Source organism: Streptomyces sp. MUSC 14, from assembly GCF_001866675.1.
In the GTDB taxonomy this organism is placed as follows: Bacteria; Actinomycetota; Actinomycetes; order Streptomycetales; family Streptomycetaceae; genus Streptomyces.
The window spans coordinates 1-55,136 of record NZ_MLYN01000027.1 but is presented as its reverse complement, the minus strand read 5'-3'; the positions used below and the strand labels follow the sequence as shown (position 1 = coordinate 55,136).

Below are 55,136 nucleotides of genomic sequence, written 5' to 3'. Positions count from 1 at the left end.
CTTCCAGGTGCGGGGCCCGTCCTTTCTTCGTGCAGCCTCTCGAACGGCTGTCAGTGCCCTGGACTAGCGTGCAGGACACACGACTCATAGGGGTGGGACCAGATGAACAGCACGACCGTGCGCCGTACGGCCCTTGGCATAGCGGCCGCCGCCGCACTGACGTCCGTGGCGGCCTGCGGCTCCGCCGGCGGTACGGGCAAGAGCGACAAGGCGGCCGGCGGCGGCACGATCCACGTCAGCCCCATCGCCGCCGTGCTGCGCACCGCCGAGCAGTCCACCGACAAGGCGAACTCGGCCACGGTGCGCTCCACCATGTCCGTCGGCGACGTGATCTCGACGTCCTCGACCGGGTCCCTGCGCTGGGGCGACGGCCTCCGCGGCGACCTCACCATCACCTACACCGGCGGTCGGCTGGCCGAGGCCATGCGCAAGAACGGTGCGGCGCCGGCGATGCACGCCCGCTATCTGCCGGACGCCTACTACGTGAACATGGGCGCCGCCTCCGCCCAGCGCATGGGCGGCAGGCACTGGCTCAAGTACGCGTACGACGACCTCGCGAAGTTCGGCGGCGCCTCCGGGTCGTACATGAAGGACCAGATCCAGACCGCCACGCCGAATTCCTCCGTCCAGATGCTGCTGGCCTCCGGCGATGTGAAGAAGGTGGGCGAGGAGCCGGTCTCCGGCGCCCGCGCCACGCACTACTCCGGAACGGTGAACGTCGCCGACCTCGCGGGCAGGAGCAGCAACCTCACCGCGGAGCAGATGTCGGCCCTGAAGGCCCAGCTCGACACGGCGGGGATCACCACCGAGACCATCGACATCTGGATCAACGACCAGAACCTGCTGGTGAAGAAGTCCGAGAAGGCGCACACGGCCAAGGGCGAGCTGACCAACACCGCCTCCTACAGCGACTACGGCGTGCAGGTCTCCGCGGAGGCGCCCCCGGCCGGTGACACCAAGGACTTCAAGGACCTGATGAACTCCCTCGGCACCCCCGGCTCGGGGAACGTGGCGAGCGGCTCGGCCAGCGCCTCCTGAAGCGCCTCGCTGGACGGGCGGGCCGGCGGATTTGCTCCCGTGCGGCCCGTTCCCGTACTCTCTTCCCGAAGCCAAAGACCGCTGGTCGTTGCCGTGCGCTCCCACGAGGGCGCGGTGGCCGAAGGATCCGCTGAAAAGTGGACGACCCGCGCAGGTGTCAGTGGAAGAACTCCCGGAGTGCGCGCGCCTCGCGTGTGTGCGGCCGGTCGAGTCCGCCCCGAGCGCCTGCGCCGGGGCGTTTCGTTTACCCAGTCCTCCTTCGGGTCCGCGCGGTCAGAATCACCCGGAAGGAGGCCGAGGCTCTATGGCGAGGCCCGACAAGGCTGCCGCGGTTGCCGAGCTGACGGACAAGTTCCGCAGCTCCAACGCCGCCGTGCTGACCGAGTACCGCGGTCTCACCGTGGCGCAGCTCAAGACGCTGCGCCGGTCGCTCGGTGAGAACGCCCAGTACGCCGTGGTGAAGAACACGCTGACCAAGATTGCGGCCAACGAGGCCGGGATCACGCTGGACGACCAGCTTTTCGCTGGTCCGACGGCTGTTGCCTTCGTCACCGGTGACCCGGTGGAGTCGGCGAAGGGTCTCCGTGACTTCGCCAAGGACAACCCGAATCTCGTCATCAAGGGCGGTGTCCTTGACGGCAAGGCGCTGTCCGCCGACGAGATCAAGAAGCTTGCGGACCTCGAGTCCCGCGAGGTTCTGCTCTCCAAGCTGGCGGGTGCCTTCAAGGGCAAGCAGTCCCAGGCTGCTCAGCTCTTCCAGGCGCTTCCCTCGAAGCTCGTCCGCACCGTGGATGCTCTTCGCGCCAAGCAGGACGAGCAGGGCGGTGCCGAGTAATTCGGCTCGCATCATGACCGCCGCCTGAGGCGGCGGTCGTAGCGGGCCGAACGTACGCCCGCCATTCATGTACATCCGGCACCTGCCGATTGAGTGGAAGGAAAGCCATCATGGCTCTCACCCAGGACGAACTGCTCGCCGAGTTCGAGGGCATGACCCTCATCCAGCTCTCCGAGTTCGTGAAGGCGTTCGAGGAGAAGTTCGACGTCACCGCCGCCGCCGCGGTCGCCGTCGCGGGCCCGGCCGGCCCGGCCGCCGCCGCCCCGGTCGAGGAGGAGAAGGACGAGTTCGACGTCGTCCTCACCGGCGCCGGCGACAAGAAGATCCAGGTCATCAAGGTCGTGCGCGAGCTCACCTCCCTGGGCCTCAAGGAGGCCAAGGACCTGGTCGACGGCACCCCGAAGCCGGTCCTCGAGAAGGTCAACAAGGAGGCCGCTGACAAGGCCGCCGAGGCCCTCAAGGGCGCCGGTGCCTCCGTCGAGGTCAAGTAACACCTTCCGGGTCCTCCGGGACTCGAACGCGCGCTGACCGCAGCCTCGTGGCGCCGTGAAAAGTGCCACGCAGGGCTGTAACGCGAACGCACCGAAGAGCGATCATCCATCCGGGTGGTCGCTCTTCGGCGTTCCCGGCGGGCCCGACCACGGTTGCCTTGCACTCGCGACGGCGAGGGGTATGGTGATCTTCGTCGTGTCTCCGGACCGTCCGCGGACCGCCCGCTTCGGACTGGGGGGCCTTGACGAACCGCACGCAGCGCGCAATTCTCAGGACGCGTCGTCACAAGGATCCGAATCCGAGGCATGGATCGACGACGAAGAGGGCAGTATCAACGTGCGTTGAGGGCAGCATGCCGAGGGCGTTGACGAAGGCGTTGAGAACAACGAGAGTCGCAAGGGTCTCAGCAACCCGGGACTGGACATCAGTGTGCCAAGTGGCTACACTGACCCTTTGCGCTGCCTGTTAGCTGTCCCCTGCCCGTCACCAGGGGTCTGCCCTCACTTGAGCATCGACGACAAAAGCTCCCTTGACCTGGGGTTTCTGTCTCTATGCATGGGAGAGGGGCCGGCACGCGCGTAGTGAGTCCGAGCCCTCGGAAGGACCCCCTCTTGGCCGCCTCGCGCAATGCCTCGACCGCGAATACGAACAACGGCGCCAGCACCGCCCCGCTGCGCATCTCCTTTGCAAAGATCAAGGAGCCTCTCGAGGTTCCGAACCTGCTCGCGCTGCAGACCGAGAGCTTTGACTGGCTGCTCGGCAACACCGCCTGGCAGAGTCGGGTCGAGGAGGCTCTGGAGAACGGTCAGGACGTCCCCACCAAGTCCGGTCTGGAGGAGATCTTCGAGGAGATCTCCCCGATCGAGGACTTCTCCGGGTCGATGTCCCTGACGTTCCGGGACCACCGCTTCGAGCCGCCGAAGAACTCCATCGACGAGTGCAAGGAGCGCGACTTCACGTACGCCGCCCCGCTCTTCGTCACCGCCGAGTTCACCAACAACGAGACCGGTGAGATCAAGTCCCAGACGGTCTTCATGGGCGACTTCCCGCTCATGACGAACAAGGGCACCTTCGTCATCAACGGCACCGAGCGTGTCGTGGTGTCCCAGCTGGTCCGTTCCCCCGGTGTCTACTTCGACTCCTCCATCGACAAGACGTCCGACAAGGACATCTTCTCCGCCAAGATCATCCCGTCCCGGGGTGCCTGGCTGGAGATGGAGATCGACAAGCGCGACATGGTCGGTGTCCGTATCGACCGCAAGCGCAAGCAGTCGGTCACCGTGCTGCTGAAGGCTCTCGGCTGGACGACCGAGCAGATCCTCGAGGAGTTCGGCGAGTACGAGTCCATGCGCGCCACCCTGGAGAAGGACCACACCCAGGGCCAGGACGACGCGCTGCTCGACATCTACCGCAAGCTGCGTCCGGGCGAGCCCCCCACGCGCGAGGCCGCGCAGACGCTGCTGGAGAACCTCTACTTCAACCCGAAGCGTTACGACCTCGCCAAGGTCGGCCGCTACAAGGTGAACAAGAAGCTCGGCGCGGACGAGCCGCTGGACGCCGGCGTGCTCACCACCGACGACGTCATCGCCACCATCAAGTACCTGGTGAAGCTGCACGCCGGCGAGACCGAGACGACCGGCGAGTCCGGCCGCACGATCATGGTCGAGACCGACGACATCGACCACTTCGGCAACCGTCGCATCCGCAGCGTCGGCGAGCTGATCCAGAACCAGGTCCGTACGGGTCTCGCCCGTATGGAGCGCGTCGTGCGCGAGCGTATGACGACCCAGGACGTCGAGGCGATCACGCCGCAGACCCTGATCAACATCCGCCCGGTCGTGGCGTCGATCAAGGAGTTCTTCGGTACGTCGCAGCTGTCCCAGTTCATGGACCAGAACAACCCGCTGTCGGGGCTGACGCACAAGCGTCGTCTGAACGCCCTCGGCCCGGGTGGTCTCTCCCGTGAGCGGGCCGGCTTCGAGGTCCGTGACGTGCACCCGTCGCACTACGGCCGCATGTGCCCGATCGAGACGCCCGAAGGCCCGAACATCGGTCTGATCGGCTCGCTCGCCTCCTACGGCCGCGTCAACGCGTTCGGTTTCGTCGAGACCCCGTACCGCAAGGTCGAGGGCGGCCAGGTCACCGACGAGGTGGACTACCTGACCGCCGACGAGGAGGACCGCTTCGTCATCGCGCAGGCCAACGCCACGCTGACCGACGAGCTCCGCTTCGCCGAGAACCGCGTCCTGGTCCGCCGCCGTGGCGGCGAGGTCGACTACGTCGCCGGTGACGACGTGGACTACATGGACGTCTCGCCGCGCCAGATGGTGTCGGTCGCGACCGCCATGATCCCCTTCCTCGAGCACGACGACGCCAACCGTGCCCTCATGGGCGCGAACATGATGCGTCAGGCCGTGCCGCTGATTAAGTCCGAGTCCCCGCTCGTCGGCACCGGCATGGAGTACCGCTCCGCCGTCGACGCCGGTGACGTGGTCAAGGCCGAGAAGGACGGTGTGGTCCAGGAGGTCTCCGCGGACTACATCACCACCGCCAACGACGACGGCACGTACATCACGTACCGCCTGGCCAAGTTCTCCCGGTCCAACCAGGGCACCTCGGTCAACCAGAAGGTCATCGTCAACGAGGGCGACCGCGTCATCGAGGGCCAGGTCCTCGCCGACGGTCCGGCCACCCAGAACGGCGAGATGGCCCTCGGCAAGAACCTGCTCGTGGCGTTCATGCCGTGGGAGGGTCACAACTACGAGGACGCGATCATCCTGTCGCAGCGCCTCGTGCAGGACGACGTCCTCTCCTCGATCCACATCGAGGAGCACGAGGTCGACGCCCGTGACACCAAGCTCGGCCCCGAGGAGATCACCCGGGACATCCCGAACGTCTCCGAGGAGGTCCTCGCCGACCTCGACGAGCGCGGCATCATCCGCATCGGTGCCGAGGTCATCGCCGGTGACATCCTCGTCGGCAAGGTCACGCCCAAGGGCGAGACCGAGCTGACCCCCGAGGAGCGCCTGCTGCGCGCGATCTTCGGTGAGAAGGCCCGTGAGGTCCGTGACACCTCGCTGAAGGTGCCGCACGGCGAGACCGGCAAGGTCATCGGCGTGCGCGTCTTCGACCGCGAGGAGGGCGACGAGCTGCCGCCGGGCGTGAACCAGCTGGTCCGCGTCTACGTCGCGCAGAAGCGCAAGATCACGGACGGTGACAAGCTCGCCGGCCGGCACGGCAACAAGGGTGTCATCTCCAAGATCCTGCCGATCGAGGACATGCCGTTCCTGGAGGACGGCACCCCGGTCGACATCATCCTGAACCCGCTCGGTGTCCCGTCCCGAATGAACCCGGGACAGGTCCTGGAGATCCACCTCGGCTGGCTCGCCAGCCGCGGCTGGGACGTCTCCGGCCTCGCGGACGAGTGGGCCCAGCGCCTCCAGGCCATCGGCGCCGACCAGGTCGCCCCGCGCACCAACGTCGCGACCCCGGTCTTCGACGGTGCCCGCGAGGACGAGCTGGCAGGTCTGCTGCAGCACACCATCCCGAACCGCGACGGCGAGCGCATGGTGCTCCCGTCCGGCAAGGCGCGGCTGTTCGACGGCCGCTCCGGTGAGCCGTTCCCGGACCCGATCTCGGTCGGCTACATGTACATCCTCAAGCTGCACCACCTGGTCGACGACAAGCTGCACGCCCGCTCGACCGGCCCGTACTCGATGATCACCCAGCAGCCGCTGGGTGGTAAGGCGCAGTTCGGTGGCCAGCGCTTCGGCGAGATGGAGGTGTGGGCCCTCGAGGCCTACGGCGCCGCGTACGCCCTCCAGGAGCTGCTGACCATCAAGTCCGACGACGTCACCGGCCGCGTGAAGGTCTACGAGGCCATCGTCAAGGGCGAGAACATCCCCGAGCCCGGCATCCCCGAGTCCTTCAAGGTGCTCATCAAGGAGATGCAGTCGCTCTGCCTGAACGTGGAGGTGCTGTCCAGCGACGGTATGTCCATCGAGATGCGCGACACCGATGAGGACGTCTTCCGCGCTGCGGAGGAGCTCGGTATCGACCTGTCCCGGCGCGAGCCGAGCAGCGTCGAAGAGGTCTGACGGGAGTCCGGCAGGGGCCTCGCGATGAGTGAGGCCCCCGCCGACCCCCAGGCCCCCGTTTCAGACCACAGACTTACGACCCTGAGAGGGATTGACGCATAGTGCTCGACGTCAACTTCTTCGACGAGCTCCGGATCGGCCTGGCCACCGCTGACGACATCCGTCAGTGGAGCCACGGTGAGGTCAAGAAGCCCGAGACCATCAACTACCGCACCCTGAAGCCCGAAAAGGACGGACTCTTCTGCGAGAAGATCTTCGGTCCGACCCGGGACTGGGAGTGCTACTGCGGCAAGTACAAGCGCGTCCGCTTCAAGGGCATCATCTGCGAGCGCTGTGGCGTCGAGGTCACGCGCGCCAAGGTGCGCCGTGAGCGGATGGGCCACATCGAGCTGGCCGCCCCCGTCACCCACATCTGGTACTTCAAGGGCGTTCCGTCCCGGCTGGGCTACCTGCTGGACCTCGCCCCGAAGGACCTGGAGAAGGTCATCTACTTCGCGGCGTACATGATCACGTACGTCGACGAGGAGCGCCGTACCCGCGACCTGCCCTCCCTGGAGGCGCACGTCTCGGTCGAGCGCCAGCAGATCGAGAACCGCCGCGACGCCGACCTGGAGGCCCGCGCCAAGAAGCTCGAGGCCGACCTGGCCGAGCTGGAGGCCGAGGGTGCCAAGGCCGATGTGCGCCGCAAGGTGCGCGAGGGTGCCGAGCGCGAGATGAAGCAGCTGCGCGACCGCGCGCAGCGCGAGATCGACCGCCTTGACGAGGTGTGGGCCCGGTTCAAGAACCTCAAGGTCCAGGACCTGGAGGGCGACGAGCTGCTCTACCGCGAGCTGCGCGACCGCTTCGGCACGTACTTCGACGGCTCGATGGGTGCCGCGGCGCTGCAGAAGCGCCTGGAGTCCTTCGACCTGGAGGAGGAGGCCGAGCGCCTCCGCGAGATCATCCGCACCGGCAAGGGCCAGAAGAAGACCCGCGCCCTGAAGCGGCTGAAGGTCGTCTCCGCGTTCCTGCAGACCTCCAACAGCCCCAAGGGCATGGTCCTGGACTGCGTCCCGGTCATCCCGCCGGACCTGCGTCCGATGGTGCAGCTGGACGGTGGCCGCTTCGCGACCTCCGACCTGAACGACCTGTACCGCCGTGTCATCAACCGCAACAACCGCCTGAAGCGCCTTCTCGACCTCGGTGCGCCCGAGATCATCGTGAACAACGAGAAGCGCATGCTCCAGGAGGCCGTCGACGCGCTCTTCGACAACGGCCGTCGCGGTCGCCCGGTCACGGGCCCCGGCAACCGTCCGCTGAAGTCCCTCAGCGACATGCTGAAGGGCAAGCAGGGTCGATTCCGTCAGAACCTGCTCGGCAAGCGAGTCGACTACTCGGCGCGTTCCGTCATCGTCGTCGGCCCGCAGCTCAAGCTGCACCAGTGCGGTCTGCCGAAGGCCATGGCGCTGGAGCTGTTCAAGCCGTTCGTGATGAAGCGCCTGGTGGACCTGAACCACGCGCAGAACATCAAGTCGGCCAAGCGCATGGTCGAGCGCGGCCGCACCGTCGTGTACGACGTCCTCGAAGAGGTCATCGCCGAGCACCCGGTGCTGCTGAACCGTGCGCCCACCCTGCACCGCCTCGGCATCCAGGCCTTCGAGCCGCAGCTGGTCGAGGGCAAGGCCATCCAGATCCACCCGCTCGTCTGCACCGCGTTCAACGCGGACTTCGACGGTGACCAGATGGCCGTGCACCTGCCGCTGTCCGCGGAGGCGCAGGCCGAGGCCCGCATCCTGATGCTGTCCTCGAACAACATCCTCAAGCCGGCCGACGGCCGCCCGGTGACGATGCCGACCCAGGACATGGTCCTCGGTCTGTTCTTCCTCACCACCGACGGCGAGCTGCGTGACGTCAAGGGCGAGGGCCGCGCGTTCGGCTCCACGGCCGAGGCGATCATGGCGTTCGACGCCGGTGAGCTGGCGCTGCAGTCGGCCGTGGACATCCGCTTCCCGGTGGGCACCATCCCGCCGCGCGGCTGGACCCCGCCGGCGCAGGAGGAGGGCGAGCCCGAGTGGCAGCCGGGTGACACCTTCCGGCTGCGGACGACCCTGGGCCGCGCGCTCTTCAACGAGCTGCTGCCCGAGGACTACCCGTTCGTCGACTACTCGGTGGGCAAGAAGCAGCTCGGCGAGATCGTCAACGACCTGGCCGAGCGCTACCCCAAGGTCATCGTGGCGGCGACGCTCGACAACCTGAAGTCGGCCGGCTTCTACTGGGGCACCCGCTCCGGTGTCACCGTGGCCATCTCCGACGTCGTCGTCCCCGAGGCGAAGAAGGCCATCGTCGCGGGCTACGAGGCGCAGGACGAGAAGGTCCAGAAGCAGTACGAGCGCGGTCTGATCACCAAGGAAGAGCGCACTCAGGAGCTCATCGCGATCTGGACCAAGGCGACCAACGAGGTCGCCGAGGCGATGAACGAGAACTTCCCCAAGACGAACCCCATCTTCATGATGGTTGACTCGGGTGCCCGAGGAAACATGATGCAGATGCGGCAGATCGCCGGTATGCGTGGTCTGGTGTCGAACGCGAAGAACGAGACCATCCCGCGTCCGATCAAGGCCTCGTTCCGTGAGGGTCTGTCCGTGCTGGAGTACTTCATCTCCACGCACGGTGCCCGTAAGGGTCTGGCGGACACCGCCCTGCGTACCGCCGACTCGGGTTACCTCACCCGTCGTCTGGTCGACGTCTCGCAGGACGTCATCATCCGCGAGGAGGACTGCGGCACCGAGCGCGGTCTCAAGCTCCGGATCGCCGAGCGTGGCGCGGACGGCGTGCTGCGCAAGGCGGACGACGTCGAGACGTCCGTGTACGCGCGCTGCCTCGCCGAGGACATCGTGGTCGACGGTCAGGTCCTGGCCCCGGCCGGCACCGACCTCGGTGACGTCCTCATGGACGAGCTGGTCGCCCGTGGCGTCGAGGAGGTCAAGACCCGCTCGGTCCTGACCTGCGAGTCCGCCGTCGGCACCTGCGCGATGTGCTACGGCCGTTCGCTGGCCACCGGCAAGCTGGTCGACATCGGTGAGGCGGTCGGCATCATCGCCGCCCAGTCCATCGGTGAGCCCGGTACCCAGCTGACGATGCGTACCTTCCACACCGGTGGTGTGGCCGGTGACGACATCACCCAGGGTCTGCCGCGTGTCGTCGAGCTCTTCGAGGCGCGTACCCCGAAGGGTGTCGCCCCGATCTCCGAGGCCTCCGGCCGCGTCCGGATCGAGGAGACCGAGAAGACCAAGAAGATCATCGTCACCCCGGACGACGGCAGCGACGAGACGGCGTTCCCGATCTCGAAGCGTGCCAAGGTCCTGGTCCGCGAGGGCGACCACGTCGAGGTGGGCCAGCAGCTCACCGTGGGTGCCACCAACCCGCACGACGTGCTGCGCATCCTGGGTCAGCGTGCCGTCCAGGTCCACCTGGTCGGCGAGGTCCAGAAGGTCTACAACTCGCAGGGTGTGTCGATCCACGACAAGCACATCGAGATCATCATCCGGCAGATGCTCCGCCGTGTGACGATCATCGAGTCGGGCGACGCCGAGCTGCTGCCCGGCGAGCTGGTCGAGCGCTCGAAGTTCGAGACCGAGAACCGTCGTGTGGTCCAGGAGGGCGGTCACCCCGCTTCCGGTCGTCCGCAGCTGATGGGTATCACCAAGGCCTCGCTGGCGACGGAGTCCTGGCTGTCGGCCGCCTCCTTCCAGGAGACGACCCGAGTCCTGACGGATGCGGCGATCAACGCCAAGTCCGACAGCCTCATCGGCCTCAAGGAGAACGTCATCATCGGTAAGCTCATCCCGGCCGGTACGGGTCTGTCCCGCTACCGCAACATCCGGGTCGAGCCGACCGAGGAGGCCAAGGCCGCGATGTACTCGGCCGTCGGCTACGACGACATCGACTACTCGCCGTTCGGCACCGGCTCCGGCCAGGCCGTTCCGCTGGAGGACTACGACTACGGTCCGTACAACCAGTAAGCGAGCAGCATGAAGGGCGGCCACTCCGTTTCGGGGTGGCCGCCCTTCGGCGTGTTCACCCGGACTGTGCCGGGCCCTGCGGCTGCAGGTAGGGCTGGAGGTGGTGCAGCCGGGTGTGGTGGTCGGGGTGGGAGGACAGCAGCCGGGCCAGTGCGCTCTCCTCGACGTGCCGTCCGCCGTTGCGCGCGGCCAGCTGGGCCTGCTGCCACTGCTCCTGCCGGTGCATCGTGTCGAGGACGGCCGCCAGCATCGGGGCGAAGCCCAGCGCGGCGGCGTGCTCGTCGGCCCGCAGTTCGGCGCGGCGGCCCACGGCGGCCAGGGCGTACGGCACGGCCAGGAGCAGCAGCGGCAGGCCGTAGAACGTGCCGATCGTGGCCAGTCCGATGCTGCCGACGACCAGGACGAGGAAGCCCATGCCGAAGCAGCCGAAGGCGCGCGAGATCTTGAACGTGAAGCCCGAGACCGCCTTCAGCACCCGCCAGGCCGTCCGGCCGGGCAGGGCGTACCAGTAGCCGAGCAGCGAGGACCAGGCGTGGCCGCCGACGTGGTGGCCCAGCTCGTGCGCCATGACGGCGGCCAGCTGGCCGTTGGGCAGCCCGTTCATGGCGAAGCGGGTGACGCCGACGATGTGCCCGGCGGCCGCGACCGCGTTCAGGGCGTCGCTGTCCTCCACCCACAGCTCGTAGTTGCGGCCCTCGACCCCGGCGCGGGCCGTGACCTCCCGCCAGACCGGTTCGAGTACGGCGCGTTCCTGCGGAGTGGGGTGGCGCAGCCGGAACACATGGCGCGCCAGCGCGCTCTCGGTGGGCCGGTGGAAGACGAGCGCGCCGCTGGCGAGCCAGGCGAGTACGACGACGATGCCGAAGCCCCCGAAGAACGCGGAGACCAGGCCGACGACGAAGAGGCTGCACAGGAAGTTGGGCACGTGCAGCAGCAGGTTCCCCCAGGCCGTGGCGTCCGTCTGGCGCTGCTTGTCGCTGAGGAAGACGCGGCCCCGGTCGGTGTCGATGTGGTGCGGGTGCTGCGCCGGGACCGGCGGCGCGACGGGGGGCGCGACGGGGGGCACGGGCGGCGGCGCCGTCGGGTACTGCGGAGCGGGCCCCGGGTACTGCGGCGGCACGGGCGGCGCCGCCTGTGGGGGAGCGGGGTACGGGGGAGCGGCGGCTGCCTGCGGATACGGCGGGGGCGTCGGCGATGCCGTCGGGTACGCCGGCGGCGCCGGGGGCGGTGCGGGATGCGGGCGGGCGGATGGCGCGGGGTGGTCCGGTGGTGAGGTCATGGCGGTCGTTCGTTCCTTCACGTGCGTGGGGACGGCTGCCGAGCGGCGGATCAGCCGATCAGCAGGGAGGCCGGCAGCAGGACCGTGCCGGCGCAGAAGGCGATGAGCCCGGTGCGGATCCACTGGTGCTTGCGCGCGGCGATCCGGCTGTTCTCGGTGAGCGCGCGGGTCAGCCCGGCCGTGGGACGCCGCTCGGTGTCGGCGAGAGCGGAGTCCAGACGGCCCTGCCGGACGGCCTGTTGGATGTCACCGAAGTACGACAGCGGTTCCCCGGGCGTCCAGGTGCCCAGCCGGTAGCGGGGCAGTACGGCGAGGAGCAGGGCGAGCAGCGAGACCAGCAGGGACAGGGCCCCGGCCCACCACACGACGGTGCCGGCCACGGAGAGCGCGGACGGGCTCCAGTTCCGCCCCGCGAGCAGCGCGCTGAACACCCCGGCGGTCATCCCGAGCGCGGCGACGAGGACGGAGGCCTTGTTGTCGGCGTGGGCGATCTCGCCGCGCGTCTCGGCGAGCAGCCGCGTGCAGAGCCGGGCGGCGCCGGGGGTGTCCGGGTCCGCCGGTGCGGCGGGGTCCGCGGTCGTCACGTACCGCTCGCTTCGCCGTCGCCGGGCGCGGCCGGGGGCTTCGAGTCCTCCGGCTGCGCCGCCGCACCCGCACCCGGATCCGGCACCGTCGGTGTCGTGCCGTACCCGGGAGGCGGCTGCCAGGCCGGTGCGGCCGGTGCCGTCGGGGCGTAGGCGGGCGGGGGCGGCGGCGCGTAGGCGGGCGGAGCCGGGAAGCCGGGGGTGGCGTACGGACCGGGCATGCCCGGCGGGGTGTAGGGCGCAACCGGTGGTGCGGCCGGTGCCGGTGGGGCCGACGGGGCAGCAGGGACAGCCGGGGCGAGGGGCTGCGGCGGGCTCGCGGGCTCCGCCGGCATCGCCTCTGCCGGCACCGCCTGCGGCGGGCCCTGCGGCAGCAGCGGCGGGTTCTGCGGTACGCCGGGGAGGCGCTGGTTGAGGATGTCGCTGACCGTGCGCAGGGCCAGCTGTTTGGGGCCCTCCAGCTCGTAGTTCTCGGCCGTGTCGCTGCTCAGCAGCTGCTTCACCAGGTCCATCTGGGCCTGGATCATGCGCAGTTGGTCCTCGCGCATGCTGCGCATCACCAGCTGGGAGTCCTCGGGGTGCTGGGCGAGGTGGAGGGCCCAGGAGTGCACGCCGCCCTGCTGGAGATGGAACTGGTAGAACTCGATCTTCTGGGCCTCGATCTGCTGCAACTCCACCTGCTGACGCCCCTGCTGGAGGGCGAGCTCATGGTGCTGCCCGCTCGCGAGCATCGCCTGCTCGTGCTGCAGGCGCTGCTGCTGGAGCAGGAGTTCCTGCTGCTGGGTGCCGTACGCGACGGCCCGCTCGATCTGGAGCGCGTCCTGCTGCCGCAGCCGGCGGTCCATGTCCACGTCGACCTGCATGCCCCGCTGGGCGGCGAAGGACTGCTCGGTGGCGGAGTGGTCGATGGCCCGCAGCCGTTGCTGGTGCTCGATGTCGGCCTGGTCGCGCCGCAGCCGCAGGGTCCAGGTGACCTGGAGTCCCGCGGGCGCCCCGAGCGGCCCCAGCACGGTCACCGCCCGGAGCAGTTCCTGCTCGGCCGAGGCGCTCTGCGCGACCGGGAAGCGCCGGGTGACCGGCCGGGCCGCCTGCTGGAGTTCGCCGAGCACCAGCGCGGGCACGTCCCTGTGCCCGCTCGCCACGAACCGGGCCGGGTCCAGCACCTGCCAGGACAGGTCGATCTCGGCGGTGAACTCGAAGGCGTCGTTGTCGCTCGGCAGCGTGAGGGTGGAGGTGTGCGGGTGGACGCCCATGTCCACCTCGTAGACGGCGGAGTAGCGCTTGGCCGTGATCTCGGCGCGCGTCGGCCGCTGGGGCGGCAGGTAGGCCTCGTAGGAGCCCTTCGGCGTGGAGAAGACGAGCGCGTGGTCGATGCGGACCAGGGATCGGAAGTTGAACTCGAAGCGCGACAGCTGCCGCACGGTGAGCACCGGGTCGACCAGCTGGGTGTGCCGGTCGGCGGGCTGCTGCCACTCGGGTTGCCGGAAGGAGGGCATGGTGTGTCTTCCCGGGTCGGTCTGCGGATGGGTCGGTCTGCGGGACGGGCGGGTCGGCGGGACGGGCGGGTCAGTGGGCGGACAGCACGGTCAGCAGGCGGGCCGCGACCCCGGGCGGGGGAGTGCCGTCCTCGCCCGGCATGGTGCGCAGCAGATGGCTCAGCCGCTCGTACTCGGTGGCGGTGGTGACGAGCCTCGGCAGCAGCGCGGCCAGGGCCCACTCGACGGGCGCCGACCGGTCGGCGATCAGCACCCAGCGGCTCAGGACCCCCAGCGCCTGCCGTGTGGTGCCCAGCTCGGCCAGCGCGGCCCGCCAGAGGAACGGCACGCCCTGCGCGGCGGTCGTACGGTCGTCGGTCACCGGGCCGGCGGTGGCGCGCTCGGTGGCCGCGCGGGCGAACCAGTCGAGGACGAGCGGAGCGCCGTACGGTTCGTCGCCCTCGGTGTGCTCGCACGCCCCGATGAATCCGGCCAGCGTCAGGTCGTGCACGGCACGGTCGTCGTCGAGGTGGGCGCACAGCTCGCCGAGGACGCTGTCGCTCGCGGCCGACAGCAGCAACAGCGCGACGGACTCGGCCAGTTCGGCGGCCAGCTCGCCGTCGATGTCGTCGGGCTGGTCCTCGTACAGCCGCCGTACGGCACGGCGCAGGGCGGCCATGGCCTGCGCCGGGCGCTCCGCCCCGATCAGCCCGTACGCCCGTACGGCCACCCAGCGCAGCGGCGCCGGGCCGTCCTCGCACCAGACGTCGAGGATGCGCGGGATGTTGGGTGTGCCGACCAGGTGGGCCAGGGCGAGCGCGTTGACGGCCACGAGCCGGTGCCGGTACCGCTTGGAGGTGCCCCACGGCTCGATGACCAGCGCCATCGCGGACGGCAGATCGGTGCGGGCGAGAACCGCCACGGTGGAGGCGGCCCGGGTGCGCACCAACGGGCGCCCGTCGTCGGCCAGTTGGCGCAGCCAGCGGATCAGTGCGGGCCGGGCGGAGGGGTGGCCCGTCCACACCTCGCGCAGCAGCACCAGCGAGGCTCGCTCGTCGCGGAACACGGCCTTCTGCTGGTCGACCGGGCCCCACTCGGTCTGCTCGGGCTCCCACTTCATCTCCGCACGGGCCAGCTGCAGCCGCTTGCCGACGTGTGTGCCGAAGACGGGGACCTCGGGGACGCGGGCGCGGTTCTCGGTCTCCTGGAGGTGGCGGTAGAGCAGGTCGCTCAGCTCGGCGGTGAGCGCGTACGGCCCGCCGTCGAAGGCGGCGAGGGCGACGAGGAAGGCCTTGTCGCGCAGGTGCAGTTCGGCCTCCGGGGCCTCGAACCACTCCTGGACCTGGCTCTCCAGGGACGCCAGCGAGAACCGTGCCACGTCGGCCGCGCCGGCCTCTTCGGACGCGTACCGGACGAGCAGCGCGGCGAACTCGGCGGTCTCGCGCGGCTGGTGGTCGCGCCCCAGGAAGTCGGCGACCTCCGGCAGGGCGAGCAGCCGGCCGGCCGTCTCCTCGTCGGTGCGGGCGCGGAGCCGGGCGCCGAGCACCTCGGCGGCGGCCGGCGGACGCCATTCCTCGGCGGTCACGTCGTCCAGCGCGGCGCCGGGGTCGAGTGTGACGACGAGGTAGGCGTCCCGCTCGGCGAGGCGCTCGCGGACGGCGAGCAGGTGGGTCCAGCGCAGCGGCTGGTCGCGGCGCGGGGTGAGGTCGCACAGCACATGGCCGCGGGCCTTGTCCCGGCCCGGCGCGTCCGGTGCGGCCTGCTCGTCGCCGAACCGGTCGGCGAGGGAGCCGGCGGTGGTGTCGCGGGCCAGGGTGCGCACGGGGTGGGCGCCGAGGCGGCGCAGCAGCATCAGCGCGGCGGTGCGCCGGCCGGTGAAGCGGCCGCCGGACAGCACCAGCACCCGGTCCTCGCGCAGCCGCCGCAGCAGGCGCTCCATCAGCTGCTCGTCGGCCGCGAAGCCGCGCTCCAGCTCCGCCAGCGCGGCCTCGGGCACCTCGCCGGAGGCCGGGGCCGCGGTGCCCGGTGCGCCGACCCGGTAGACCTCCGTCCTGCCGCCGAGGAAGACGTCGCCGGTGAAGTGGCCGCCGCTGATCCCGCCGTGCTGGTCGCCGCCGAGCAGGCCGCCGCTGAAGCGGGCTCGCTCGCCGACGTTCATGGAGCGCGGGCTGTGGTCGACCAGGTCGCGCCGGGCCGACCAGGCGTCCTGCGGCTGGTCCCGTTCCTCGGCCGCCTCCGGGTCCGCGGCGGCGTCGGCCGGCCGGGGTTCGTCCGCGGCGGCCGGCTCGGGTGCCGGCGGTCCGGCCGGGCGGGGTGGTTCCTGCGGCTCGGGCGTGCTCATGCGTCCGCACCCCGGCCGCGGCCGTCACGGCCGTCTCTCCCGCCGCCGTCGCCACGGCCGCCACCACGCTGTTCGCCGAGAGAGACGTCGCCGGTGAAGTGGCCGCCGCTGATCCCTCCGTACTGGTTGCCGCCGAGCACGCCGCCGCTGAAGGTGCCGCCCTGGATGGTGATGGACGTCCCGGTGGCGGGGGCGCCCGGCGCCGGGGCTCCCGCCGGGCCGTCCGGCGCGGCGGGCGGCCGCGGTGCCGGACGGTCCCCCGATCCGCCCGGCACCTCCCCCGTGTCACCGTGGTCGTGATCCCGGTCCGCGCGGCCGTCCCGGCCGACCGGCAGCGGCCCGTGCAGCCAGGCCCGCAGCGGGCCGTTCTTGCTGTCCACCGTCACCGGGCGGAAGTCGCCGGCGGGGATGCCCGGGTGGTCGTGGCGCACCACCCCGGCGTACAGGGCGTCCGAGACGCACAGCGCGAAGTCGTCGTGCCGCTCGCGCAGGGCCTGGCGCAGCAGGGCGGCGTCCAGCAGCCGGCAGGCGTGGTTCAGATCGGCGCCGACCCAGCCGTCGTGCTCGTCCACGGCGACGTAGCCGGTGGCGACGACGCCGCGCAGCCGCATCTGCGCGGAGCGGGACGCCATGCGGTTGACGGCGCGCAGCTCGGCCGGGACCTCGCTGAGCAGGACCCGCAGCAGCGCGGTGACCGAGGCGTTCGCGTCGATCAGCTCCATCACCGCGTCCCCGCGGTCGGCCCGCAGCCGCAGGGTCTCGTCGATGCCCGCGTGTTCCAGCGCGCGGTCGGTGAGGTCGTAGAGCATGCGCCGCAGATAGGCCTGCTCGACGTCGTCTCGGTCGCTGAACCGCTCGATGTCCAGCAGCAGGATCGTCCGGCTCACGGGGTCGGTCATGGTCGCCTCTCGGGAGTTGCGCCGTGCAGGGCAGCAGAGTGGCCCGGCGCCGGTGCCGGCCGTGAGGGCGGATGACGCAGTCGAAGTGTGACCGTGTGCACAGAGTGAATCCGGGGACCCGTGTCATCCCTCGGGCGACCCGGGCGGCGAGGGAATCGCCGGTGCTCCCTCCACCGACGACGCCGCTATCTGCCGGAGCACGTCGGGGCGGCGGATCAGGAGGGTGCGGCGGCCCGTGGTGACCGCCTGCTTGTCGCGGAGCTCCCTCAGCAGGCGCTGCACCATCTCGCGCGAGGCGCCCACCGAGCCCGCCAGCTCCTGCTTGCTCAGCGGTACGGAGAGCTCGATGCCCTCCTCGGTGCGGCGGCCGTGGGTGCGGGCCAGCTCCAGGAGGAGGACGGCGAGGCGCTCGCGCACGTTCAGGGAGGCGAACTCCAGACGGCGGCGGTCGGCGGCGCGGGTGCGGTCGGCGGTCAGGCCCAGCAGCGCGAAGGACGTGGCGGGGGAGTGCCGGAGGAAGCCGCGGAACCGTTCGTGCTCCACGGCCAGCGAACGCACCGGCTCCAGCGCGGTCACCGTCGCCGACCGCGGCCGGCCGGTGATCGCCGACGACTCGCCGACGATGTCACCGGGGCCGCGCAGCGCGAGCAGCGCCTCGTAGCCGTTGGTGGCCGCCGCGGTCACCTTCGTCCAGCCCTGGACGAGGAAGAGCACGTACGACGACGGCTCGCTCTGGCGGATCAGCACCGTACGGGCGGGGAACGTCAGCTCCCGGCCCAGTGCCAGAAGTGCCGCCCGGTCCTCCGTCTCCAGCCGGGCCAGGAAGGGCACCCGGTCGTCCAGGCCGCCGTCGTCCCGTACCGACGTGGTGGTCCATGCGCTCGTCATGCCGGCCCCCCGAATTGTTCACCCGCAGCGGACGGATCAACGTACTGAAAGCGCATGGGCCGCACCCCCGGCAAGACTGCAAATCGGCCATACATGTCCGAAGGTCGTCGGTGGCCCCTCCGACCAGGGACGATGCGGTGCCCGGACGGCCGTAGGACAGCCATCGGACAACTGGGACGAAAGCTCGCTCACGAGGTGAGAAGTCCGGCGTGTCGGGGCCCGCTCCATTTGTTTTGACCGAAGTCCGTGAGGTAGGTACGCTCAGACCTTGTGCCTGGGGTGTGCCCTGGCTCTCGTGCGTGCCTTCAACCGCACGGCGAGCCGCACATGGCCACCGTACTCTGCGCCCTTTCGCCCTTGCGGCAAGGTCTGCGGGATTCGACACACCCGACCGCGTGGGTCGGCGACGTTCCAGGTTAGCTTCACCATTCGGCACACAGAAACCGGAGAAGTAGTGCCTACGATCCAGCAGCTGGTCCGCAAGGGCCGGCAGGACAAGGTCGAGAAGAACAAGACGCCCGCACTTGAGGGTTCCCCTCAGCGTCGTGGCGTCTGCACGCGTGTGTTCACGACCACCCCGAAGAAGCCGAACTCGGCCCTGCGTAAGGTCGCGCGTGTGCGTCTGACCAGCGGGATCGAGGTCACCGCTTACATTCCGGGTGAGGGACACAACCTGCAGGAGCACTCCATCGTGCTCGTGCGCGGCGGCCGTGTGAAGGACCTGCCGGGTGTTCGCTACAAGATCATCCGTGGCTCCCTCGACACCCAGGGTGTCAAGAACCGCAAGCAGGCCCGTTCCCGCTACGGCGCCAAGAAGGAGAAGTAAGAATGCCTCGTAAGGGCCCCGCCCCGAAGCGCCCGGTCATCATCGACCCGGTCTACGGTTCTCCTCTGGTCACGTCGCTCATCAACAAGGTGCTGCTGAACGGCAAGCGCTCCACCGCCGAGCGCATCGTCTACGGCGCCATGGAGGGTCTGCGTGAGAAGACGGGCAACGACCCGATCATCACGCTGAAGCGCGCGCTGGAGAACATCAAGCCGACCCTTGAGGTCAAGTCCCGCCGTGTCGGTGGTGCGACGTACCAGGTTCCGATCGAGGTCAAGCCCGGTCGCGCCAACACGCTCGCGCTGCGCTGGCTGGTCGGTTACTCCCGCGCCCGTCGCGAGAAGACCATGACCGAGCGTCTGCTCAACGAGCTTCTCGACGCTTCGAACGGCCTCGGTGCGGCCGTCAAGAAGCGCGAGGACACGCACAAGATGGCCGAGTCCAACAAGGCCTTCGCGCACTACCGCTGGTAGTCGCTACCCACATCGAGACCGAGAGAAGACTGAAGCCTTATGGCTACCACTTCACTTGACCTGGCCAAGGTCCGCAACATCGGGATCATGGCCCACATCGACGCGGGCAAGACGACCACCACCGAGCGGATCCTGTTCTACACCGGTGTGTCGTACAAGATCGGTGAGGTCCACGACGGCGCTGCCACCATGGACTGGATGGAGCAGGAGCAGGAGCGTGGCATCACGATCACCTCTGCTGCCACCACCTGCCACTGGCCGCTGGAAGACGTCGACCACACCATCAACATCATCGACACCCCGGGTCACGTCGACTTCACCGTCGAGGTGGAGCGCTCCCTGCGTGTGCTCGACGGTGCCGTGACGGTGTTCGACGGCGTCGCCGGCGTCGAGCCCCAGTCCGAGACGGTGTGGCGTCAGGCGGACCGATACGGCGTTCCGCGTATCTGCTTCGTCAACAAGCTCGACCGCACGGGCGCGGAGTTCCACCGCTGTGTCGACATGATCGTCGACCGCCTGGGCGCGCAGCCGATCGTCATGCAGCTCCCGATCGGTGCCGAGGCCGACTTCCAGGGTGTCGTGGACCTCGTCCGCATGAAGGCCCTGGTCTGGTCCGCCGAGGCCACCAAGGGCGAGATGTACGACGTCGTCGACATCCCGGCCACGCACACCGAGGCCGCCGAGGAGTGGCGCGGCAAGCTGGTCGAGGCCGTCGCCGAGAACGACGAAGAGATCATGGAGCTGTACCTGGAGGGCGAGGAGCCTTCCGAGGAGCAGCTGTACGCCGCGATCCGTCGTATCACCATCGCGTCCGGCAAGTCCGACGGCAAGACGATCACCCCGGTGTTCTGCGGCACCGCGTTCAAGAACAAGGGCGTCCAGCCCCTGCTCGACGCGGTCGTGCGCTACCTGCCGTCCCCGGTCGACATCGAGGCCATCGAGGGCCACGACGTCAAGGACCCCGAGGTCGTCGTCAAGCGCAAGCCGTCCGACGAGGAGCCCCTCTCGGCGCTGGCGTTCAAGATCATGAGCGACCCGCACCTCGGCAAGCTCACCTTCGTCCGGGTGTACTCGGGCCGCCTGGAGTCCGGCTCTTCGGTGCTGAACTCCGTCAAGGGCAAGAAGGAGCGCATCGGCAAGATCTACCGCATGCACGCCAACAAGCGTGAGGAGATCGAGTCGGTGGGCGCCGGTGACATCGTCGCCGTCATGGGCCTGAAGCAGACCACCACCGGTGAGACGCTGTCCGACGACAAGAACCCGGTCATCCTGGAGTCCATGGACTTCCCGGCGCCGGTCATCCAGGTCGCCATCGAGCCCAAGTCGAAGGGCGACCAGGAGAAGCTGGGCGTCGCGATCCAGCGCCTGGCCGAGGAGGACCCGTCCTTCCAGGTCCACTCGGACGAGGAGACCGGCCAGACCATCATCGGTGGTATGGGCGAGCTGCACCTCGAGGTGCTGGTCGACCGTATGCGCCGTGAGTTCAAGGTCGAGGCCAACGTCGGCAAGCCGCAGGTGGCCTACCGCGAGACGATCCGCAAGGCCGTCGAGCGCGTCGACTTCACCCACAAGAAGCAGACCGGTGGTACCGGTCAGTTCGCGAAGGTGCAGATCGGCATCGAGCCGCTCGAGGGTGGCGACACCTCGTACGAGTTCGTGAACAAGGTGACCGGTGGCCGTATCCCGAAGGAGTACATCCCTTCGGTGGACGCCGGTGCGCAGGAGGCCATGCAGTTCGGCATCCTCGCCGGTTACGAGATGACCGGTGTCCGCGTGATCCTGCACGACGGTGCCTACCACGAGGTCGACTCCTCCGAGCTCGCCTTCAAGATCGCCGGTTCGCAGGCCTTCAAGGAGGCCGCGCGCAAGGCGTCCCCCGTGCTCCTTGAGCCGATGATGGCCGTCGAGGTCACCACGCCCGAGGACTACATGGGTGAGGTCATCGGCGACATCAACTCCCGCCGTGGCCAGATCCAGGCCATGGAGGAGCGTGCCGGCGCTCGCGTCGTGAAGGGCCTCGTGCCCCTGTCGGAGATGTTCGGCTACGTCGGCGACCTCCGCAGCAAGACGTCGGGTCGCGCAAGCTACTCGATGCAGTTCGACTCCTACGCCGAGGTTCCGCGGAACGTCGCCGAGGAGATCATCGCGAAGGCCAAGGGCGAGTAACGCTCCGCGTTCACACGCTTTAGGCTTGACTCCGGAGCCGCCAGGGGCATTCACCCGCATTCGTGGGGGAATGCCCCCGGCCCCGGGCTTTCCAGCAAAGATCACCTGGCGCCGATGAAGCAAGGCGTTCAGAACCACTCCACAGGAGGACCCCAGTGGCGAAGGCGAAGTTCGAGCGGACTAAGCCGCACGTCAACATCGGCACCATCGGTCACATCGACCACGGTAAGACGACCCTCACGGCCGCCATTACCAAGGTGCTGCACGACGCGTACCCGGACCTGAACGAGGCCTCGGCCTTCGACCAGATCGACAAGGCTCCCGAAGAGCGCCAGCGCGGTATCACCATCTCCATCGCGCACGTCGAGTACCAGACGGAGACGCGTCACTACGCCCACGTCGACTGCCCCGGTCACGCGGACTACATCAAGAACATGATCACGGGTGCCGCGCAGATGGACGGCGCCATCCTCGTGGTCGCCGCCACCGACGGCCCGATGCCGCAGACCAAGGAGCACGTCCTCCTGGCCCGCCAGGTCGGCGTTCCGTACATCGTCGTCGCCCTGAACAAGGCCGACATGGTGGACGACGAGGAGATCCTGGAGCTCGTCGAGCTCGAGGTCCGTGAGCTCCTCTCCGAGTACGAGTTCCCGGGCGACGACGTCCCGGTCGTCAAGGTCTCGGCGCTCAAGGCGCTCGAGGGCGACGCGGAGTGGGGCCAGTCGGTCCTGGACCTGATGGCCGCCGTCGACGAGGCGATCCCGCAGCCCGAGCGTGACGTCGACAAGCCGTTCCTCATGCCCATCGAGGACGTCTTCACGATCACCGGTCGCGGTACGGTCGTCACCGGCCGTATCGAGCGTGGTGTCCTGAAGGTCAACGAGACCGTCGACATCATCGGCATCAAGACCGAGAAGACCACCACCACGGTCACCGGTATCGAGATGTTCCGCAAGCTGCTCGACGAGGGCCAGGCGGGCGAGAACGTCGGCCTCCTCCTCCGCGGCATCAAGCGCGAGGACGTCGAGCGCGGCCAGGTCATCATCAAGCCGGGCTCGGTCACCCCGCACACCGAGTTCGAGGCCCAGGCCTACATCCTGTCCAAGGACGAGGGTGGCCGCCACACGCCGTTCTTCAACAACTACCGCCCGCAGTTCTACTTCCGTACGACGGACGTGACCGGCGTGGTGACCCTCCCCGAGGGCACCGAGATGGTCATGCCGGGTGACAACACCGAGATGAAGGTGGAGCTCATCCAGCCCGTCGCCATGGAAGAGGGCCTGAAGTTCGCCATCCGCGAGGGTGGCCGCACCGTGGGCGCCGGCCAGGTCACCAAGATCGTCAAGTAAGTACCGCTTGCTTGAAGGTCACTGATTGACCCAGCGAAGAGGCCCGTACGACTTCGGTCGTGCGGGCCTCTTCCGTTGTCTGGGGGAGAACGGTGCTGGGCGGTGGTGCTCATGGTGTCCTCCAGGGTCACCCGTAGAGCGGCAGACCCTCGGTCGAGATCGTCCAGTCGGCGATCGTGACGTCCTCGCCGTAGACGAAGTCCTTGCGGGTGGCATAGCGGGGGCCGTCCGGTGTGGGGTGGATGTCGGTGAAGACGGCGCCGGTGCCGGTGCGGGGGTCGAAGATCGAGTAGACGGGGATGCCCATCAGGGGATAGTCGCGGACCTTGCCCACCCAGTCGTTGTCAGGGTTGGAGCGGGAGACGATCTCGATGGCGGCGATGAGGGTGCGGGGATCGAAGGAATCAGGAACCTCCATGTCCGCCCAGGTAATCACCATGACGTCAGGGCGGCGCATGATGCTTTCCGATTCGTCCTCCACGTCGGGTTCGCCCGTGTGGGCCACGATGGCGTCAGGCATCACCTTCTCCAGGCGCTTCCGGAGATGCAGGGTGGTCAGCTCGTGCGGACCGATCGGCGCCATCATGTCGTGGACGATCCCCTTCTTAGTGATCTCGAATTTGCCCGGAATGGTGTCGTTCATGGACTGAACGAGGTCCCGCATGGCTCGGTAGATGTGGGAGCCACCCTGCTGTGCGCTGCCCGATGCAATGGTCATGGCGCTCGCTCCTCGTCTGTGCCCAGGGGCAAGGATCGTCGCATTCATGCTAGGCGGCCTCTGGGAGGTTGGTTCGGCAGTCGCGGCAGCGGCCAGGGTGGGGTGCGCGGAAGGCCCGGTCGCAGACGTCGCAGGTCTGCAAGGGGTGCCGTACGGGCGGTGGGGCGGCTGGTGCGAACGGGGGCGGGGGTGGCAGTTGTCTGGTGAGGCGGTGGGCCAGCAGGGCTGCGGGCCGTCGTAGTACCTCTGGCGGCAGGTCGGTGGTCAGGGCGTGGCGTACGGCGGTGGGGCCGACGTCGCGTTCCAGCCAGGCCGCGACGCCCGGGGCCAGGTGCGCGGTGTCGCACTCGGAGAGGAGCAGGCGCGGATCGTGGCGACGCAGGCCCGCGAGCAGGTCCGTGGCCTGCTGGAGGAGCGTGGGGGAGGGACAGGCCGGGCGCGGGACCGGGGGCAGCGCCCGGCGGCGTTCCTGCTTCTTGTGTTTCGTACCGGGTGCGATGCCCCTGGGCTCGTGGGCGTCCTTCCGGGACCCGGGCTGGTTGCAGGAGACCGTGCGGGTGACGATACGGCCGCCGGGGATGCGGGCGCGTTCGCGCCGCAGGTAGCCGTGGGTCTCCAACTCGCGCAGAGCGGCGGCGATCCGGGTCGTGCCCTCGGGGAAGCGGGCGGCGAGGGTCTTGATGTCGACCTGGGCGCCCGGCGGCAGCGACTGGATGCGCACGCCGAGCCCGATGGCGAGCCCCGACAGTTCTGGGTGCTGGGCGAGGTGGTTGCCGATCACCGTGAAGCGGGAGGTGTGGCGGGTGTGCTCGTGGATGAGCCCGCCGACGCCGGAACGAGGGCCCCGGTTCGGGTGCTTGTTGCCCGTAAAACCGGACTGGGCGTGCGGGGGCGCGCTAGGGTTCTGGAAGTCCATCAGGAAGTTGCGACCTTCCTCGGTGGTCAGGCCCTCGCAACGGGATTGCCGTCCCGGCGAGGGCCGTCGCATGTCTGCGGCTGTGTTGCGCCGAGCGTAAGGCAGGCAATAGGCCTCGAATCCAGCTGAGTTGGCGATGTTCACCCTCGCGGGTGAGTTTGCGCCGCGGGCGGGAGGGGTGGGGCTTGGTCGGGTTCTTTCACCCCCGTATGTCCTTGGGAAAGACCGCCTGTCGCACCGGAGCACGGGCGCCCGTGCTCCGGTGTCGGGACGGTGATCTCGGCCCAGACGGTTTTGCGCGGGGTGGGACCCTCGGCTACTCCCCAGCGGTCGGCGAGCGCGGCCACCAGGACGAGTCCGCGACCCGACTCGGCCTCGGCGGTGAGGGGTTGGGCGCGAGGGCAGGCGGTCACCGCGCGTGTCGGTCACCTCGATGCGGAGCGTGGCGCCGACGACGTAGAGCGTGAGTCGGAAGTCCCGTCCGGTCACCTTGCCGTGCGTCACGGCGTTGGCGGCCAGCTCCGCCACGATGTGCTCCGCGGATTCCAACGGGAGCTGCCAGTCGCGGAGTTGCTGTACGGCGAGCAGTCGGGCCAGTCGGGCGCCGCGTGGGGTGGGGGACAGCAGCACCGTGAAGTTGGGGATGACGGATTCTTGGATCACGTCACTCAGGGTGGCCACTTCTGCTTCTCTGGGTAAGCGGCAAGGCCCTTACGGTCGGTGACTGTCCCCGCTTTGTCTCGGCTGTCTCGGCTGTCTCGGGCGTTGTTACGGGTACGAGCGCGCGTCGGAGGAGGAGGCGGGGGAGACATGGGTGACGTGGTGAACGACGGGGTGGACGAGGCGGGTTGGGACGTCGAGCCGGGGGACGAGATCGAGCCGGTGGTGCAGGCGGTGGGGCGCCTGCTCAAGGTGTGCCGGGAGGCGGCCGGGGTGAGTGTGGCCGAACTGGCGGAGGCTCTCAGGTACGGCGAGGACATGATCCGCAAGATCGAGCGCGGGGCGCGGATCCCTCGTCCGGAGGCCCTGGACAAGGCGGACCAGATCCTGAAGGCGCAGGGGCATCTGCGGGCGTTCATGGAGGACATGAGGAAGGCGCGGTATCCGAAGAAGGTGCGGGAGCTGGCGGACATGGAGGCCCGGGCGGTCGAGATGCTGCTGTACGGCAACCACAACATCCATGGGTTGTTGCAGACTCCGGAGTACACGCGAACGCTGTTCGAGATGACGCAACCCGCGTACACGCGGGACGTGGTGGAGCGAGAAACAGCCGCGCGCATGGCTCGAAAGGCCGTCTTCGAGCGAGAACCGGCCCCAACGCTCAGTTTCGTCCAGGAACAGGTGACGCTCGAACGTCCCTATGGTGGGAAACTGGTGCTGCGCCGACAGCTGGAACACCTCTTGGAGGTAACGCAGTTGCGGAGCGTCACGCTCCAGGTCATGCCGACCGACCGGGAGGAGCACGCTGGGACGCAGGGGCCGATCCAGGTGTTGAAGTTCGCTGATGGCACGGCGATCGGACGTTCCGAGGGTGCGTTCAACGGTCGCCCGGTCTCAAACCCCAAGGACCTCCGGATCCTTGAACTGCGCTATGGCATGATCCGGGCGCAGGCTCTCACGCCGAGGGAGTCACAGGCCTTCATCGAGCAAGTGCTGGGGAGACTATGAGCACCGCCGAACTCCACTGGTTCAAGAGCAGCTACAGCGACAGCGGCGAAGCCGGCTCCTGCGTCGAAGTGGCCCCCGCCCCCACCACCATCCACATCCGCGACTCCAAGACCCCCACCGGCCCCCGCCTCACCCTCGCGCCGGAGGCCTGGTCGGCCTTCCTGCCCTACGCATCCGGAAGCTCCGTCATCTGAGGGCGAGTGGATCCCGCCTTGGTGTCCACAGTGGTCACAGTTCCCTTGGCCCTCTTCCTCCTTGTCGCTGCCGCGTTCGCGCCCATGGCGATTTCCGCGCTGCTGATGCTGGCCGGCTGGTGCATGCCGTGGACGGTGAAGAACATGGCACGTCGCCGAGCGACGGCGGCCCTGGCTCCGTCCGTCCTGCTGGTCGCGTACGCCTTCTTCGCCGGCCGTATGGCCTCCTGAAGCCGCCAAGCGGTACCGGTTCGATCACGGCTTTCACAAGATCTGACAGACCCTCTGTGCAATGTCCCTGTCGGTGAAGAACACTGCCCCCGCCAGTGATCTTGCACGACCGAAAGCGAACCCGTGACCGCCGTCCAGCCCCCCGAGCGCCCCGACGAGTCCTCCATACCCGACGAGCAGTGGGAGGCGTTCCTGCGGGAAGCCGCGGAGGACGGTGGCAGGAACGCGCCGAAGGAGCCGTCCGCGCGGGCGTGGATGGTCGCCCGTCGGCTTCGGGAGCAGGACGAGGCGGCGCGGGACCAGGCGGCCGAGGGCAACGGCCGGCGGCGCTGGCGGAAGCGGGCATCGCAGCCGAAGCCGCAGTCGTCGCTGCCCCCGGGCTGGCGCACCGGTCCGGCCTGGCGGGAGATGAACGGGCGGAGCAGCCGGCGCCGCACCGTGGGTTCGGTCATCGGTGTGGTGCTGGCAGCGGCGCTGGCCGTCGTGGCCGTACGGCCGTCGCTGCTGCTGGACCGGCTGCCCGGCCGCGACCACCCGTCCAGGACCTCGGCCGCACCGCTGCCTGCCGAGACGGCGCTGCCGTCCGGCGCCCCGGGCGCCGTCGACGACGCCGGACTGCCCACCCGCAAGGACCCGTTCCTCGGCTCGCCCGCCCAGCGGTGGGCCGACGGGGCGGACGCCATCGAGGTGCCGCCCGCGAAGGCCGTGGGCTGGCTGAGCCAGGCGGACATGGCCGTCGCCCTGCGCCGCGTCAAGGAGTTCCTGGTCGGCGCCAACCTGGACCCGGCGGTGCTGCGCGGCGGGCGGCCCACCTCGGTGCTGGCCCTGCTCGACCCGCAGCAGAAGCACCCCGACGAACTGTCCGACCTGCGGCGCTCGTTGCGCACCCCGGACCTCCGGTACGACCCCCTGCAACTGGTGACCAGGTTCGCCCCGGCGCAGGTGGCCCTCGCCGGCGACGTGGTCAAGGCGCGCGGCCATATGACGTTCTCCGCGGGCGCTGCGGGCGAGGTGCGGGTGCACGCGGACTACACCTTCGTCTACCCGCTGGTGCGCGCCGGCGGAAAGGACGGCGGTGCCGACGCCGCCGTGGCACGGACGATCATCCGCCGCGACCTGACCATCGACCTCCTCGACCCGCGCACGTGGATCGCGACCGGAGGCAAGCTCACGGTCCGGTCGTCCGAGAGCGAGTTCTACAACACCGAGTGCGACGTCCACGACGGCTACTTCCACCCCGTCTTTCCTGACACCGCCCCCACGGGCGCCCCGGCGACGGGCCCGGCCACGGACCCGTACGACCGCAGCAAGTCCGTGACGGACGACCACAGCAAGGGCTGCGGGACGGTCACCCGCACCTGACGACGACGCGCGACGGCCCGTACCATGCGCTGTTATGTCCACACCAACTCCGTGGGGTGCGCCGTACGGTGGCCCGCCGCCGGTGCCGTCCGCGCCTCCGCACATCCCGGCGAGTGATCTGCGGCCCCGGCGCATCTGGTACCTGGTGGCCGCACTGCTGGGGCTCGTCCTGGCGGGCATCGGTGTCGCCCTGGTCGTGGTGACGGTGAAGGACACACTGAACTCGGTCGACACGGACCGGAGCTTCGCCAGCGGCCAGTCGCGGACGTTCAGCTTCGTCCAGGGGAAGACCAAGGCGATCTACGTCTCCCAGTCCGGGAAGGGCCGGGTCGTCTGCCGGATCCCGGAGATGCCGTCCGGGGCGATGACCCAGCCGGGCAGCACCTTCCGTATCACCCTCGGGTCCCGTACCTGGGACCGCGCCCTGGAGGTGAAGCCCGGCAGCAGCGGCGACTACACGCTCACCTGCACCTCGGAGCTTCCGTCCGCCGAGTTCGCGCTGGGGGACAAGCCCCGGGTGGGGAGCATGGTCGGCAGCATCACCGGGGCCGTCGGCTGCTTCCTGGCCGCGGCTGCCTCGACCGTGGCCATCTGCGTCGTCACAGCGGTCCGGCGCGGCCGCCACCGCCGACGGCTCGCCGCCCCCCTGGGCCCTCCGCCGTACGGAGCCGCCCCCTGGCCCCCGTACGGCCAGCCGCGCTAGTAGGTGGCCGAAGCCCCCACCACCTGGGCCGACTTCATCAGGCACGCCTCGACGAACGGGGCTTCGCGGTCGCCTGTGGCTCCGGTTCCGGCGGGGATCCGGGAGGGGCCGGAACCGGAGACGACACGTCCACGGTCGGCGCGCCCGCCGTCCCGACCGCTACCGGCGCCCCGGCCACAGGACGGATCCAGCAGGTCAACGAGACGATGCGGAGGACGCCGTTCAGCGGGATCGGCACGACCATGGCCTTCGAGGGCGCGGGGCTGCAGACGATCGTGTGGAATCCCGGCCAGGGGCTGCACATCTCCTACAACGGGGCCTCCGGCGGTGACATGTACTGCAAGGGCGGTGTCACGTACATGAACGCGGGTCTGCTGGCCCAGAGCCTCAAGTCCCAGGGGACCGAGATCACCGTCCCGGACCGGCTCGCACACACCTGTGTGACCACGCAGAGTGGGCAGTGGTGTGACGCCTACTTCGCGCTGCCGGCTTCGGGCACCTTCGCTCCCGACAAGGACACGACTGTCATGGGCGTGCGGGCCCGGGCGATCGTGGCGGGGAACGGGACCACCTCGGACACCTATTTCGTCAGCGTGCAGGGCCCTGCCAGGCTCCTGAAGACGAAGTCCGTCCGCGGCGGGCGCACCGGCAGCACGACGTACGACGACTTCGGCAAGAAGGAGAACGTCACGCTGCCGAGTCCGGACAAGACCATGACCATGGAGAGATTCCGCGCGCAGGTGGACGCCGGATAGCGGCGGGCGACGAGGGAGGGCCCGCCCCCCGTTTGACCTCCGTCACCTTCGGGGTATTCTCTCCGGCTCGATTGGCGGTCCCCCCGCCCCGTATGGCAGACTGTCCGAGTTGCTCGGTCGAGTGTTGATGCTGCGCGCCTCCCGCCGGGAGGACCGGAAGCGAGTCCCACAGTACTCGTCGCCCTAACTGCCTGCGGGCAGCGCTGGGGCGGACGTACGGGAATCTTCCGGGAAGTGCGGTGCGGTACCGACCAGGCACCCGGTGGGCCTGAGGCCCCTGGTCCGCGGTTCCGGCAGGGCCGTGTGCATTCCCCGCAGGGATGTTCGAACAAGGGACATCCGTGTCAGCGGGAGCGCGACACGCCCGACCGCGTGGGTCGGAGGAGAAGGAAACGGGACCGCCGGGTTCCAGAGCGTAAGAAGAGACAGGACTACTGAGTAGCCATGGCGGGACAGAAGATCCGCATCCGGCTCAAGGCCTACGACCACGAGGTCATCGACTCCTCGGCGAAGAAGATCGTCGAGACGGTGACCCGCACTGGTGCGTCGGTCGCGGGCCCGGTGCCGCTGCCCACTGAGAAGAACGTGTACTGCGTCATCAAGTCGCCGCACAAGTACAAGGACTCGCGCGAGCACTTCGAGATGCGCACGCACAAGCGCCTGATCGACATTCTCGACCCGACCCCCAAGACCGTTGACTCTCTGATGCGACTCGACCTCCCGGCCGGTGTCGACATCGAGATCAAGCTCTGAGGCTGGTGGGCTGAGAATGGCTAAGCAGATCAAGGGCATCCTGGGCGAGAAGCTCGGCATGACGCAGGTGTGGGACGAGAACAACCGTGTTGTTCCGGTCACCGTCGTCAAGGCCGGCCCCAACGTCGTGACCCAGGTTCGTACGAACGACGTCGACGGCTACGAGTCGGTCCAGATCGCCTTCGGCGAGATCGACCCGCGCAAGGTGAACAAGCCCCTCAAGGGTCACTTCGCGAAGGCCGACGTCACCCCCCGTCGCCACCTTGTCGAGATCCGTACGGCGGACGCCTCCGAGTACACCCTCGGCCAGGAAGTCACCGCCGAGGTCTTCGAGGCCGGCGTGAAGGTCGACGTCACCGGCAAGAGCAAGGGCAAGGGCTTCGCCGGTGTCATGAAGCGTCACAACTTCAAGGGCCTCGGCGCCGGTCACGGCACCCAGCGCAAGCACCGCTCTCCCGGTTCCATCGGTGGCTGCGCCACCCCGGGCCGCGTGTTCAAGGGCCTCCGCATGGCGGGTCGCATGGGCAACGAGCGGGTCACCACCCAGAACCTGACCGTCCACGCCGTTGACGCGGAGAAGGGCCTGCTGCTCATCAAGGGCGCGGTTCCCGGTCCGAACGGCGGCCTCGTCCTGGTCCGCACCGCGGCCAAGGGGGCCTGAGGTAACCGATGAGCACTGTTGACATCCTTTCGCCGGCGGGCGAGAAGGCCGGTTCCGTCGAGCTCCCCGCGGAGATCTTCGACGTGGAGAAGATCAGCATCCCGCTGATCCACCAGGTCGTCGTCGCGCAGCTGGCCGCTGCCCGTCAGGGCACGCACAAGACCAAGACCCGTGGCGAAGTCCGTGGTGGTGGCAAGAAGCCGTACCGCCAGAAGGGCACCGGCCGCGCCCGTCAGGGCTCGACCCGCGCGCCGCAGTTCGCCGGTGGTGGCGTCGTGCACGGTCCCGTGCCGCGTGACTACTCGCAGCGCACCCCGAAGAAGATGAAGGCTGCCGCTCTGCGTCACGCCCTCACCGACCGGGCGCGTCACAACCGCATCCACGTCGTCTCCGGCGTGGTCGAGGGCACCGCCTCCACCAAGGCCGCCAAGGCGCTGTTCGGCAAGATCTCGGAGCGCAAGAACCTGCTCCTGGTCGTCGACCGCGCCGACGAGGCCGCGTGGCTGTCCGCCCGCAACCTGCCCCAGGTCCACATCCTGGAGCCGGGCCAGCTGAACACGTACGACGTTCTCGTCTCGGACGACGTGGTCTTCACCCAGGCCGCTTTCGAGTCCTTCGTCGCCGGCCCGAAGGCCAACGACACCGAAGGGACCGAGGTCTGATGGCTACCCGTCACCCGAGCATCGCCTCGAAGGCGGCCAAGGCCGCCAAGGCCGCGCGCGTCGCCAAGGCGAAGCGCCACGCCACCGAGGGCAAGAACACCGTCGAGACCCCGCTGAGCAAGTCGTACACGGACCCCCGTGACGTGCTGCTCAAGCCGGTCGTCTCCGAGAAGAGCTACGCGCTCCTCGACGAGAACAAGTACACGTTCATCGTCGACCCGAACGCCAACAAGACCCAGATCAAGCAGGCCGTCCAGGCGGTCTTCTCGGTCAAGGTCACCGGGGTCAACACGATCAACCGCCAGGGCAAGCGCAAGCGCACGAAGACCGGTTTCGGTCAGCGTGCCGGCAGCAAGCGCGCGATCGTGACCCTCGCCGAGGGCGACCGTATCGACATCTTCGGCGGTCCGACCGCCTAAGGGCGGTCCGGATCGTCCGATATCGGACGAGGACTGAGAAATGGGAATCCGCAAGTACAAGCCGACTACGCCGGGCCGTCGTGGCGCCAGCGTCGCCGACTTCGTCGAGGTCACGCGGTCCACGCCGGAGAAGTCGCTGGTCCGCCCCCTGCACAGCAAGGGCGGCCGTAACAACGCCGGTCGTGTGACCGTTCGCCACCAGGGTGGCGGACACAAGCGCGCCTACCGAGTGATCGACTTCCGTCGTCACGACAAGGACGGCGTGCCGGCGAAGGTCGCGCACATCGAGTACGACCCCAACCGCACCGCGCGCATCGCGCTGCTGCACTACGCCGACGGCGAGAAGCGCTACATCCTCGCCCCGCGCAACCTGCAGCAGGGTGACCGCGTCGAGAACGGTCCCGGGGCCGACATCAAGCCGGGCAACAACCTGGCCCTCCGCAACATCCCGGTCGGTACCACGATCCACGCGATCGAGCTCCGTCCCGGTGGCGGTGCCAAGTTCGCCCGCTCCGCCGGTGCCTCCGTGCAGCTGCTCGCGAAGGAGGGCGCCTACGCCCACCTGCGCATGCCGTCCGGTGAGATCCGTCTGGTCGACGTCCGCTGCCGCGCCACCATCGGCGAGGTCGGCAACGCCGAGCAGTCCAACATCAACTGGGGCAAGGCCGGCCGTAAGCGGTGGCTGGGCGTTCGCCCGACCGTCCGTGGTGTCGTCATGAACCCGGTCGACCACCCGCACGGTGGTGGTGAGGGCCGGACCTCCGGTGGTCGCCACCCCGTGTCCCCGTGGGGCAAGAAGGAAGGCCGTACTCGTTCGCCCAAGAAGGCGTCGAACAAGTACATCGTCCGCCGCCGCAAGACGAACAAGAAGCGCTAAGGACGGGTTGAGATGCCTCGTAGCCTGAAGAAGGGGCCCTTCGTCGACGACCACCTGATCAAGAAGGTGGACGCCCAGAACGAAGCCGGCACCAAGAACGTCATCAAGACCTGGTCCCGTCGCTCCATGATCGTCCCGGCCATGCTCGGCCACACGCTCGCGGTGCACAACGGCAAGACCCACATCCCGGTGTTCGTCACCGAGTCGATGGTCGGCCACAAGCTCGGCGAGTTCTCGCCGACGCGCACCTTCCGGGGTCACGTCAAGGAAGACCGGAAGTCGAAGCGCCGCTAGTAGCGGATCGCATTCAGACACGTAAGTAACTGAGAGGGACAACCATGGAAGCCAGGGCCCAGGCGCGGTACATCCGCGTTACGCCCATGAAGGCCCGCCGCGTGGTGGACCTTATCCGTGGCATGGATGCCACGGAGGCTCAGGCTGTTCTGCGATTCGCTCCGCAGGCAGCCTCCGTGCCGGTCGGCAAGGTGCTCGACAGCGCCATCGCCAACGCCGCGCACAACTACGACCACACCGACGCCGACAGCCTCTTCATCTCCGAGGCGTACGTCGACGAGGGTCCGACCCTGAAGCGGTTCCGGCCGCGCGCCCAGGGCCGTGCCTACCGGATCCGCAAGCGGACCAGCCACATCACCGTGGTCGTCAGCAGCAAGGAAGGAACCCGGTAATGGGCCAGAAGGTTAACCCGCATGGGTTCCGGCTCGGTGTCACGACCGACTTCAAGTCGCGTTGGTACGCCGACAAGCTGTACAAGGACTACGTCAAGGAAGACGTCGCCATCCGTCGGATGATGACGTCCGGCATGGAGCGCGCCGGTATCTCGAAGGTTGAGATCGAGCGCACCCGTGACCGCGTGCGGGTGGACATCCACACCGCCCGTCCCGGCATCGTCATCGGCCGCCGTGGCGCCGAGGCCGACCGCATCCGCGGCGACCTCGAGAAGCTCACGGGCAAGCAGGTCCAGCTGAACATCCTCGAGGTCAAGAACCCCGAGACGGACGCTCAGCTGGTTGCTCAGGCCGTCGCCGAGCAGCTCTCCTCCCGCGTCTCCTTCCGCCGTGCCATGCGCAAGAGCATGCAGTCGGCGATGAAGGCCGGCGCCAAGGGCATCAAGATCCAGTGCGGTGGCCGCCTCGGCGGCGCCGAGATGTCCCGCTCGGAGTTCTACCGCGAGGGCCGCGTGCCCCTGCACACGCTCCGCGCGAACGTGGACTACGGCTTCTTCGAGGCCAAGACGACCTTCGGCCGTATCGGTGTGAAGGTCTGGATCTACAAGGGCGACGTCAAGAACATCGCCGAGGTCCGCGCCGAGAACGCTGCGGCCCGTGCGGGTAACCGCCCGGCCCGTGGTGGTGCCGACCGCCCGGCCCGTGGTGGCCGTGGTGGCGAGCGGCGCGGTCGCAAGCCGCAGCAGGCTGCCGGCGCCGAGGCCCCCAAGGCCGAGGCTCCCGCGTCCGCTCCGGCTGAGAGCACCGGAACGGAGGCCTGACCGACATGCTGATCCCCCGTAGGGTCAAGCACCGCAAGCAGCATCACCCGAAGCGTCGCGGTGAGGCCAAGGGCGGTACGACGGTCGCGTTCGGCGAGTACGGCATTCAGGCCCTCACGCCGGCGTACGTGACCAACCGCCAGATCGAGGCGGCCCGTATCGCGATGACCCGCCACATCAAGCGTGGCGGCAAGGTCTGGATCAACATCTACCCGGACCGCCCGCTCACGAAGAAGCCGGCCGAGACCCGCATGGGTTCCGGTAAGGGTTCGCCGGAGTGGTGGATCGCGAACGTGCACCCGGGACGGGTCATGTTCGAGCTGTCCTACCCGAACGAGAAGATTGCGCGTGAGGCTCTCACTCGTGCGGCCCACAAGCTGCCGATGAAGTGCCGCATCGTCAAGCGCGAGGCAGGTGAAGCGTGATGTCGGTCGGTACCAAGGCGTCCGAGCTGCGCGAGCTGGGCAACGAGGAGCTGCTGGGCAAGCTCCGCGAGGCCAAGGAAGAGCTGTTCAACCTCCGCTTCCAGGCGGCGACCGGTCAGCTCGAGAACCACGGCCGTCTGAAGGCGGTCCGCAAGGACATCGCGCGGATCTACACCCTGATGCGCGAGCGTGAGCTGGGCATCGAAACGGTGGAGAACGCCTGATGAGCGAGAAGAACGTGACTGAGAACGCAGAGGCCCGCGGCTTCCGCAAGACCCGTGAGGGTCTCGTCGTCAGCGACAAGATGGACAAGACCGTCGTCGTCGCCGTCGAGGACCGCGTCAAGCACGCGCTGTACGGCAAGGTCATCCGCCGTACGAACAAGCTCAAGGCGCACGACGAGCAGAACGCCGCGGGTGTCGGCGACCGCGTCCTCCTCATGGAGACCCGGCCGCTGTCCGCGACGAAGCGCTGGCGCGTCGTCGAGATCCTCGAGAAGGCCAAGTAATTCTCCTGCGGGGCATCCCTCGCAGGACAGTTCCGCCAGGCTCCGGGAGCCGCTCCGCTGAGCGGCTCCCGGGGAACCGGCAGACAAACAGGAGATAGACGTGATCCAGCAGGAGTCGCGACTGCGCGTCGCCGACAACACTGGTGCGAAGGAAATCCTTTGCATCCGTGTGCTCGGTGGCTCCGGTCGCCGCTACGCGGGCATCGGTGACGTCATCGTCGCCACCGTCAAGGACGCGATCCCCGGTGGCAACGTGAAGAAGGGTGACGTCGTCAAGGCGGTCATCGTTCGCACCGTCAAGGAGCGCCGCCGTCCGGACGGCTCGTACATCCGCTTCGACGAGAACGCCGCCGTCATTCTGAAGAACGACGGCGACCCTCGCGGCACCCGTATCTTCGGCCCGGTCGGCCGTGAGCTGCGCGAGAAGAAGTTCATGAAGATCATCTCGCTCGCGCCGGAGGTGCTGTAAGCATGAAGATCAAGAAGGGCGACCTGGTCCAGGTCATCACCGGCAAGGACAAGGGCAAGCAGGGCAAGGTCATTGCCGCTTACCCGCGCGAGGAGCGCGTCCTGGTCGAGGGTGTCAACCGGGTCAAGAAGCACACCAAGGCCGGTCCGACCGCCAGCGGTTCGCAGGCCGGCGGCATCGTCACGACCGAGGCGCCGATCCACGTCTCCAACGTCCAGCTGGTCGTTGAGAAGGACGGCAACAAGGTCGTCACGCGTGTCGGCTACCGCTTCGACGACGAAGGCAACAAGATCCGCGTTGCCAAGCGGACGGGTGAGGACATCTGATGGCTACCACCACCACTCCGCGTCTGAAGACGAAGTACCGCGAGGAGATCGCGGGCAAGCTGCGTGACGAGTTCAAGTACGAGAACGTCATGCAGGTTCCCGGCCTCGTCAAGATCGTGGTCAACATGGGTGTCGGCGACGCCGCCCGTGACTCGAAGCTGATCGAGGGCGCGATCCGCGACCTGACCACCATCACCGGTCAGAAGCCGGCCGTCACCAAGGCCCGCAAGTCCATCGCGCAGTTCAAGCTGCGTGAGGGCCAGCCGATCGGTGCCCACGTCACGCTCCGTGGCGACCGCATGTGGGAGTTCCTGGACCGCACCCTGTCGCTCGCGCTGCCGCGCATCCGCGACTTCCGCGGCCTGTCCCCCAAGCAGTTCGACGGCCGTGGCAACTACACCTTCGGTCTCACGGAGCAGGTCATGTTCCACGAGATCGACCAGGACAAGATCGACCGCACCCGGGGTATGGACATCACCGTGGTGACCACGGCGACCAACGACGCTGAGGGCCGTGCGCTCCTTCGTCACCTCGGCTTCCCGTTCAAGGAGGCGTGAGCGAGATGGCGAAGAAGGCTCTGATCGCTAAGGCTGCTCGCAAGCCCAAGTTCGGCGTGCGTGGCTACACCCGCTGCCAGCGTTGTGGCCGCCCGCACTCCGTGTACCGCAAGTTCGGCCTGTGCCGCGTGTGCCTCCGTGAGATGGCTCACCGTGGCGAGCTGCCGGGCGTGACCAAGAGCTCCTGGTAATCCCTGTAATAGGGGATTCCTGAAGCTCTCGGTAAGCATCTGGGTCGGCAGGGGCCCTTCTCCGCATGCCGTAGGCTTGCGGGGTTGGGCGTCTGCCGCGCCCGTACGACTTACTACGCCGTAGGTCCACCGCGCCGCACCCGTCCCGTCTCGGATCGGGGAGAGGGATGGCGCACCAGGAAACCCCGGCGAGAGAGGCCGAAGGCCAATTCATGACCATGACTGATCCGATCGCAGACATGCTTACGCGTCTGCGGAACGCGAACTCGGCATACCACGACTCCGTGACGATGCCGGCATCGAAGATCAAGTCGCACATCGCGGAGATCCTCCAGCAGGAGGGCTTCATCACGGGCTGGAAGGTCGAGGACGCCGAGGTCGGCAAGAACCTCGTCCTCGAGCTGAAGTTCGGCCCGAACCGTGAGCGCTCCATCGCGGGCATCAAGCGGATCTCCAAGCCCGGTCTCCGGGTGTACGCGAAGTCCACCAACCTGCCGAAGGTGCTCGGCGGCCTCGGCGTGGCGATCATCTCCACGTCGCACGGGCTCCTCACCGACAAGCAGGCCGGCAAGAAGGGCGTGGGTGGGGAAGTCCTCGCCTACGTCTGGTAGCGGAAGGGAACGGAGGAAACAGCTATGTCGCGTATTGGCAAGCTCCCCATCACGGTTCCCGCCGGCGTGGACGTCACCATCGACGGCCGTACGGTCTCGGTCAAGGGCCCCAAGGGCTCGCTGACCCACACCGTCGTCGCGCCGATCGACATCGTCAAGGGTGAGGACGGCGTTCTGAACGTCACCCGTCCGAACGACGAGCGTCAGAACAAGGCCCTGCACGGCCTGTCCCGCACGCTGGTGGCGAACATGATCACCGGCGTGACCCAGGGTTACGTGAAGAAGCTCGAGATCAGCGGTGTCGGTTACCGCGTCACGGCCAAGGGCTCGAACCTCGAGTTCGCGCTCGGCTACAGCCACCCGATCGTCGTCGAGGCGCCCGAGGGCATCACCTTCAAGGTGGAGACCCCGACCCGCTTCCAGGTCGAGGGCATCGACAAGCAGAAGGTCGGCGAGGTTGCGGCCAACATCCGCAAGCTGCGCAAGCCCGACCCGTACAAGGCCAAGGGCGTCAAGTACGAGGGCGAAGTCATCCGCCGCAAGGTCGGAAAGGCGGGTAAGTAAGCCATGGCATACGGGCAGAAGATCCTCAAGGGCGACGCCTACAAGCGCGCCGCGATCAAGCGCCGTCACATCCGGATTCGCAAGAACCTTTCCGGTACGGCGGAGCGCCCCCGTCTGGTCGTGACCCGCTCCAACCGCCACATCGTGGCGCAGGTGATCGACGACCTCAAGGGCCACACCCTGGCTTCGGCGTCCACGCTGGACACGTCGATCCGTGGTGGCGAGGGCGACAAGTCCGCGCAGGCCAAGCAGGTCGGCGCCCTGGTCGCCGAGCGTGCCAAGGCCGCCGGTGTCGAGGCTGTCGTGTTCGACCGTGGTGGCAACCAGTACGCCGGGCGCATCGCCGCCCTGGCGGACGCCGCCCGCGAAGCCGGGCTCAAGTTCTGAGCCTGCCGTAGCTAGCGGAAACAGAGAGAGGTAATTCCAATGGCTGGACCCCAGCGCCGCGGTGGCGGTGCCGGTGGCGGCGAGCGGCGGGACCGGAAGGGCCGTGACGGCGGCGCTGCTGCCGCCGAGAAGACCGCGTACGTCGAGCGCGTCGTCGCGATCAACCGCGTCGCCAAGGTTGTGAAGGGTGGTCGTCGCTTCAGCTTCACCGCGCTGGTCGTGGTGGGCGACGGTGACGGCACCGTGGGTGTCGGTTACGGCAAGGCCAAGGAGGTGCCGGCCGCCATCGCCAAGGGTGTTGAGGAGGCCAAGAAGCACTTCTTCAAGGTCCCCCGTATCCAGGGCACCATCCCGCACCCGATCCAGGGTGAGAAGGCTGCCGGCGTCGTGCTGCTCAAGCCCGCGTCCCCGGGTACCGGTGTTATCGCCGGTGGTCCGGTGCGTGCCGTGCTCGAGTGCGCCGGTATCCACGACATCCTGTCGAAGTCGCTCGGCTCCGACAACGCGATCAACATCGTGCACGCGACCGTGGAGGCCCTCAAGGGCCTGCAGCGTCCCGAGGAGGTCGCGGCCCGCCGCGGTCTGCCGCTCGAGGACGTCGCCCCCGCGGCTCTTCTCCGTGCGCGTGCCGGGGCTGGTGCGTAATGGCGCAGCTCAAGATCACGCAGGTTAAGTCGTACATCGGCAGCAAGCAGAACCACCGCGACACCCTGCGGTCCCTTGGTCTCAAGGGCATCAACACGCAGGTCGTCAAGGAGGACCGCCCCGAGTTCCGCGGCATGGTGCACACCGTCCGCCACCTCGTGACGGTCGAGGAGGTCGACTGATCATGGCGGAGCAGAACCCGCTCAAGATCCACAACCTCCGTCCCGCCCCCGGCGCCAAGACCGCCAAGACCCGTGTCGGTCGTGGTGAGGCGTCGAAGGGTAAGACGGCCGGTCGTGGTACCAAGGGCACGAAGGCCCGCTACCAGGTTCCGGAGCGCTTCGAGGGTGGCCAGATGCCGCTCCACATGCGCCTCCCGAAGCTGAAGGGCTTCAAGAACCCGTTCAAGACCGAGTTCCAGGTCGTGAACCTCGACAAGCTGGCCGCGCTCTACCCCGAGGGTGGCGAGGTCACGGTCGAGGGTCTGGTGGCCAAGGGTGCCGTTCGCAAGAACAGCCTCGTCAAGGTCCTCGGCCAGGGCGAGATCTCCGTGGCGCTGCAGGTGACGGTCGACGCCGTCTCCGGCTCCGCCAAGGAGAAGATCACCGCCGCCGGCGGTACGGTCACCGAGCTGGTCTGAGTCCCTCAGGTCCCTCGATGACATGAACGATCCCGACCGGGGATACCCCACATATGGGGTATCCCCGGTCGGTCGTTCCAAGGGAAGTGCTCTCGCCGGTAAGGTGGCCAGCACTGCCCACTTTCATTGGGCGCCTCCCATGGGGCACCCTGAGCGGCAGTTGACCGTTAGTAATTCGTCTGTATCCGTCGAACCTCAAGACCGTCACCCTTGACGCAGTTGCGCGGGGGTCGCAGGAGGCACCGTGCTCACCGCGTTCGCCCGGGCGTTCAAGACGCCCGACCTGCGCAAGAAGCTGCTCTTCACGCTGGCCATCATCGTGGTCTACCGCGTCGGTACCCACATCCCGATCCCCGGCGTCAACTACAAGGCCGTCCAGCAGTGTGTGAGCGAGGCGGGGGCCAACCAGGGCCTGTTCGGCCTCGTGAACATGTTCAGTGGCGGCGCGCTGCTCCAGATCACGGTCTTCGCGCTCGGCATCATGCCGTACATCACGGCCAGCATCATCCTTCAGCTGCTGACCGTGGTCATCCCGCGCCTGGAGGCCCTGAAGAAGGAGGGCCAGGCCGGCACGGCGAAGATCACGCAGTACACCCGGTACCTGACCGTGGCGCTCGCCATCCTGCAGGGCACCGGCCTCGTCGCCACCGCCCGCAGCGGCGCGCTCTTCAACGGCTGCTCGGTCGCGTCGAGCATCGTCCCGGACCAGGCGATCTTCACGACGATCACGATGGTGGTCTGCATGACCGCCGGCACGTGTGTCGTGATGTGGCTGGGCGAGCTGATCACCGACCGTGGCATCGGCAACGGCATGTCGATCCTGATGTTCATCTCGATCGCCGCGACCTTCCCGTCCGCCCTGTGGGCCATCAAGAAGCAGGGCACGCTGGCCGGCGGCTGGATCGAGTTCGGCACCGTGATCCTGGTGGGTCTGGTGATGGTCGGGCTCGTCGTCTTCGTCGAGCAGGCCCAGCGCCGCATCCCCGTGCAGTACGCGAAGCGCATGATCGGCCGTCGTTCCTACGGTGGTACGTCCACGTACATCCCGCTCAAGGTGAACCAGGCGGGTGTGATTCCCGTCATCTTCGCCTCCTCGCTGCTCTACATCCCGGCACTCGTGGCGCAGTTCGCGGGGGGCAACTCGAGCTGGAAGACGTGGATCCAGAGCAATCTGACCAAGGGCGACCACCCGATTTACATCACGATGTACTTCTTGCTCATCGTTTTCTTCGCGTTCTTCTACGTGGCGATCTCCTTCAACCCCGAGGAAGTCGCCGACAACATGAAGAAGTATGGTGGCTTCATCCCGGGCATCCGGGCTGGCCGACCGACCGCTGAGTACCTCAGCTACGTGCTCAACCGGATCACCTGGCCGGGTTCGCTGTATCTGGGTCTGATCGCTCTCGTACCGACAATGGCGTTGGTGGGCTTCGGGGCAAGCCAGAACTTCCCCTTCGGTGGAACCAGCATCCTGATCATCGTGGGTGTCGGCCTCGAGACGGTGAAGCAGATCGAGAGCCAGCTCCAGCAGCGCAATTACGAAGGGTTCCTCCGCTGATGCGTATCGTCCTCGTCGGGCCGCCGGGTGCCGGTAAGGGAACGCAAGCCGTCCGCCTTGCCGCAGAGCTGAAGATTCCGCACATCTCCACGGGCGACCTGTTCCGGGCCAACATCAGCCAGCAGACGGAACTGGGCAAGCTCGCGAAGTCGTACATGGACCGCGGCGAGCTGGTGCCGGACTCCGTCACCATCGACATGGCCAAGGACCGCATGGAGCAGAAGGACGCCGAGGGCGGCTTCCTGCTCGACGGCTTCCCGCGGAACGTGGACCAGGCGGAGGCGCTGGACGGGCTGCTGGAGACCGAGGACTTCAAGCTGGACGCCGTCCTGGACCTGGAGGTCCCGGAGGACGAGGTCGTCAAGCGCATCGCCGGCCGCCGTATCTGTCGCAACGACTCCTCCCACGTCTTCCACGTGACGTACAGCCCCCCGAAGAAGGAGGGTGTGTGCGACGTCTGCGGCGGTGAGCTGTACCAGCGCGACGACGACAGCGAGGACACCGTCCGCACGCGGCTGGAGGTCTACCACACGCAGACCGAGCCGATCATCGACTACTACAAGGCGCAGGGTCTGGTCGTGACGATCTCCTCCCTGGGCCCGGTGGACGAGATCACGCAGCGGGCGCTGGACGCTCTCAAGCGCGAGCCGGGCGAGCAGTAGTCCCAAGGCCAGGCCTTCCGGCCGCGGTGCCCTTCCGGGGTGCCGCGGCCGTAGTGTTGTACAGATAACCCAGCCGATGTGAGTGACGGAGAGCGCAGGCCCCCCATGGTGCAGATCAAGACGCCCGAGCAGATCGCCAAGATGCGTGCGGCGGGCCTGGTCGTCGCCGCCATCCACGCGGCCACCCGCGAGGCCGCGGTGCCCGGCGCCTCCACCAAGGACCTGGACGAGGTCGCCCGCAAGGTCCTCGCCGAGCACGGTGCGAAGTCGAACTTCCTCGGCTACGGCGGCTTCCCCGCGACCATCTGCACCTCCGTGAACGACGTCGTCGTGCACGGCATCCCCTCCGACGACGTCGTCCTCAAGTCCGGCGACATCATCTCCATCGACTGCGGCGCGATCATCGACGGCTGGCACGGCGACGCGGCCTACACGGCCTTCGTGGGCTCCGGTCACGCCCCGGAGCTGATCGAGCTGTCCCGGGTGACGGAAGAGTCCATGTGGGCCGGCATCGCGGCGATGAAGCAGGGCAACCGCCTGGTCGACGTCTCCAGGGCGATCGAGACGTACATCCGCCGCCAGCCGAAGCCCGGCGGCGGCAAGTACGGGATCATCGAGGACTACGGCGGCCACGGCATCGGCACCGAGATGCACATGGACCCGCATCTGCTGAACTACGTCGACCGCCGCCGCGGCAAGGGTCCCAAGCTGGTCCCCGGCTTCTGCCTCGCGATCGAGCCGATGGTCTCCCTCGGCACCCCGCGCACGGAGGTCCTGTCGGACGACTGGACGGTCATCACGACGGACGGCACCTGGTCGTCCCACTGGGAGCACTCGGTGGCTCTCACGGCGGAGGGCCCCCTGGTCCTCACCGCCCCGGACGGCGGCAAGGCGAAGCTGGCGGAGTACGGGATCACGGCGGCACCGGATCCTCTCGCGTGACCAGGCTCGCCGAATGCGGCATTCAGACCGCTGCCGATCCGCTCGCTTAGTGATCTCCCGAGTAGGGCAGACTTCCTCGATTCGCCTTTCAGGGTGCGCCGACGTAGACTGACTCGTCGGCTCTCGTGCACCCGCATGTCCGCATGCGTGCAAGAGGGTCGATCAAGGTAGTCGATTCGAAGGGCGAAGCGTGGCCAAGAAGCAAGGTGCCATCGAGATCGAGGGCACTGTCGTCGAGTCTCTGCCGAACGCCATGTTCAAGGTCGAGCTCCAGAACGGCCACCAGGTCCTGGCACACATCAGCGGCAAGATGCGTATGCACTACATCCGCATCCTCCCTGACGACCGGGTCGTGGTGGAGCTGTCTCCGTACGACCTGACGCGTGGCCGGATCGTCTACCGCTACAAGTAGATCTTGCCCGCACCCCGGATCTCCTCGGGGTGATGGCACTGACCCGGAGAACCTCACCATGAAGGTCAAGCCGAGCGTCAAGAAGATCTGCGACAAGTGCAGGGTGATCCGCCGTCACGGTCGGGTCATGGTCATTTGCGAGAACCCGCGCCACAAGCAGCGCCAGGGCTGACGCACGACCATCTCCCTCTGCACCTCTATCGCAGAGATTCGCGCGACGCGAGCTGAATTTGTTCATACGCAGAATCCGAGCCTTTCGGCTCGACACCCTCGGTTCGGAGGCCGAGGACCCGGTTCGTACCTGGTACGGCGGCCGGGAGCCGGTTCTGCGGAAGACCTCCGAAAGATCACCAGGAGCCATTGAATGGCACGCGTTTCCGGTGTTGACATCCCGCGCGAAAAGCGCGTGGAGGTCGCCCTCACCTACGTGTTCGGCATCGGCCGGACGCTCTCGCAGCAGACGCTGGCCGAGACCGGTATCGACCCGAACACCCGTGTTCGTGACCTGAGCGAAGAGCAGCTCGTCGCGATTCGCGAGTACGTCGACAACAACATCAAGACCGAGGGTGACCTCCGTCGCGAGATCCAGGCCGACATCCGCCGCAAGGTCGAGATCGGCTGCTACCAGGGTCTCCGTCACCGTCGCGGTCTGCCCGTCCGCGGTCAGCGCACCAGCACCAACGCCCGCACCCGCAAGGGCCCGCGTCGCGCCATCGCCGGTAAGAAGAAGCCGGGCAAGAAGTAGTCCGCAGCGGACTCGCCGTCCAGCGGTCTTCGCTGTAGGACCGACCACCTCCCGTAGGAGATATAGATGCCCCCCAAGGGTCGTCAGGGCGCTGCCAAGAAGGTGCGCCGCAAGGAAAAGAAGAACGTCGCTCACGGCCACGCGCACATCAAGAGCACGTTCAACAACACGATCGTCTCGATCACGGACCCGTCCGGCAACGTGATCTCCTGGGCCTCCGCCGGCCACGTCGGCTTCAAGGGCTCCCGGAAGTCCACGCCGTTCGCCGCGCAGATGGCCGCCGAGTCGGCTGCCCGCCGCGCCCAGGAGCACGGCATGCGCAAGGTCGACGTGTTCGTGAAGGGCCCGGGTTCCGGTCGTGAGACCGCGATCCGCTCCCTGCAGGCCACGGGCCTCGAGGTCGGCTCCATCCAGGACGTCACCCCGACCCCGCACAACGGCTGCCGCCCGCCGAAGCGCCGCCGCGTCTGACGCACAGCGCTCCGCCGGTTTCGGGGTTCCGGGCGGTACGGCCTCTGTGAGGAAGCCGTGCCGCCCGTACCCTTGCAGTACAGAGTCGGGCGTCAAATAGCGGGCGCCCCTGACTGAAGGATTCATCCATGCTGATCGCTCAGCGTCCCTCGTTGACCGAAGAGGTCGTCGACGAGTTCCGCTCCCGGTTCGTGATCGAGCCGCTGGAGCCGGGCTTCGGCTACACCCTCGGCAACTCCCTGCGCCGTACCCTCCTGTCGTCGATCCCCGGCGCTGCTGTCACCAGCATCCGTATCGACGGTGTCCTGCACGAGTTCACCACCGTGCCGGGCGTCAAGGAGGACGTCACCGACCTGATCCTCAACATCAAGCAGCTGGTCGTCTCCTCGGAGCACGACGAGCCGGTCGTGATGTACCTGCGCAAGCAGGGCCCGGGTCTGGTCACCGCCGCCGACATCGCGCCCCCGGCCGGTGTCGAGGTGCACAACCCCGACCTCGTCCTCGCCTCGCTCAACGGCAAGGGCAAGCTGGAGATGGAGCTGACCGTCGAGCGCGGTCGCGGCTACGTCTCGGCCGTGCAGAACAAGCAGGCTGGCCAGGAGATCGGCCGTATCCCGGTCGACTCGATCTACTCGCCGGTGCTGAAGGTCACGTACAAGGTCGAGGCGACGCGTGTCGAGCAGCGGACCGACTTCGACAAGCTGATCGTCGACGTCGAGACGAAGCAGGCCATGCGTCCGCGTGACGCCATGGCGTCGGCGGGCAAGACCCTGGTCGAGCTGTTCGGCCTCGCCCGCGAGCTGAACATCGACGCCGAGGGCATCGACATGGGCCCGTCCCCCACGGACGCCGCCCTGGCCGCCGACCTCGCGCTGCCGATCGAGGAGCTGGAGCTCACGGTCCGCTCCTACAACTGCCTCAAGCGTGAGGGCATCCACTCCGTGGGTGAGCTCGTCGCCCGCTCCGAGGCCGACCTCCTGGACATCCGCAACTTCGGTGCGAAGTCCATCGACGAGGTCAAGGCGAAGCTGGCCGGCATGGGCCTGGCCCTGAAGGACAGCCCGCCCGGATTCGACCCCACGGCCGCTGCCGACGCCTTCGGCGCCGACGACGACGCGGACGCGGGTTTCGTGGAGACCGAGCAGTACTGATCAGTACTTGATCGGTCCTTGCCGGTGAGCATCCGCTCATCGGGTTCCTGACCCCGGTACCTGACACGGCCGGGGCAGACACACAGGAGAATGAACATGCCGAAGCCCACCAAGGGTGCCCGTCTGGGCGGCAGCGCCGCGCACGAGAAGCTGCTCCTCGCGAACCTGGCGAAGAGCCTCTTCGAGCACGGCCGTATCACCACCACCGAGGCGAAGGCCCGCCGCCTGCGCCCGTACGCCGAGCGTCTGGTCACCAAGGCGAAGAAGGGCGACCTTCACAACCGCCGTCAGGTGCTCCAGGTCATCACGGACAAGAGCGTCGTCCACACGCTCTTCACCGAGATCGGCCCGCGGTACGAGAACCGTCCCGGTGGCTACACCCGCATCACCAAGATCGGTAACCGCCGTGGCGACAACGCGCCCATGGCCGTCATCGAGCTGGTCGAGGCGCTGACGGTCGCCCAGCAGGCGACCGGCGAGGCCGAGGCCGCCACCAAGCGCGCGGTCAAGGAGGCCGACGAGGCCAAGGCTGCCGAGACCACCGAGGCTCCGGCCGAGGAGGCCGCTGCCGAGGAGTCGAAGGACGCCTGAGGTATCACCCTCGCGCTGAGCGGGTCCGTTCCTTTCGGGGAGCGGGCCCGCTCTTCTGTACCTGAGAGGATTTCCCCGTGAGTGACGAAGTACAGCCCGGCTACGTCCGTGTCCGACTCGATCTGTCCTACGACGGGTCCGACTTTCACGGCTGGGCCAAGCAGGCCGGCGGCAGGCGGACCGTGCAGGGGGAGATCGAGGACGCGCTGCGGACCGTCACGCGCTCCAGGGAGACGTATGAGCTGACCGTCGCCGGACGCACCGACGCCGGGGTGCACGCGCGGGGGCAGGTGGCGCACGTGGACCTGCCCGAGGCGGTCTGGCGTGAGCATCACGAGAAGCTCCTCAAGCGGCTCGCCGGACGGCTGCCGAAGGATGTGCGCGTGTGGGCGCTCAGGCCGGCCCCGGCAGGCTTCAACGCGCGGTTCTCGGCGGTCTGGCGGCGCTATGCGTACCGGGTGACCGACAATCCCGGGGGAGTGGACCCCCTGCTGCGCGGCCATGTGCTCTGGCACGACTGGCCGCTCGACGCGGACGCCATGAACGAGGCGGCCCGCCACCTGCTGGGGGAGCACGACTTCGCCGCCTACTGCAAGAAGCGGGAGGGGGCCACGACGATCCGGACCCTGCAGGAGCTGAGCCTGGTGCGCGGGTCCGACGGGATCATCACCGCGACCGTGCGCGCCGACGCGTTCTGCCACAACATGGTGCGCTCGCTGATCGGTGCGCTGCTCTTCGTCGGGGACGGGCACCGCGGCCCGGAGTGGCCCGGCAAGGTGCTGGCCGCGGGCGTGCGGGACTCCGCCGTGCATGTCGTACGGCCGCACGGGCTGACCCTGGAGGAGGTCGGCTACCCCGCCGACGAGCTGCTGGCCGCCCGTAGCAAGGAAGCCCGGAACAAGCGCTCACTCCCGTCGGCGGGGTGCTGCTGATCTAGGGGGTGTCGTTCGGATCATCCCGGCGTCGCGTCAGCCAGTTCCGCACGGTTCGTCCCGGCCGGCCTGATCCGAACGACATCCCTAGCCGTTCGTCGCCGCGGAGGCCTGGGCCTGGCCGCGGCGGTAGATCTGGTTGAAGGTGAACTGCTGGAGGTCGTTGCCGGTGTTGAAGACCTTCGAGTCCTTGTCGGTGACGTTCTTGCCGTCGGTGAAGCCGACCGTCGTGAAGTAGGCGTAGCGGCCGACGGAGTTCGCGGTGGTCAGGCAGACCGCGGCGTTGCAGAAGTCCTTGACGCCCTTGCCGGACAGGGAGCGCACCATGGCGTTCTTGGCGGCCTGGGCCTTGACCTTCGTGGCCTCGGCCTGGGTGTCGAACAGGGCGACGCCGACGGTGGCCGCGATGCCGTCCTTGCTGTAGGTCACGCGGATCAGCCGGGTGCAGCCGTTCGCGGTGAGGATCTGCGGCAGCTTGCCGCCGGCGGCGGAGGCGCAGCTCTTGGTGTCGGCCGTGGCGCCCTTCTTGTAGACGCTGTTCCCCGTGGTCAGCTGGGTGCCCGGGAAGAGGCTGTCGGCGCTGATCGGGGCCTTGTCCTTAGCGGCGCTGGCGATGAACTCCTTCGGGTCCAGCGGCGGCGGGGCGCTGGTGGGCGCGAAGGACGGTGTGACCGACCCGCTCGCCGAGGCGCTGGCGGGCAGGTTCGTCGGGTTGCCCGAGGCGCTGTTCTTGCCGTTCGCGGACACCACGGCCATCGCCACGGCGGTGCCGACGGCGATCGTGGCCAGCGCGCCGCCGCCGATGAACAGCAGCTTGCGGCGCTTGGTGCGGGTCTCGGACGCCTCGGCGAGTGCCGCCCAGTCCGGGGTCCCGTCGTCACCGCTGCTTGCCCAGGGCTGCTGGGAATTCGGTTTCCAGGGATCCCACTGAGACTGGGGTCCCCCCTGCCCGTAACTCATGGGGCGCATCTTAGACGGGCTCCCTGGGGCGGTGGAGCGCGTGCGGCGGCATGCCACGTTTGTCCGCCGGTGAGCGCGGGAAGGGCGTCGTTTTGACCCGTAGCGGGCCCGGAAGGTAATCTGCTTCTTCGTTGTGTATTGGCTTGCTCATTCTCACGGGACGGGCCCTTACACCGGTCCGCCGGGCCGATGACCAGCGACCAGCACGCGGTTTGCGTCACCGCAGTGCGGTCAAGGCTGTCGTGATCGTTTCGGTGACCTGTTCAGGACCATTCACTCGAAGCGAAGGCTACGAACCGTGCGTACGTACAGCCCCAAGCCCGGCGATGTGACGCGCCAGTGGCACGTCATCGACGCTCAGGACGTCGTCCTGGGCCGTCTCGCCACCACCGCAGCGACCCTCCTCCGGGGCAAGCACAAGCCGATCTACGCCCCCCACGTCGACGCTGGTGACTTCGTCATCATCATCAACGCCGACAAGGTGCACCTGTCGGGCAACAAGCGGACCCAGAAGATGGCGTACCGCCACTCCGGCTACCCGGGTGGTCTGCGCTCCGTCCGTTACGACGAGCTCCTCGACAAGAACCCCGAGAAGGCCATCGAGAAGGCCGTCAAGGGCATGCTCCCCAAGAACACGCTGGGCCGTCAGATGCTCTCGAAGCTGAAGGTCTACAAGGGTGACCAGCACCCGCACGGCGCGCAGCAGCCGCAGCCGTACGAGATCACCCAGGTCGCGCAGTAAGTCCGGCCACCCCCTAAGACTGAAGAGAATCTGAGGAGAATCGTGGCCGAGACCACCGTTGAGCAGCCGGTCGAAGAGACTGAGCTCGTCGACATCGACAGCTACACCACCGAGTCCGAGGTTCCGCTGGAGGGTGAGTACACCTCCGAGTCCCTCGCCTCGCGCTTCGGTGAGCCCCAGCCGGCCGCCGGCCTGGGTCGCCGCAAGAACGCCATCGCCCGCGTCCGGATCGTCCCGGGCACGGGCAAGTGGAAGATCAACGGTCGCACCCTCGAGGACTACTTCCCGAACAAGGTGCACCAGCAGGAAGTCAACGAGCCCTTCAAGGTGCTGGAGCTCGAAGGCCGTTACGACGTCGTCGCCCGTATCGCGGGTGGCGGTGTCTCCGGTCAGGCCGGTGCGCTCCGTCTCGGTGTCGCCCGTGCGCTGAACGAGGCCGACGTCGACAACAACCGTGGCCCGCTGAAGAAGGCCGGCTTCCTGAAGCGCGACGACCGTGCGGTCGAGCGCAAGAAGGCCGGTCTGAAGAAGGCCCGCAAGGCCCCGCAGTACAGCAAGCGTTAATCGCCAGCTGCCTGCTCGTACGTATACGGGTGCGTACTGGCCCGCACGTACTCCGAACGCCCCGGCGGCACGCCACATGTGCCGTCGGGGCGTTCGTTTATCCCAGTCAAGGGCGTATAACGACACAAGACGCTCGAAGGCTTGTGTGATCGGAAGTTTCCTCGGGAGGACAAGTGGGACGACTCTTCGGTACGGACGGCGTGCGCGGTGTCGCCAACGCGGATCTGACCGCCGAGATGGCACTCGGCCTCTCCGTCGCCGCGGCGCACGTGCTGGCCGAGGCGGGCACCTTCGCGGGCCACCGGCCGAAGGCGGTGGTCGGGCGGGATCCGCGTGCGTCCGGGGAGTTCCTGGAGGCGGCCGTGGTCGCCGGTCTCGCGAGCGCCGGCGTCGACGTGCTGACCGTCGGTGTACTGCCGACGCCCGCCGTCGCCCACCTGACCGGCGCGCTCGGCGCCGACCTGGGCGTGATGCTCTCCGCCAGCCACAACGCCATGCCGGACAACGGCATCAAGTTCTTCGCGCGCGGCGGCCACAAGCTCGCCGACGAGCTGGAGGACAGGATCGAGGCGGTCTACGAGTCCCACCGGCACGGCGAGCCCTGGGAGCGGCCGACGGGCTCGGGCGTGGGCCGCGTGCGCGCCTACGAGGAGGGCTTCGAGCAGTACGTCGGCCATCTCCTCGCCGTGCTGCCGAACCGGCTCGACGGCCTGAAGATCGTCCTGGACGAAGCGCACGGCGCGGCCTCGGGGGTCTCGCCGGAGGCGTTCTCCCGGGCGGGCGCGGAGATCGTCACGATCGGTGCGCAGCCGGACGGGCTCAACATCAACGACGGCTGCGGGTCGACCCACCTGGGCCGGCTGAAGGCCGCCGTCGTGGCGCACGGCGCGGACCTCGGCATCGCGCACGACGGCGACGCCGACCGCTGCCTGGCCGTGGACCACACCGGCGAGGAGATCGACGGCGACCAGATCCTGTCGGTGCTGGCGCTGGCCCTGCGGGAGCGCTCCGTGCTGCGGGCCGACACCGTGGTGGCGACCGTGATGTCGAACCTCGGCTTCAAACTGGCGATGGAGCGGGCCGGGATCCGGCTCGTGCAGACCGCCGTCGGCGACCGGTACGTGCTGGAGGAGATGAAGGAGCACGGGTACGCCCTCGGCGGCGAGCAGTCCGGGCACGTGATCATCCTGGACCACGCGACCACCGGTGACGGCACGCTGACCGGGCTGCTGCTCGCCGCGCGGGTCGCGGAGACCGGGCGGTCGCTGCGGGAGCTGGCCTCGGTGATGGAGCGGCTGCCGCAGGTCCTCATCAACGTGCCCGACGTGGACAAGTCCCGGGTGCGGACGTCCGGTGACCTGGCTGCCGCCGTCGCCGAGGCGGAGCGCGAACTCGGCGAGACCGGGCGGGTGTTGCTCCGTCCCTCGGGTACCGAGCCGCTCGTGCGCGTGATGGTCGAGGCCGCGGACATCGAGCAGGCGCGGTCGGTGGCCGGGCGGCTGGCCGACGCGGTGAAGTCCGCACTGGGATAGTCGTGGGTTCGAGGGGGCGGGGCTGTGCTCGATGCACGGCTCCGCCCCCTCTCTGCTGCGCTTACAGCTTCCGCAGCCTCAGCCGCTGCACCTTGTGGTCCGGGCCCTTGCGGACCACCAGCGTGGCCCGGCCACGGGTGGGGGCGATGTTCTCGACCAGGTTGGGCTTGTTGATCGTGCGCCACAGGGTGCGGGCGTAGTCGAGGGCCTCCTCCTCGGAGACCTGGGTGTACTTGCGGAAGTACGAGTTCGGGTTCTGGAACGCCGTCTGGCGCAGCTTCCTGAAGCGGTTCAGGTACCAGCGCTCGATGTCCTCGGCGCTCGCGTCGACGTACACGCTGAAGTCGAAGTAGTCCGCGAGGCCGACGCGGGTGCGGCCGTCGCTGCCGGGCAGGGCGGGCTGGAGGACGTTCAGGCCCTCGACGATCAGGATGTCGGGGCGGCGGACCGTGAGCCGCTGGTCGGGGACGATGTCGTAGATCAGGTGGGAGTAGACGGGGGCCGTCACCTCGTCCTTGCCGGCCTTGATGTCGGCGACGAAGCGGGTCAGGGCCCGGCGGTCGTAGGACTCGGGGAAACCTTTCCGCGACATCAGGCCGCGGGCCTCCAGCTCCCGGGTGGGCAGGAGGAAGCCGTCCGTGGTGACCAGCTCGACCCGCGGGTGTTCGGGCCAGCGGGAGAGCAGGGCCTGCAGGAGCCGGGAGACGGTGGACTTGCCGCAGGCCACGGAGCCGGCGACGCCTATGACGAACGGGGTGCCGGACTGGGAGCCCTGCTCGCCGAGGAACGTGTTCAGCGCTCCTCTGAGTCCGTCCGTGGCACCGACGTAGAGGTTGAGGAGCCGGGAGAGCGGGAGGTAGACGTCGCGCACCTCGTCGAGGTCGATGACGTCGCCCAGGCCGCGCAGCTTCTCCACCTCCTCGGCGGTGAGCGGCAGCGGCGTCTTCTCGCGCAGGGCGCTCCACTCGGCGCGGGTGAGGTCGACGTAGGGAGTCGCCTCCGGCTTGTGCCGGTGGGCGCTCCGGTTCGAGGAGACCGGTGAGATCACATTCCATTGTTAACGGAGTTTGAACGCCGCGGTGGGTGGGCTCCGTCACGTGCACGGTCACCGCATGGCGAAAGGCCTTCCCGAGGCCTTCGTACGACAGTGGGAATTTCCGAATTCGGGCAGACCGAGGCCTGTTTGGGCCGCTTGCCGGCCGTAGGCTGCGGCGCATGTGCGGAATCGTGGGATACGTAGGGGCGCAGTCGGCGCTCGATGTCGTGATGGCCGGACTCAAGCGGCTGGAGTACCGGGGGTACGACTCGGCGGGCGTCGCCGTGCTCGCGGACGGCGGGCTGGCCGCGGCGAAGAAGGCCGGGAAGCTGGTCAACCTGGAGAAGGAACTGGTCGAGCGGCCGCTGCCGACAGGTGCCACGGGCATCGGGCACACCCGCTGGGCCACGCACGGCGGGCCGACCGACGGCAACGCCCATCCGCACCTCGACAACGCCGGACGCGTCGCCGTCGTGCACAACGGCATCATCGAGAACTTCGCCCTCCTGCGTGCCGAACTGGCCGAGCGCGGCCATGAGCTGACCTCCGAGACGGACACCGAGGTGGTCGCGCATCTGCTCGCCGAGGAGTTCTCGGCGACCGCCGACCTGGCGGAGGCGATGCGGCTGGTGTGCCGGCGGCTGGAGGGCGCGTTCACGCTGGTCGCGGTGCATGCCGACGAACCGGACGTGGTCGTGGGCGCGCGCCGGAACTCGCCGCTCGTGGTCGGCGTCGGCGAGGGCGAGGCGTTCCTGGCCTCCGACGTCGCCGCGTTCATCGCCCACACGCGCTCCGCGGTCGAACTGGGCCAAGATCAGGTGGTGGAGCTGCGCCGCGACGGCGTCACGGTCACCGGCTTCGACGGCCGCCCGGCCGAGGTCCGCAGCTACCACGTGGACTGGGACGCCTCCGCCGCCGAGAAGGGCGGCTACGACTACTTCATGCTCAAGGAGATCGCCGAGCAGCCGAAGGCGGTCGCCGACACGCTGCTGGGCCGGATCGACCCGGCCGGCTCCCTCACCCTGGACGAGGTGCGGATCTCCCCGTCCGAGCTGCGCGAGATCGACAAGGTCGTCATCGTCGCCTGCGGTACGGCCTTCCACGCGGGCCTGATCGCCAAGTACGCGATCGAGCACTGGACGCGCATCCCGTGCGAGGTGGAGCTGGCCAGTGAGTTCCGTTACCGGGACCCGATCCTGGACAGCCGTTCCCTGGTCATCGCCATCTCCCAGTCCGGCGAGACCATGGACACCCTGATGGCGCTGCGGCACGCCCGGGAGCAGGGCTCCAAGGTGCTGGCCATCTGCAACACCAACGGCTCGACGATCCCGCGGGAGTCGGACGCGGTGCTCTACACGCACGCCGGCCCCGAGGTCGCCGTCGCCTCCACCAAGGCGTTCCTGACCCAGCTGGTGGCCTGCTACCTGGTCGCGCTGTACCTGGGCCAGGTGCGCGGCACCAAGTGGGGCGACGAGATCCAGGCCGTGATCAGGGACCTGTCCCGGATCTCCGAGGAGGTCGAGCGGGTCCTGGAGACCATGGAGCCGGTACGGGCGCTGGCCCGGACGCTGGCGGAGAAGAACACGGTGCTGTTCCTCGGCCGGCACGTGGGCTACCCGGTGGCCCTCGAAGGCGCACTGAAGCTCAAGGAGCTGGCCTACATGCACGCCGAGGGCTTCGCCGCGGGCGAGCTCAAGCACGGGCCGATCGCGCTGATCGAGGAGGACGTGCCGGTGGTCGTGGTCGTCCCGTCCGCGCGCGGCCGCTCGGTCCTGCACGACAAGATCGTCTCCAACATCCAGGAGATCCGGGCCCGCGGAGCGCGCACGATCGTGATCGCGGAGGAGGGCGACGAGGCGGTCGTGCCGTACGCCGACCACCTGATCCGCATCCCGGCCACGCCGACCCTGCTCCAGCCGCTGGTCGCGACCGTGCCGCTGCAGGTCTTCGCCTGCGAGCTGGCCACCGCGCGGGGCAACGAGGTGGACCAGCCGCGGAACCTGGCGAAGTCGGTCACGGTGGAGTGAGCCCGGGGCTCAGTGGACGGACAGGCCGCCGTCGACGAAGAGGGACTGGCCGGTGACGTAGGCGGAGGCGCGGCTCGCGAGGAAGACGGCCGCGCCTTCGAAGTCCTCGGCCAGACCGTTGCGGCCGATCATGGTGCGCGCGGCGAGGGCGGCCGACTTCTCGGGGTCGGCGGCGATCCGCTCGTTCAGCGGCGTCATCACGAAGCCCGGCACCAGCGTGTTCACCGTGACGCCGTACGGCGACCAGGCCTCGGCCTGCGAGCGGGCCAGTGACTCCAGCCCGCCCTTGGAGACGCCGTAGGCGCCGCTCTGCACGAAGGCGCGGTGGGCCTGCTGCGAGGTGACGTGGATGATCCGGCCGAAGCCGCGCTCCGCCATGCCGGGGCCGAAGCGCTGTCCCAGCAGGAAGGGCGCCTCCAGGTTCACGGCCATGGTGGTGTCCCACACGTCCTCGCCCAGCTCGCCCATGGGCGGCCGCAGGTTGATCCCGGCGGAGTTGACGAGGATGTCCGGCTCCCCGAAGACCTCCGCCGCCTCCTCGGCCACGGCCCGTACCCCGGCGCGCGTGGCCAAGTCACCCGCGACCCAGGCCGCCCGGGCCCCTGCGGACCTCAACTCGCCGACGGTGCCGATGAGTTGCTCCTTGCCCCGGGCCGCGACCACCACCCGGGCGCCGGCCCGCGCCAGCGCCCCGGCGACGGCCCGGCCGATGCCGGAACTGCCCCCGGTCACCAGGGCGGTGCGGTCGTTCAGCGCGAACAGGTCGGAGAGATAGGCCCGGTACGTCATGGTGCGCAGCGTAGACGGCCCCGGGCGACCGTAGGCTGCCCGGCATGAGCATCATCGGAGTGGGGATCGACGTCGCCGAGATCGACCGGTTCCGGGAGTCGCTGGAGCGCACGCCCCAGATGGCCGACCGGCTGTTCGTGGCGACGGAACTGCTGCTGCCCAGCGGGGAGCGGCGCGGGATCGCCTCGCTCGCGGCCCGGTTCGCGGCCAAGGAGGCGCTGGCCAAGGCCCTGGGCGCGCCGCCCGGCCTGCAGTGGACGGACGCCGAGGTGTACGTCGAGGACAGCGGTCAGCCCCGGCTGCGGGTGCGCGGGACGGTGGCGGCGCGGGCGGCGGAGCTGGGCGTCACGTCCTGGCACGTCTCGCTCAGCCACGACGCCGGCGTCGCCTCGGCGGTGGTGATCGCGGAGGGCTGAGCGGCGGGGGACCCGATGACGCGGGGTGGGGTGGTCCTCTGCGGGGGTTCCGGGTGAGGTCGGCCTGGGGTGGGGCGGTGCCAGGGGTGGTGCCGGGTGTGGTCGGTCGGGGGT

The 55,136-nt window shown here is 68.5% G+C and carries 62 protein-coding genes; 51 read left to right on the top strand and 11 right to left on the bottom strand.

Going from position 1 to position 55,136, the window contains the following annotated elements; translation table 11 throughout:
- Window positions 1-102: 102 nt before the first annotated feature.
- The 5 genes from BIV25_RS18060 to BIV25_RS18040 all read left to right on the top strand — a co-directional run bounded on the left by BIV25_RS18060 (window position 103) and on the right by BIV25_RS18040 (window position 10,463).
- On the top strand, window positions 103-1,038 hold the full coding sequence (locus BIV25_RS18060; protein ID WP_071373368.1) for a hypothetical protein: 936 nt from the start codon (window positions 103-105) through the stop codon (window positions 1,036-1,038).
- A 304-nt stretch (window positions 1,039-1,342) separates the two neighbouring features.
- Window positions 1,343-1,873 (top strand): 50S ribosomal protein L10, encoded by a 531-nt coding sequence (gene rplJ / locus BIV25_RS18055; protein ID WP_071373367.1) that lies wholly within the window; start codon window positions 1,343-1,345, stop codon window positions 1,871-1,873.
- A gap of 107 nt (window positions 1,874-1,980) precedes the next feature.
- A complete protein-coding gene (rplL, locus tag BIV25_RS18050; RefSeq protein ID WP_107486170.1) occupies window positions 1,981-2,364 on the top strand; it encodes a 50S ribosomal protein L7/L12 in 384 nt (127 codons plus the stop codon).
- A gap of 612 nt (window positions 2,365-2,976) precedes the next feature.
- A complete protein-coding gene (gene rpoB / locus BIV25_RS18045; RefSeq protein WP_071373365.1) occupies window positions 2,977-6,462 on the top strand; it encodes a DNA-directed RNA polymerase subunit beta in 3,486 nt (1,161 codons plus the stop codon).
- Window positions 6,463-6,563: 101 nt separating this feature from the next.
- On the top strand, window positions 6,564-10,463 hold the full coding sequence (locus BIV25_RS18040; RefSeq protein ID WP_071373364.1) for a DNA-directed RNA polymerase subunit beta': 3,900 nt from the start codon (window positions 6,564-6,566) through the stop codon (window positions 10,461-10,463).
- 55 nt (window positions 10,464-10,518) lie between these two features.
- On the opposite strand, the gene BIV25_RS18035 is transcribed toward BIV25_RS18040, so the two are convergent.
- The 6 genes from BIV25_RS18035 to BIV25_RS18010 form a co-directional block, all read right to left on the bottom strand.
- A complete protein-coding gene (locus tag BIV25_RS18035) occupies window positions 10,519-11,742 on the bottom strand; it encodes a M48 family metalloprotease (RefSeq protein ID WP_071373363.1) in 1,224 nt (407 codons plus the stop codon).
- A gap of 50 nt (window positions 11,743-11,792) precedes the next feature.
- Window positions 11,793-12,326, bottom strand: a complete 534-nt coding sequence (locus BIV25_RS18030) for a Pycsar system effector family protein (RefSeq protein WP_079176706.1) — start codon at window positions 12,324-12,326, stop codon at window positions 11,793-11,795.
- A complete protein-coding gene (locus BIV25_RS18025; protein ID WP_071373362.1) occupies window positions 12,323-13,822 on the bottom strand; it encodes a hypothetical protein in 1,500 nt (499 codons plus the stop codon). The genes BIV25_RS18030 and BIV25_RS18025 overlap by 4 nt, the downstream gene beginning before the upstream one ends.
- A gap of 70 nt (window positions 13,823-13,892) precedes the next feature.
- Window positions 13,893-16,142: a hypothetical protein gene (locus BIV25_RS18020; protein ID WP_071373361.1), complete on the bottom strand. Its 2,250-nt coding sequence runs from the start codon at window positions 16,140-16,142 to the stop codon at window positions 13,893-13,895.
- Window positions 16,139-17,041: a hypothetical protein gene (locus BIV25_RS18015; RefSeq protein WP_071373360.1), complete on the bottom strand. Its 903-nt coding sequence runs from the start codon at window positions 17,039-17,041 to the stop codon at window positions 16,139-16,141. Before BIV25_RS18015 ends, BIV25_RS18020 begins: the two co-directional genes overlap by 4 nt.
- A gap of 123 nt (window positions 17,042-17,164) precedes the next feature.
- A complete protein-coding gene (locus tag BIV25_RS18010; protein WP_071373359.1) occupies window positions 17,165-17,929 on the bottom strand; it encodes a Crp/Fnr family transcriptional regulator in 765 nt (254 codons plus the stop codon).
- A 454-nt stretch (window positions 17,930-18,383) separates the two neighbouring features.
- On the opposite strand from BIV25_RS18010, the gene rpsL reads away from it, so the two are divergent.
- From rpsL to tuf, 4 genes are all read left to right on the top strand, one after another.
- On the top strand, window positions 18,384-18,755 hold the full coding sequence (rpsL, locus tag BIV25_RS18005; protein WP_003948652.1) for a 30S ribosomal protein S12: 372 nt from the start codon (window positions 18,384-18,386) through the stop codon (window positions 18,753-18,755).
- 2 nt (window positions 18,756-18,757) lie between these two features.
- Entirely contained in the window at window positions 18,758-19,228 is a 471-nt protein-coding gene (gene rpsG, locus BIV25_RS18000) for a 30S ribosomal protein S7 (RefSeq protein ID WP_003992340.1), read from the top strand.
- A gap of 39 nt (window positions 19,229-19,267) precedes the next feature.
- Window positions 19,268-21,394: an elongation factor G gene (fusA, locus tag BIV25_RS17995; RefSeq protein ID WP_071373358.1), complete on the top strand. Its 2,127-nt coding sequence runs from the start codon at window positions 19,268-19,270 to the stop codon at window positions 21,392-21,394.
- Between the two features lie 155 nt (window positions 21,395-21,549).
- Window positions 21,550-22,743, top strand: coding sequence for an elongation factor Tu (gene tuf, locus BIV25_RS17990; RefSeq protein WP_071373357.1), 1,194 nt, complete (start codon window positions 21,550-21,552; stop codon window positions 22,741-22,743).
- Window positions 22,744-22,870: 127 nt separating this feature from the next.
- Here tuf and BIV25_RS17985 read toward each other — a convergent pair whose 3' ends face one another.
- Together BIV25_RS17985 and BIV25_RS17980 are read right to left on the bottom strand one after the other, a co-directional pair.
- Entirely contained in the window at window positions 22,871-23,461 is a 591-nt protein-coding gene (locus BIV25_RS17985) for a Uma2 family endonuclease (protein WP_071373356.1), read from the bottom strand.
- 49 nt (window positions 23,462-23,510) lie between these two features.
- Complete coding sequence (locus tag BIV25_RS17980; RefSeq protein WP_071373355.1) at window positions 23,511-24,377, bottom strand: helix-turn-helix domain-containing protein; 867 nt, start codon at window positions 24,375-24,377, stop codon at window positions 23,511-23,513.
- An 810-nt stretch (window positions 24,378-25,187) separates the two neighbouring features.
- On the opposite strand from BIV25_RS17980, the gene BIV25_RS17970 reads away from it, so the two are divergent.
- The 37 genes from BIV25_RS17970 to truA all read left to right on the top strand — a co-directional run bounded on the left by BIV25_RS17970 (window position 25,188) and on the right by truA (window position 46,956).
- Window positions 25,188-26,045: a helix-turn-helix transcriptional regulator gene (locus BIV25_RS17970; protein WP_071373353.1), complete on the top strand. Its 858-nt coding sequence runs from the start codon at window positions 25,188-25,190 to the stop codon at window positions 26,043-26,045.
- Window positions 26,042-26,239, top strand: coding sequence for a DUF397 domain-containing protein (locus tag BIV25_RS17965; protein ID WP_071373352.1), 198 nt, complete (start codon window positions 26,042-26,044; stop codon window positions 26,237-26,239). Before BIV25_RS17970 ends, BIV25_RS17965 begins: the two co-directional genes overlap by 4 nt.
- A gap of 84 nt (window positions 26,240-26,323) precedes the next feature.
- Entirely contained in the window at window positions 26,324-26,470 is a 147-nt protein-coding gene (locus tag BIV25_RS51075; protein WP_177235321.1) for a hypothetical protein, read from the top strand.
- Window positions 26,471-26,593: 123 nt separating this feature from the next.
- A complete protein-coding gene (locus BIV25_RS17955) occupies window positions 26,594-27,832 on the top strand; it encodes a hypothetical protein (protein ID WP_071373350.1) in 1,239 nt (412 codons plus the stop codon).
- A gap of 34 nt (window positions 27,833-27,866) precedes the next feature.
- Window positions 27,867-28,535: a serine/arginine repetitive matrix protein 2 gene (locus BIV25_RS17950; protein ID WP_256255899.1), complete on the top strand. Its 669-nt coding sequence runs from the start codon at window positions 27,867-27,869 to the stop codon at window positions 28,533-28,535.
- A 206-nt stretch (window positions 28,536-28,741) separates the two neighbouring features.
- Entirely contained in the window at window positions 28,742-29,290 is a 549-nt protein-coding gene (locus BIV25_RS17945) for a hypothetical protein (RefSeq protein ID WP_071373349.1), read from the top strand.
- A 444-nt stretch (window positions 29,291-29,734) separates the two neighbouring features.
- A complete protein-coding gene (rpsJ, locus tag BIV25_RS17940) occupies window positions 29,735-30,043 on the top strand; it encodes a 30S ribosomal protein S10 (protein WP_003948644.1) in 309 nt (102 codons plus the stop codon).
- Between the two features lie 16 nt (window positions 30,044-30,059).
- Window positions 30,060-30,704, top strand: a complete 645-nt coding sequence (gene rplC, locus BIV25_RS17935; protein ID WP_062706771.1) for a 50S ribosomal protein L3 — start codon at window positions 30,060-30,062, stop codon at window positions 30,702-30,704.
- Between the two features lie 8 nt (window positions 30,705-30,712).
- On the top strand, window positions 30,713-31,366 hold the full coding sequence (gene rplD / locus BIV25_RS17930) for a 50S ribosomal protein L4 (protein WP_071373348.1): 654 nt from the start codon (window positions 30,713-30,715) through the stop codon (window positions 31,364-31,366).
- A complete protein-coding gene (gene rplW, locus BIV25_RS17925; protein WP_071373347.1) occupies window positions 31,366-31,785 on the top strand; it encodes a 50S ribosomal protein L23 in 420 nt (139 codons plus the stop codon). Before rplD ends, rplW begins: the two co-directional genes overlap by 1 nt.
- A gap of 40 nt (window positions 31,786-31,825) precedes the next feature.
- Window positions 31,826-32,662: a 50S ribosomal protein L2 gene (gene rplB, locus BIV25_RS17920; RefSeq protein ID WP_020941674.1), complete on the top strand. Its 837-nt coding sequence runs from the start codon at window positions 31,826-31,828 to the stop codon at window positions 32,660-32,662.
- Window positions 32,663-32,674: 12 nt separating this feature from the next.
- Window positions 32,675-32,956 (top strand): 30S ribosomal protein S19, encoded by a 282-nt coding sequence (gene rpsS / locus BIV25_RS17915; RefSeq protein ID WP_023547380.1) that lies wholly within the window; start codon window positions 32,675-32,677, stop codon window positions 32,954-32,956.
- A gap of 44 nt (window positions 32,957-33,000) precedes the next feature.
- Entirely contained in the window at window positions 33,001-33,348 is a 348-nt protein-coding gene (rplV, locus tag BIV25_RS17910; RefSeq protein WP_003974262.1) for a 50S ribosomal protein L22, read from the top strand.
- A complete protein-coding gene (rpsC, locus tag BIV25_RS17905) occupies window positions 33,348-34,169 on the top strand; it encodes a 30S ribosomal protein S3 (protein WP_003998826.1) in 822 nt (273 codons plus the stop codon). Before rplV ends, rpsC begins: the two co-directional genes overlap by 1 nt.
- A 5-nt stretch (window positions 34,170-34,174) precedes the next feature.
- Entirely contained in the window at window positions 34,175-34,594 is a 420-nt protein-coding gene (rplP, locus tag BIV25_RS17900; protein WP_030788270.1) for a 50S ribosomal protein L16, read from the top strand.
- Window positions 34,594-34,818, top strand: coding sequence for a 50S ribosomal protein L29 (gene rpmC, locus BIV25_RS17895; RefSeq protein ID WP_055632347.1), 225 nt, complete (start codon window positions 34,594-34,596; stop codon window positions 34,816-34,818). Before rplP ends, rpmC begins: the two co-directional genes overlap by 1 nt.
- Entirely contained in the window at window positions 34,818-35,102 is a 285-nt protein-coding gene (gene rpsQ, locus BIV25_RS17890; RefSeq protein ID WP_018543912.1) for a 30S ribosomal protein S17, read from the top strand. Before rpmC ends, rpsQ begins: the two co-directional genes overlap by 1 nt.
- Before the next feature lie 100 nt (window positions 35,103-35,202).
- Window positions 35,203-35,571 (top strand): 50S ribosomal protein L14, encoded by a 369-nt coding sequence (gene rplN / locus BIV25_RS17885; RefSeq protein WP_003998823.1) that lies wholly within the window; start codon window positions 35,203-35,205, stop codon window positions 35,569-35,571.
- Between the two features lie 2 nt (window positions 35,572-35,573).
- Window positions 35,574-35,897 carry a 50S ribosomal protein L24 gene (rplX, locus tag BIV25_RS17880; RefSeq protein ID WP_030930498.1) on the top strand — a complete coding sequence of 108 codons (324 nt, stop codon included), beginning with the start codon at window positions 35,574-35,576 and terminating at the stop codon, window positions 35,895-35,897.
- A complete protein-coding gene (gene rplE / locus BIV25_RS17875; protein WP_015658460.1) occupies window positions 35,897-36,454 on the top strand; it encodes a 50S ribosomal protein L5 in 558 nt (185 codons plus the stop codon). Before rplX ends, rplE begins: the two co-directional genes overlap by 1 nt.
- A gap of 5 nt (window positions 36,455-36,459) precedes the next feature.
- Entirely contained in the window at window positions 36,460-36,645 is a 186-nt protein-coding gene (locus tag BIV25_RS17870; protein WP_003948630.1) for a type Z 30S ribosomal protein S14, read from the top strand.
- A 212-nt stretch (window positions 36,646-36,857) separates the two neighbouring features.
- Entirely contained in the window at window positions 36,858-37,256 is a 399-nt protein-coding gene (gene rpsH / locus BIV25_RS17865) for a 30S ribosomal protein S8 (RefSeq protein WP_007384075.1), read from the top strand.
- A gap of 24 nt (window positions 37,257-37,280) precedes the next feature.
- Window positions 37,281-37,820, top strand: a complete 540-nt coding sequence (gene rplF / locus BIV25_RS17860; protein WP_071373346.1) for a 50S ribosomal protein L6 — start codon at window positions 37,281-37,283, stop codon at window positions 37,818-37,820.
- 3 nt (window positions 37,821-37,823) lie between these two features.
- Window positions 37,824-38,207 (top strand): 50S ribosomal protein L18, encoded by a 384-nt coding sequence (gene rplR / locus BIV25_RS17855; RefSeq protein ID WP_071373345.1) that lies wholly within the window; start codon window positions 37,824-37,826, stop codon window positions 38,205-38,207.
- A 39-nt stretch (window positions 38,208-38,246) separates the two neighbouring features.
- Window positions 38,247-38,852, top strand: a complete 606-nt coding sequence (gene rpsE, locus BIV25_RS17850; RefSeq protein ID WP_015658456.1) for a 30S ribosomal protein S5 — start codon at window positions 38,247-38,249, stop codon at window positions 38,850-38,852.
- Entirely contained in the window at window positions 38,852-39,034 is a 183-nt protein-coding gene (rpmD, locus tag BIV25_RS17845; RefSeq protein ID WP_003974250.1) for a 50S ribosomal protein L30, read from the top strand. The genes rpsE and rpmD overlap by 1 nt, the downstream gene beginning before the upstream one ends.
- Window positions 39,035-39,036: 2 nt before the next feature.
- Complete coding sequence (gene rplO / locus BIV25_RS17840; RefSeq protein WP_023547373.1) at window positions 39,037-39,492, top strand: 50S ribosomal protein L15; 456 nt, start codon at window positions 39,037-39,039, stop codon at window positions 39,490-39,492.
- Between the two features lie 244 nt (window positions 39,493-39,736).
- On the top strand, window positions 39,737-41,050 hold the full coding sequence (gene secY, locus BIV25_RS17835; RefSeq protein WP_071373344.1) for a preprotein translocase subunit SecY: 1,314 nt from the start codon (window positions 39,737-39,739) through the stop codon (window positions 41,048-41,050).
- Window positions 41,050-41,712, top strand: coding sequence for an adenylate kinase (locus BIV25_RS17830; protein ID WP_071373343.1), 663 nt, complete (start codon window positions 41,050-41,052; stop codon window positions 41,710-41,712). Before secY ends, BIV25_RS17830 begins: the two co-directional genes overlap by 1 nt.
- A 105-nt stretch (window positions 41,713-41,817) precedes the next feature.
- Entirely contained in the window at window positions 41,818-42,654 is an 837-nt protein-coding gene (gene map, locus BIV25_RS17825) for a type I methionyl aminopeptidase (protein ID WP_071373342.1), read from the top strand.
- 190 nt (window positions 42,655-42,844) lie between these two features.
- Window positions 42,845-43,066 carry a translation initiation factor IF-1 gene (gene infA, locus BIV25_RS17820; RefSeq protein WP_003948620.1) on the top strand — a complete coding sequence of 74 codons (222 nt, stop codon included), beginning with the start codon at window positions 42,845-42,847 and terminating at the stop codon, window positions 43,064-43,066.
- A gap of 58 nt (window positions 43,067-43,124) precedes the next feature.
- On the top strand, window positions 43,125-43,238 hold the full coding sequence (gene rpmJ / locus BIV25_RS17815) for a 50S ribosomal protein L36 (RefSeq protein WP_003998809.1): 114 nt from the start codon (window positions 43,125-43,127) through the stop codon (window positions 43,236-43,238).
- Between the two features lie 192 nt (window positions 43,239-43,430).
- Entirely contained in the window at window positions 43,431-43,811 is a 381-nt protein-coding gene (rpsM, locus tag BIV25_RS17810; RefSeq protein WP_020135802.1) for a 30S ribosomal protein S13, read from the top strand.
- A gap of 66 nt (window positions 43,812-43,877) precedes the next feature.
- On the top strand, window positions 43,878-44,282 hold the full coding sequence (gene rpsK / locus BIV25_RS17805) for a 30S ribosomal protein S11 (protein WP_003956432.1): 405 nt from the start codon (window positions 43,878-43,880) through the stop codon (window positions 44,280-44,282).
- Between the two features lie 128 nt (window positions 44,283-44,410).
- Window positions 44,411-45,433 (top strand): DNA-directed RNA polymerase subunit alpha, encoded by a 1,023-nt coding sequence (locus tag BIV25_RS17800; protein ID WP_071373341.1) that lies wholly within the window; start codon window positions 44,411-44,413, stop codon window positions 45,431-45,433.
- A gap of 96 nt (window positions 45,434-45,529) precedes the next feature.
- Window positions 45,530-46,024 (top strand): 50S ribosomal protein L17, encoded by a 495-nt coding sequence (rplQ, locus tag BIV25_RS17795; RefSeq protein ID WP_071373458.1) that lies wholly within the window; start codon window positions 45,530-45,532, stop codon window positions 46,022-46,024.
- Window positions 46,025-46,101: 77 nt separating this feature from the next.
- A complete protein-coding gene (truA, locus tag BIV25_RS17790; protein ID WP_071373340.1) occupies window positions 46,102-46,956 on the top strand; it encodes a tRNA pseudouridine(38-40) synthase TruA in 855 nt (284 codons plus the stop codon).
- A gap of 87 nt (window positions 46,957-47,043) precedes the next feature.
- Here the strand turns inward: truA and BIV25_RS17785 are convergent, their stop codons facing one another.
- Window positions 47,044-47,916, bottom strand: coding sequence for a hypothetical protein (locus tag BIV25_RS17785; protein ID WP_071373339.1), 873 nt, complete (start codon window positions 47,914-47,916; stop codon window positions 47,044-47,046).
- Between the two features lie 298 nt (window positions 47,917-48,214).
- Here BIV25_RS17785 and rplM point away from each other — a divergent pair, with 298 nt between their 5' ends.
- The 3 genes from rplM (at window position 48,215) to glmM (ending at window position 50,754) form a co-directional block, all read left to right on the top strand.
- A complete protein-coding gene (gene rplM, locus BIV25_RS17780) occupies window positions 48,215-48,658 on the top strand; it encodes a 50S ribosomal protein L13 (protein ID WP_010036634.1) in 444 nt (147 codons plus the stop codon).
- A gap of 42 nt (window positions 48,659-48,700) precedes the next feature.
- On the top strand, window positions 48,701-49,222 hold the full coding sequence (gene rpsI / locus BIV25_RS17775) for a 30S ribosomal protein S9 (protein WP_071373338.1): 522 nt from the start codon (window positions 48,701-48,703) through the stop codon (window positions 49,220-49,222).
- 173 nt (window positions 49,223-49,395) lie between these two features.
- Complete coding sequence (gene glmM, locus BIV25_RS17770) at window positions 49,396-50,754, top strand: phosphoglucosamine mutase (protein ID WP_071373337.1); 1,359 nt, start codon at window positions 49,396-49,398, stop codon at window positions 50,752-50,754.
- Window positions 50,755-50,815: 61 nt separating this feature from the next.
- On the opposite strand, the gene coaA is transcribed toward glmM, so the two are convergent.
- Complete coding sequence (gene coaA, locus BIV25_RS17765; RefSeq protein ID WP_071373336.1) at window positions 50,816-51,802, bottom strand: type I pantothenate kinase; 987 nt, start codon at window positions 51,800-51,802, stop codon at window positions 50,816-50,818.
- A 167-nt stretch (window positions 51,803-51,969) separates the two neighbouring features.
- Here coaA and glmS point away from each other — a divergent pair, with 167 nt between their 5' ends.
- Window positions 51,970-53,817 (top strand): glutamine--fructose-6-phosphate transaminase (isomerizing), encoded by a 1,848-nt coding sequence (gene glmS, locus BIV25_RS17760; RefSeq protein ID WP_071373335.1) that lies wholly within the window; start codon window positions 51,970-51,972, stop codon window positions 53,815-53,817.
- Window positions 53,818-53,826: 9 nt separating this feature from the next.
- Here the strand turns inward: glmS and BIV25_RS17755 are convergent, their stop codons facing one another.
- Window positions 53,827-54,606 (bottom strand): SDR family NAD(P)-dependent oxidoreductase, encoded by a 780-nt coding sequence (locus BIV25_RS17755; protein WP_071373334.1) that lies wholly within the window; start codon window positions 54,604-54,606, stop codon window positions 53,827-53,829.
- Between the two features lie 44 nt (window positions 54,607-54,650).
- On the opposite strand from BIV25_RS17755, the gene BIV25_RS17750 reads away from it, so the two are divergent.
- On the top strand, window positions 54,651-55,022 hold the full coding sequence (locus BIV25_RS17750; RefSeq protein ID WP_071373333.1) for a holo-ACP synthase: 372 nt from the start codon (window positions 54,651-54,653) through the stop codon (window positions 55,020-55,022).
- Window positions 55,023-55,136 lie beyond the last annotated feature (114 nt).

Bases quoted from the DNA above. Each gene is read 5' to 3' on its own strand.
- BIV25_RS18060 (WP_071373368.1), top strand. From the start codon at position 103: ATGAACAGCACGACCGTGCGCCGTACGGCCCTTGGCATAGCGGCCGCC.
- rplJ (WP_071373367.1), top strand. From the start codon at position 1,343: ATGGCGAGGCCCGACAAGGCTGCCGCGGTTGCCGAGCTGACGGACAAG.
- BIV25_RS18035 (WP_071373363.1), bottom strand. From the start codon at position 11,742: ATGACCTCACCACCGGACCACCCCGCGCCATCCGCCCGCCCGCATCCC.
- BIV25_RS18025 (WP_071373362.1), bottom strand. From the start codon at position 13,822: ATGCCCTCCTTCCGGCAACCCGAGTGGCAGCAGCCCGCCGACCGGCAC.
- BIV25_RS18020 (WP_071373361.1), bottom strand. From the start codon at position 16,142: ATGAGCACGCCCGAGCCGCAGGAACCACCCCGCCCGGCCGGACCGCCG.
- BIV25_RS18015 (WP_071373360.1), bottom strand. From the start codon at position 17,041: ATGACCGACCCCGTGAGCCGGACGATCCTGCTGCTGGACATCGAGCGG.
- BIV25_RS18010 (WP_071373359.1), bottom strand. From the start codon at position 17,929: ATGACGAGCGCATGGACCACCACGTCGGTACGGGACGACGGCGGCCTG.
- rpsG (WP_003992340.1), top strand. From the start codon at position 18,758: ATGCCTCGTAAGGGCCCCGCCCCGAAGCGCCCGGTCATCATCGACCCG.
- fusA (WP_071373358.1), top strand. From the start codon at position 19,268: ATGGCTACCACTTCACTTGACCTGGCCAAGGTCCGCAACATCGGGATC.
- BIV25_RS17985 (WP_071373356.1), bottom strand. From the start codon at position 23,461: ATGACCATTGCATCGGGCAGCGCACAGCAGGGTGGCTCCCACATCTAC.
- BIV25_RS17980 (WP_071373355.1), bottom strand. From the start codon at position 24,377: ATGGACTTCCAGAACCCTAGCGCGCCCCCGCACGCCCAGTCCGGTTTT.
- BIV25_RS17970 (WP_071373353.1), top strand. From the start codon at position 25,188: ATGGGTGACGTGGTGAACGACGGGGTGGACGAGGCGGGTTGGGACGTC.
- BIV25_RS17965 (WP_071373352.1), top strand. From the start codon at position 26,042: ATGAGCACCGCCGAACTCCACTGGTTCAAGAGCAGCTACAGCGACAGC.
- BIV25_RS51075 (WP_177235321.1), top strand. From the start codon at position 26,324: ATGGCGATTTCCGCGCTGCTGATGCTGGCCGGCTGGTGCATGCCGTGG.
- BIV25_RS17950 (WP_256255899.1), top strand. From the start codon at position 27,867: ATGTCCACACCAACTCCGTGGGGTGCGCCGTACGGTGGCCCGCCGCCG.
- BIV25_RS17945 (WP_071373349.1), top strand. From the start codon at position 28,742: ATGCGGAGGACGCCGTTCAGCGGGATCGGCACGACCATGGCCTTCGAG.
- rpsJ (WP_003948644.1), top strand. From the start codon at position 29,735: ATGGCGGGACAGAAGATCCGCATCCGGCTCAAGGCCTACGACCACGAG.
- rplC (WP_062706771.1), top strand. From the start codon at position 30,060: ATGGCTAAGCAGATCAAGGGCATCCTGGGCGAGAAGCTCGGCATGACG.
- rplD (WP_071373348.1), top strand. From the start codon at position 30,713: ATGAGCACTGTTGACATCCTTTCGCCGGCGGGCGAGAAGGCCGGTTCC.
- rplW (WP_071373347.1), top strand. From the start codon at position 31,366: ATGGCTACCCGTCACCCGAGCATCGCCTCGAAGGCGGCCAAGGCCGCC.
- rplB (WP_020941674.1), top strand. From the start codon at position 31,826: ATGGGAATCCGCAAGTACAAGCCGACTACGCCGGGCCGTCGTGGCGCC.
- rpsS (WP_023547380.1), top strand. From the start codon at position 32,675: ATGCCTCGTAGCCTGAAGAAGGGGCCCTTCGTCGACGACCACCTGATC.
- rplV (WP_003974262.1), top strand. From the start codon at position 33,001: ATGGAAGCCAGGGCCCAGGCGCGGTACATCCGCGTTACGCCCATGAAG.
- rpsC (WP_003998826.1), top strand. From the start codon at position 33,348: ATGGGCCAGAAGGTTAACCCGCATGGGTTCCGGCTCGGTGTCACGACC.
- rplP (WP_030788270.1), top strand. From the start codon at position 34,175: ATGCTGATCCCCCGTAGGGTCAAGCACCGCAAGCAGCATCACCCGAAG.
- rpmC (WP_055632347.1), top strand. From the start codon at position 34,594: ATGTCGGTCGGTACCAAGGCGTCCGAGCTGCGCGAGCTGGGCAACGAG.
- rpsQ (WP_018543912.1), top strand. From the start codon at position 34,818: ATGAGCGAGAAGAACGTGACTGAGAACGCAGAGGCCCGCGGCTTCCGC.
- rplX (WP_030930498.1), top strand. From the start codon at position 35,574: ATGAAGATCAAGAAGGGCGACCTGGTCCAGGTCATCACCGGCAAGGAC.
- rplE (WP_015658460.1), top strand. From the start codon at position 35,897: ATGGCTACCACCACCACTCCGCGTCTGAAGACGAAGTACCGCGAGGAG.
- BIV25_RS17870 (WP_003948630.1), top strand. From the start codon at position 36,460: ATGGCGAAGAAGGCTCTGATCGCTAAGGCTGCTCGCAAGCCCAAGTTC.
- rpsH (WP_007384075.1), top strand. From the start codon at position 36,858: ATGACCATGACTGATCCGATCGCAGACATGCTTACGCGTCTGCGGAAC.
- rplF (WP_071373346.1), top strand. From the start codon at position 37,281: ATGTCGCGTATTGGCAAGCTCCCCATCACGGTTCCCGCCGGCGTGGAC.
- rplR (WP_071373345.1), top strand. From the start codon at position 37,824: ATGGCATACGGGCAGAAGATCCTCAAGGGCGACGCCTACAAGCGCGCC.
- rpsE (WP_015658456.1), top strand. From the start codon at position 38,247: ATGGCTGGACCCCAGCGCCGCGGTGGCGGTGCCGGTGGCGGCGAGCGG.
- rpmD (WP_003974250.1), top strand. From the start codon at position 38,852: ATGGCGCAGCTCAAGATCACGCAGGTTAAGTCGTACATCGGCAGCAAG.
- rplO (WP_023547373.1), top strand. From the start codon at position 39,037: ATGGCGGAGCAGAACCCGCTCAAGATCCACAACCTCCGTCCCGCCCCC.
- BIV25_RS17830 (WP_071373343.1), top strand. From the start codon at position 41,050: ATGCGTATCGTCCTCGTCGGGCCGCCGGGTGCCGGTAAGGGAACGCAA.
- map (WP_071373342.1), top strand. From the start codon at position 41,818: ATGGTGCAGATCAAGACGCCCGAGCAGATCGCCAAGATGCGTGCGGCG.
- rpmJ (WP_003998809.1), top strand. From the start codon at position 43,125: ATGAAGGTCAAGCCGAGCGTCAAGAAGATCTGCGACAAGTGCAGGGTG.
- rpsM (WP_020135802.1), top strand. From the start codon at position 43,431: ATGGCACGCGTTTCCGGTGTTGACATCCCGCGCGAAAAGCGCGTGGAG.
- rpsK (WP_003956432.1), top strand. From the start codon at position 43,878: ATGCCCCCCAAGGGTCGTCAGGGCGCTGCCAAGAAGGTGCGCCGCAAG.
- BIV25_RS17800 (WP_071373341.1), top strand. From the start codon at position 44,411: ATGCTGATCGCTCAGCGTCCCTCGTTGACCGAAGAGGTCGTCGACGAG.
- rplQ (WP_071373458.1), top strand. From the start codon at position 45,530: ATGCCGAAGCCCACCAAGGGTGCCCGTCTGGGCGGCAGCGCCGCGCAC.
- BIV25_RS17785 (WP_071373339.1), bottom strand. From the start codon at position 47,916: ATGAGTTACGGGCAGGGGGGACCCCAGTCTCAGTGGGATCCCTGGAAA.
- glmS (WP_071373335.1), top strand. From the start codon at position 51,970: ATGTGCGGAATCGTGGGATACGTAGGGGCGCAGTCGGCGCTCGATGTC.
- BIV25_RS17755 (WP_071373334.1), bottom strand. From the start codon at position 54,606: ATGACGTACCGGGCCTATCTCTCCGACCTGTTCGCGCTGAACGACCGC.
- BIV25_RS17750 (WP_071373333.1), top strand. From the start codon at position 54,651: ATGAGCATCATCGGAGTGGGGATCGACGTCGCCGAGATCGACCGGTTC.